Below are 57671 nucleotides of genomic sequence, written 5' to 3'. Positions count from 1 at the left end.
CAATCTACTTTGGTGCGATGGAATTCATCTTTAATACGACCAATGAGTACTTGCAGTAAATTATCTAAGGTCACAAATCCCAAAATGGTATTCTTACCCCTATAAACAAGAGCAAAATGTGGCATCCCTTCGCGAAATTGTCGCAATAAATCTAATGCTGGTAATCGACGTGAAGTTTTTAGAATGGGCCTAATAAATGGTCTTAAATCATCCAGATCAGGTTTTTGATAAATGGCTGGCAGGATATCTTTTACATGAATAATCCCAATAATGTCCTTTTTCTCAGGATCGTATACAGGATACCGGCTATAACGATGCTCCATAATGATGTCCATCATCTGATGAATTGATTGATTTAAATCAATCATGACCATTTCCTCACTGAAACGCATTACTTCAGTGACTTTCAAGTCAGCTAAATCTAAAGTATGCTCGATAATATCAACCTCCTCTTCGCTCAGCTCTCCATGAAGATGGCTAGCGTTTAAAAGCAACTTTATTTCTTCTGTCGAATAAAAATGCTCACCATGGTGAACTGCATCTAAGTGAAAAATTTTCAACAGAAAATTCGAACAGGTATTAAGTACCCAAATTGCTGGATACATAAGCCAATAAAAGCCATATATGGGTAAAGCAGTCCATACAGAGACTCGTTCTGACTGACGAATAGCAAGTGATTTAGGCATTAACTCACCAACAACGATATGGAGGAAAGAGATAAATGAAAAAGCAGCGAAAAAAGCGATAACCGTTATGAGCTGAGGGGAGTTAACACCAACAAGAATAAGTAGTGGCTCCATAAAATGAGCAAAAGCAGGTTCCCCAATCCAGCCCAGCCCAAGGGATGCGAAGGTAATACCCAGCTGACATGCTGATAAATACGCATCAAGATGTTGATGCACATGAAATAAAATTTTACCTCTAAAGCCATAACTGGTTTTGATTGCCTCCACTCGAGTCGAGCGGAGTTTCACCATCCCAAATTCAGCAGCCACAAAAAAGGCATTTAATAAAACCAATACAAATGCAAGTAAAACCAATAGGATATTAATCACTTAAACCATCCTTTGTTGAAAAATTGAGTAGTTACATGACAAAGACACAAGAGTGATTGCAAACCGAAGAAGGGTGTGTACTAATTTTCTTGAAATATTGAATCGAATGTGTAATAAACTGGAAGAGTCGTTACTGACCCGATTCAATCCTGGCGAAGAAATAATCATTGCGCGTTATAAAACTCGAATCCCCTATTTAACCAAAAGCCACTTGTCTTTCTTTCCCTGCTAACAAAACCCCGTTTTCTGCAACAAAGTGACTTGTTGCTTCATAATGCACCATTTTGCTGGGTAGATTTTCCTGACGCAATTGATTTATCAGGGCTTCATTATCGCTAAAACTATCTACCCACTTTTTGATTTTTTTTAAGCGCCATATATGTTTATATACTTTTTCATTCTTTAGCTCTTTTATAACAATGAACCTAGGCAACTTAAAGGGAAGTAATTTTTCATTAATAAGAAGTATTGCCAAAATCCAACGTAGGGAAAGGAATGAAGGACGAAAATCGCCACTACGATGACTAATATTTTTTAAAATCCTTCCTGTTTTACTGCTAAATTTTATATTACCTGCAGTCAAGCAACTTGCTTTATCTAAAGGAGCTCCAGTCATTTGAAAATGTTTCGGTGCATTATTATGAGGACGAGTTTCAAAAGCAAACCACAATTTGCCTTCTGTATCCACTAGAAAACGAAAAACCGTCTCTTCTTCCCTGGCCAGCAACTCTTTTAACGTAAATAAAGAATTTATAGAAAAAGAATTTGCTTCACAATTAACGGTCATTTTTCCTGCAGAAAAAATAGTTCCAGGGTCTGGTGAGCAGGAAAAAAACTCTTTGCCTAATTGAACACTATTTAGAAATGCAATCATTTGTCTCATAAGGATAATAAATCATTATTTATAACTGGGGCTGGCGAAATCAAAACGATAGACCACCTCCAAATTACCCATTTGTGCTTGGAGAGGTTTTCCCCAATAACTGTTATTGCCTGTTGCTGTGTAACGATAGACGGCATTAACTGCAAGATTCTTCCTGAAATTATAAGTCAATCCAGCAAGACCTTGGTACGTGAAGGAATTCTGATCCCTGTTAAAATGTGGCCGATGGAATCGGCTTGTACTGTTTAACGTAGCATGCATTAAGGCGTAACCAATACCTACTCCAACAAAAGGAGAAAGACGTCCCACTACCTCATGAAAATCATAATAAAGATTTGCCATGAGAATATTGGCTTTAGTACCACCATCAATCTTTAATCGTTTTATGTAATTAGAACTATATTGATTAGTGTCAGCATATAAGTAAGTGTATTGAAGCTCATAACGGATAGGGTGGCTTTGATATCCCACGCTACCACCTACGTTATAGCCGTACCGATAATGCACATCAGAGAGCAAGAAACCATAATAATGCGTTCTCACATTTGAAGATAAGTGAGTATAACCGCCAAAAGCACTCGTATACCAGTTATTGACCGGAGTTGTGGCTGAGGCGGATGCAGCTGTAAGTAACACCGTAGTAAAAAGTGCGAGTTTCATGTTATTCATTTATTGTTATTTTTTGTAAGATCATATTATCGACTTGTGCTAGAATTTGCAATCCATCACTCGAACACTTCCTTTGATTATTTCTCCAGCAGACTCCAAAACTGGATGTGGGTTGAAACATTACAAGAGAGCCTTTGAAATAATCTGCATGCACTACATCGAATGATTCCTCAATGCCGGAGGGCTTTGTGACATGCGGAGCACAGATACACATCCCTCCTCTTTTTAGAATATCCCTGCTGAGGATTCGATGTTCTATAATTTAATAAATGGATTTGGTTATGGTGCTGATCATGATGCTCACGTTGAAAAACACGTTTTTAATATTATTAATTGCGCTTGTTCTATTAGTTAATAACAACGTGTTTGCCTGTCCGTGCTTTAATGCATTTTATTTAAATTCAATTTTTTCTAATAACCAGAATATGTCTTGTTTGATCTTTACAGATTATGGCCAAGTTGTGAGAGTGACTCTCTCTGACGGAAGGTATAGTGCTGTTTCTTCCATTGATGGGTGTTCATTAAACTCCGCCAGTAGTAATATCCATAGAAACTTTGTTTATTATTCTAATGATAATGAGTTATGCGTTGAAGAACTCTTAAATGCATGTCGCTTACTTAACATTGAAATTCAAAATTACTAAGCCTAACGCGTTAGAACCAGCTGCAAGTAATGAACCCCATCACACCTACTGGGCAAGCTTCTTAAAAACTCCATTCCCCTGCTTTTGTATGCTATGGTCTAATTACAATAGCAAAAGGCACATAAACGTCTTGTCCATCAATGCGAAATTGTGCAAAGAGCTTAACGAAACCTACTTTTTGAGACTCTATATGGAACATTAATTGCGAACCACCCCGCTCTGATTCATTTCTTGGTTCTCTTCCCATCGGGTGAATATGAAGAATGGAAGAATAATCTGCATTAAACCCCATAAGATGAGCAAATGCTCCCATAACCGGTTCTAACTGACTGAAGGGCTTTCCAGCTTTTGTTACACTAATAGTTGCTATTACTGGTTTACCTACCTGAGGTTGCCCATCAAGTTTCAAATTAAACTGATAAGAATTTACATTGGAATTTAATTTAACTTCTTTATCAATTAAATGTTTTTCTGAAGAAGAGCCTATGTCGGTTTTTAAAAACACTTGTTCATCTGTAGCAATCGGGGTGATATCAGCCCATATTCGATAAGAACCATTTTTCTTTGGAGTAAATTTAAATACAAAGTTCTTGTTTTTATGATCCATCACCGGATGTATATGATAATAATCAGTCAATGTGGGGTCTATAACCATTAAATGAACTTTTTCGGTATGTACGGTCTTAAGGTCGTTTAAGGTAAGAGGCTTGTTATCTCTAAGAAGTTGAAAACGAATTATTTCTGTTGTGTTGGCCTTGATTTTACTTGGCACGTTCTCTATCACTATTTGGACAGCACTTTGGTTAGGTAGCTCATGCCTCATGGTGTGCTCATGCGTATTCGCGTAAGACAAGGGATTGTTAAAGAAAAAACCGATCACTAAAAGAGTAAATACAGTCCTCATATGTGCTCCTACGTTTATTGCATCACATAATAAACATAAATTGTCTATAAATAACAATATAGAGTACGTACTATAGTACAGGGTCAAGCGATATCCAATAATAAAGCTTTATTCCGTCTTAAACTTGCGCTCTACGCAACAATTTAAAAATATAGCGGTTCATTAATCCTATCCGCTCCCTGCATTGAGTTTTCCGAACACCTATAGATCACTTTGAGATCATTCCTACACAAAAATAATGAATAACAATATTAAATTAATGTTTTTTTTATTAATATCAAATTTTAATACAACTAATGAAAATTTAAGCAAGAACTCAAAAAGGAATTGATTCGTGAATGAGCAAGCAATAAAAAACTTAATAACGTCTAATGAAAATGAAAAAAACATAGCAAAAACGTTAATTAAATGGTTTAACCAGAATCCTTCGTTATTAGATAGTACTTATTTATTAGATCAAAATGTATTTCACTTTTTAATAAGAAAAAATAAATTTCAAGTTGTTGAAAAGCTATTAGAAAATGAACCTTGGCGACCCAAGGCGACTCATTGTGATCGCGGAGGACATACCGTGTTACATTATGCTGCAAAATGCGATTCTTTATGCATAAGGGTTCTGGAGTTATTGATTGAATATTTTCCTGAACTCTTAAACAAAGCAGATAATTCAGGGAATACTCCCTTACATACCGCGGTTCTAAACAATCAATCCTGGGCTGTTCGAATGTTAGTAAAAAGCCCTCAAGTTAACCGATCATTGACCAACCTGAAAGGTGAAACCCCAATGAGGCTTGTAGGTAATAATTATGAACTCAACCAGATTTTATTCTGTCTCGAATTAGCGTCCATCGAACAGTTAGATTTACGTTATCGTAGTCCTAACTCGAGCACCAAAGAAAAGTTATGGAAAGAATTTCCATTATTATCCAGATGCCAGACGGATATTGTGTCATCTTCATCTATGTTAAGGGTACCTAATGCAGAAATAGTCGAAGGCAGCTTAATCAAAGAAAATAAGAATCTGCCGGAGCATCAAGGGATTCCCCCAGAGCAATTGATATTCCTGGTACACGATTTAATTAATGCATATAAAACTGACAGTAATTCTTCAGAGGCAGGGAGATTACAAGAACAGTTTAATCAATTCTGTGTTCATAATTCCCTGGAAAATATTATTGATTTTGATAAAGCGGATTTGGATCCCAAGCAAATAAGAATGATTCTTTCAAGGGCAATAAGTTTTTTATATCCCGCAGCCCATAAACGGTATTTACTTGTTCAGCATGAGTTCAACAGTTTACTTAAATTATTTGCTCATCTCCTTATCAATAATCGTGTATTAGTTGAGACCCCTCCCCTAGGAGAACTCAACATAAATACCGAAAAGTACCACAATAAAATGCTATTACAAACGCTATGGTTATTAATTGCTGGGCAGGAAATACCTCACTCTGTGCGAGAATTTGACTTTGGCATTTTATCTCATCGAATTTTAGGCCTTCTTAACTCCTATTCACTGATTGAGATACTTATCGGTCTAAGACTGATATACCCTGATTGTGACATAGCTCAAAGAGCAATCGCTAACTTTTTGATATTACAGCTATTGTTTTATCATGTTACGGCGCAAATTTGTCTTCCCCCTCTATTAGGTATGCATTTACGTTTTCTGTGTAACCTTAATACAAATCCAAAATCAGAGTTAGGAGAAATAGGGAAACTATTTAATGAATACCTGGAAAAAGCATTTCAGTTAGGCTCAATGATGTCCAGTCACCCTTTGCTTTATAATTTTTACCGAATAAAACAGCAGGTTAATCTTGTGGAACTGATTAAAATCAATGACTCATTTGATGATTTGATAGATCAAGCATTAGTGCTTCCTCCCAAAAAACGGATAGAACACGTTGCATTAATTACACATGAATTAAGAACCTTAACCATGGCGTTTTACCAGCGTGTATCACTTAGCGAATTTAGGGATGAGTGCTGGCTTAAAGAGAAACGCCAACAAACTGCACCCCACATTACGGAGCTGACTGAACAGTTTAATAAATTAAGCGCTTATTTTAGTGAAAAAATTCTCACGCAATCAGCTGAGAATCTTCAAAATGCATTGCTGTTTTTTGCTGAATTAGCTCAATGCTTATGCCCTTTAGATTCGGAGCTCTTCCCTGACTTAAATCATTTAATGATGCTTTCTAGTGTATTTAATAATATGGGAGTCTCAAGATTAACTAATGCATTTAACACATTGCCCTCACGGGAACGAGAAGTTATTGATGAAGTAAATCTGGTCGTTTCGAACAAGAGAAACTTTAAATTTATGCGCGATATTTATAATGCGTATCGCACGACCTTGCCTTTCTTAGGCTATATCCTAACTGAAATCACTTTTGCTAATAGTGGGAATGACAATGAATTGGTCCGGGCCGAAATGGTAGGAGTTGTTCTGAAAAAGCTCATGGAAATTAAAGTACAAATTAATTTTGAGCAAATAATCCATCGCACCACCTTGCCCGTATTTTTAGATAGCTATACACCTCCAGATGAAGAGCTTTTATATCAAGCCTCTCTTAAACTGAAACCTCTAAAAGAAGAGAAATCGCCCCGAACATCCTATGGAAAGAGTCACAGAAATACATTATTTCATTATGTTAAAAAAAGGAGGGATAGCTCTGATGATACCGAGATTAATAATACCCCAAGGTCAAATAATGGATCAGAGTGAGATGCGGGATAAGCCATCAGCAGATGGTTAGGTCATGGTACCAATAGCACTACCACAAGGCAAATTGACACTATGCCTACGTCATGCGGATTGTCCGCCTGACCCATAAGTTCTAGGCGTTAAGACAAAAGAAAGCGCCATAAACCCCTATTGTTTATAAATTATAACACAGGACACTGCCACAAAAATTGCTTGCCCCTTCCTTCACACTTCGCTGGACTTTGTTCCTTAGCTCAAGAAGGCCCCATTTCAGAGTACTATCGGCACCTGAAGATATTCTTAGCGGTTTAAAATTTGGGCTCCGTTTGGAATAATTACTCCGTTTTCCAAATTGATTTAATTATCATGGGGCTAAACGATTACCCTCTTACTGGATTTATTCAATAGTTAAAATGTATAAAATTAATTGGTCAAACAAACTGATAGGCAGTAGCATTTTTAAAATATTAAGTACCTTAGGCAATATCCCGAACCGGTAAAGTGCTCTTGGCCGTCTTGATTTAATAATTTTTACGATTAATCCAACAATTGCTATTGGTGGCTTAATAAAAAACATTTCTTTTTGATTGCTTCCAGAAATTAAAAGTTTAGCATAATCTTGTTTATAACGGCTGGCTTCAATATTCAGATATTTTTTTGATAGCATTATTGCATTTTCTCTGATTTCCGTTTGCAAAGGCCCTGATTCAATTAAAACTACACGAATAGGGCTATTAATCGCTTTTAACTCCAAGCGTAAAGCATCATTTATAGCGCGAAGCGCATATTTAGATGCGGCATATACACCTCTGTAGGGAAAAACACAAATACTTAACATAGAACTAATGTTAATAATTGTTCCTGTTTTTGCTTCATGCATTAACGGCAATATCAAACGTGTAAGGTCACACAAGCCAAAATCATTAATTTGAAATTGATATTCTAAAGTTTCATATGCTACATCTTCAATAGCCCCTGCTACTGCAACTCCTGCATTATTAATTAATACATCAACTTTTCCATGACTAAGATAGTTCACTTCATCTACACACTTAAGAATCGACTCCTTATTCAGTAGATTAAGTAATATGGGATATATATGGGGATGAGTAAACTTCTTTTTTTCCTCATCTTCCAATACGGTTGCAAATACGGTATGTCCTTGTTCAGCCATCGATAAAGCTAATTGAAAGCCAATTCCAGAAGAACAACCAGTAATAAGTATATTCATGTAAATTATCCCTAAATTAAGGTTATTTTATCCTTTCAGCAAAGGCTTATAACGCTCTTTAAAATAGTAAAGAAAATAGCTTGTACCTAATAAAGCAAGTAATGCCATAGGAATACTAGGAGGATTTAAAAAAACAGCAAAAAGAACATAATTAAGCACAAAAGGAACTAAAAGGCATATAACAATTAAAGGAATCGCGTAATTAAATAAAAAAAATACTCCCATAAAAATTTCAACCATCTTCATAAAGATAAAAAGGTACCCTGTGGTACTCAGTGCGGAAAGTAAACTTTGCCCATGTGATGAAGTAGAGGATTTAGGCAACATATTTAAATGAAACAAATCGTTAATTCCATAGAGCAAAAATAAAAGGCCTATTACGATTCGAATACAATGATACAGTTTATTATTGATAAACATCATTTAATCTCCTAATCTACTCTTTATAATCAGCATTAAATAATTTATCTATAAATTTCCCACCGATGGGGCCACCGAAAGAAATATTAGGGCACTCATCCCTTAGTTTTTTGTTAAAATAAATAATACCCCCATATCGATGATGTATTAAATGACGCGCTTTTAAACGGCGAAACCATTTATATTGATTTAAAAAGGAATGTTTGAAATGCACATTGTCATGAATATAATAAAAAGCTACTGCATACAGCAAAGTACTTATTATAAAAATAACCGAATACATTAAAGAAAATAACATAAAAGCCGTACACTCCAGCGCAAGAATAATAGACAGCCAAATAATGTGCTCAATCATATTATAGCGATCTAAATCGCAGTGATTCGCTATTTCCTTATGCCGATGATGAGCAAACAAATGATACTTATATATTGCGATCCCCCAGATTTTGCAATGCAAAAAAAAATGAATAGCCCAACCAACACAAACAGCAATAAAATAACTAAAGATAATAAAAAGCAGAACACTCATAATAAATATCCTTAAACAATCTTTCTTCTTTACATTTCCTTGCCCTTGCTCCCACACCTAGTTTTGGGTAATAAAACATAATGGGGAGTGATCCATATTTTTTTTTACATTAATAAAAGTCGACAGCAAAATAATCGAAATATTAAGCAAAATAATAATTACTATAGTACTGGGGTAAACAATCGGAGTAACATTCAGATACGTCTCCAAGAGCATTTTTTGTAATAAATAAGCGAGAATAATGCCGATAAAACTAGAAAACACCGCATAAAAGCCATATTCACATAGCCAGATTCCCATTAAACGAGAATTCTTTATCCCAAACACTTTGAGCATAGCCGTTTCTGTTTCTCGCTCCTTCCGGGTAGTCCATAACACCATGTTTTGTGAAACGATCCCAACAAAAAGCACGAAGAGGAAAATCCAGGCAGTTAAGATAGATAATTGTTGAAAAAAGTGTTTTGCTTGCTCAATAAGCATAGCAATCGATAAAACTGAAAACGAAGGAAATGTTTGGCGCAGTAAATCCAAATCGGTTTCCTGGGATGTAAGTAAACGAACGCCTACCAAATAACTAATAGGAATATGTTCCATAACCGATTGAGGCACAATAATGTAGAAATTAGGCTGTTGATTCGCCCATGCAACTTTTCGTATGCTGGTAACAGGCACAGAAAGTTGTTGTTCGGCAATATGCAACGACAGTTTGTCACCTACCTTAATTCCAAAATTCTTTGCCAAGCCTTCTTCTATGGAAGCCTGATACGCGTTATTTTTCGCACTAGACCACCATGTTCCGGAGATTATTTGGTTATCTAAAGGTAATTGATTGCTGGCCGTTATATTTAATTCACGAGTTAAGGCATTATTATGAATGTGCTCTCCCCTTTCATTTTTTTTCAGGGGAGTTCCATTTAACATGGTTAATCTACCACGCAAAATGGGATACTCATGCACCACATGCAATTTATGGAGAGTGAGGAATTGTTTTAACGGATTTATATTTTCAGGGGCAATATTGAAAATAAAATAGTTAGCCGTATTAGGACGAATTTGCTTTTGCCAGCTATTAAGCAAACTGTCATAAAGCAGGTAGCTAAAACAGGCGGCAAAAGAAATAAGAGTGAAAACAATAATTTGTATATAGCTCTGGGGCATATATCGTGCAATATTAAGAGCAGCTATATTTAAGACAACAGGTAATTTATGAGCAATTTTTCGTAAAAAAGCACCTGAAGCAAAGCACAGGGTTTTTGTTATTATTACAATTAGACACAAAAACAAAAGTCCAAATAAAAGTAGCCGTGTATCCTGTAAGTATGCATAAAGTAATGCGAAAAGTATTATTCCTTTAACAAAAACAAATAACCAATGAAAAGAACTCTTTTTGAAAGGTTGACGTCGTAACACGTGTAATGGAGAAACCTGACTTAAACCTAGCCAATGTTGAAACCCAAAAACAAACAGAAATAAGGCACAAAAAAGTAGAGATTTTACTCCCGAACTCCACTCAATAGGCCCAGAATCACTGGAAAGAATTCCGGGTAAGATAGATTCTAAAAAGGAATGCCATACCGAATGAATTGCAAATCCCAAGGGCAATGCGATTAGCCCAGCAAGAAAAATTAATATCAGAAATTGCACCACTAAGAGAAAAAGAACTTGGAGCTGTGTCATGCCTAAACACCGCAATAGTCCAACTGATACATCATTTTTGCGATTATATTCTTTTAAGCCTACGTTAATTACACTAGCTGTTAATAATAGAATGAGAAAAATAGAGATTTTTAAATAACTCATAATCTGAGAAAAACCTGTTTTCAATTCAAGTCTTCCATCTAAAGCAGAAACCGCACTCTGGCCAGTTTGCAGCAAGGGCTTAACCCATGCAACATAAGGCTCTATTTGACCACCAATAAGAACTAAATAGTCCGCTTTGCTTCTGGGCCCAAGAATATTCGCTTGGGATAAATCCTCTAATGACATCAAAACCGTAGGAGCGATTTTAAATTGCTCAGATTGTCCGTCGGGGGTTGCATACAAATAACGCTCAAATATAAAATTCTTAGTCCCTATTTCAATGGTATTTCCCGGATGAACATGCAATTGCTCAGCGGCCCTAGGTTCTAACCAGACTGAACCTCTTTTAGGAAGAACGTTGCTACTTTGTATTGTTTTTGGATCGGTCTTGTCACTGCTTCTTATTTTTCCGTATAAAGGATAATTGGAGCTTACTGCTTTTATCTGGATGTTGGCGAAATGAGTATCAGGCGTTTTACTCGCTGCAATGGTATTAGTATAAACTACATTTGCCGTAGCCAAATTCATTTTAGTTGCTTGTTGTTGCCAAAGTTGGGGCAATGGACGAGGGCTTTTTAAAATCAAATCGCCGCCGAATAATTCAGCTGCTTTGGTATTAATTCCAGTTTGCATTCCTTCAGAATACCAGGAAATACTAGATAACAGAGTAACGACCATTATCATTAATAAGAAAATGGCACTTAATCCACCTTTACGCCAATTACGAAAAAACAACAAACTTGCAAAATAAACTAATTGGTTAATACTCATGTAAGCATCCATTAACAATAGTAAATTTTCGTTGGCAGCGGCCAGCCAATTTAGCATCATGAGTTACAATAATGAGAGTGGTCTTAAACTCTTGATTTAATTTGAACACTAAATCACTGATTAAAAAACCGTTTTTTTCATCTAAATTAGCTGTAATTTCATCTGCAAAAAGAATTTTAGGCTGAGTTACATAAGCTCGTGCTATTGCTACTCTTTGTTGTTCACCTCCCGATAATTGGTTAGGATAGTGATGCACTCGATCACTCAAACCTACCTGTTCTAAAATGTGCTTTGCCATTACTTCTGGTCGTTTGATACCTTGGATCTCTAAAGGAAGAGTGACATTTTCAATAGCATTTAGCATCGGTAATAAATAAAAGCTCTGAAAAATAAAGCTAATCTCTTCCGATCGTAATTTGGACTTCTCGCGCTCGCCAAGAGCAGCCAAGTCATATCCTGATAGATATATTTTCCCGCTGGAGGGATTGTCCAGGCCTGCTAATAATGCCAACAGAGTTGATTTACCTACACCTGAAGGCCCACATATCGCGATGGTTTCTCCCGCATGAATTTTTAAGCTAACATTATTCAAGATAGTTAACGTTTTCGAATGAACAAAAACCTGCTTTCCTACATTTTTTGCAACAATAACTGAGGGTCTATCAATGAAATCAATCATATTTTCTCTACTCATACTCTGTTCATCAATTGCAACAGCAACCAATAATATTTTAATTATAGGAGATAGTTTGAGTGCAAGTTATGGAGTTGAAGAAAATAAAAGTTGGAGTGCGTTAATAAAAGAGAACTTACATAAAAAATACCCGGGTTACCATTTAATTAATGCGAGCATTAGTGGTGAGACTAGCAACGGAGGGCTAAGCCGTTTACCTGAATTATTAGCAAAATATCAACCAGGGATTCTAATCATTGAATTGGGAGCAAACGATGGATTACAAGGATTACCTATTCAAGTGATTGAAAATAATTTAAGTCAAATGATCCGCCTCGGAAAAAAATCCGGATCACAAATTTTATTAGTAGGAATCCGCATTCCTGAGAACTTAGGGCCTACTTATACCCAAGGTTTCACAGCAATTTATCCTAAATTGGCAGAACAAGAAAAAGTTCTTTTATTGCCTAATCTACTAGAAGGAATTGATGAAAATCCCGAGCTATTTCAGGAGGATGCTCTTCATCCGAATCAACAAGCCCAATCGTCAATTAGTGCCAATATATGGAACAAGCTGTCTATCTTGCTTAAAACCCATTAATGGGTTTTAAGCATTAAAAAACCATTATTATTTAAGGTAGAGTTTCAAGGGGGCCGTTGCAAAAGAATAAAAAACTTTTGCCTCCCTGCCATTGCCAATTCTCGTCTGAAACATGACAAGAGAACCTCGCTCCTTTCTCAATTCCTCAATCATAGCGCAAAAAAACTCCATACACCGAGCTTCCTCCTTTTGAATTTATTACCAGATTGCTTCAGCACTTGACTGAAAAATGCTTTCAACTCATTCGTTACTTTGGATTTCTCGCAGCTGTGTTGAAAAAAATTAACTTTTCTATACTTAGCTAATCAAAATAACTTAATTCTCATGAAGAAGTGATAATGTAATGTGTTCATTGGTATTGTAAATACGGCATCAACTATAGGTTTAGACAAACGCATCGGAATAATCTGGTAATAAAGTGAGGAGACTAAATTATAAACCAGTTTCCTTTTTTGCAACGTTGCTCATATTTCTACTAAACTGTGAAATAGCTGTACTTTTTAAAGAGAATGATATATGCGTTGTAAAGAAGATAAAAAAATATCTACTATCATCGACTTGCTGAGAAAGAATGCTTATTATTCGCCGGATAAAACATGTTTAACCTTCCTTAATCAGAAAGAAAGCATTATTTTAACCAATAAAGCATTGTTGGAAGAAGCGGAACATGTCGCACGTCGGCTTTTAACTCTAGTAGAACCTGGGTCACGGGCAATTATTTTATTGAATCCAAGCTTAGATTATATCGTTTCTTTTATAGGATGTTTACTTGCGGGAATTATTGCCGTTCCAGCGTATCCTCCGACAAACAACCGGCACAATATTAGATTATTATCGATTATTGAAGATGCCTGCGTCCAAGTGATTATTACAACATCTGTGGTACTGCATCGCACGAACCTTAATGAATACAGTAGAGCACAGGTTTTAGTTCTCGAAGAACAAGAGGACATATCTCCTTCTTTAGCTAATTTTCCACTGATATCAAGTGAGGATTTAGCGTTCCTACAATATACATCGGGATCCACCGGAAATCCCAAAGGGGTGATGGTCAGCCATGGGAATATCATTGCGAACTTGCAGGTCATCAATAGTAAACATGAAGGCCGAGTGAATACTGTATGTTCATGGATTCCTCCTTTTCATGATATGGGCATGATTGGCTGTACGCTTTTTCCTTTAGCTTATAATCTCCATTTGGTGTTCATGTCACCAACAGATTTTTTAAAAAACCCATTTAAGTGGTTAAAAGCAATCAGTGATTTTCACGCTGAAAGTACAGCAGCCCCTGATTTTGCTTATGAACTATGCGCCAGGGCGATTACTGACAGTGAAAAAAAAGAATTGGATTTGAGTCAGTGGCTTTTTGCGATTAATGGTTCTGAACCAGTCAATGCATGTAATTTAGAACGATTCAGCGCTGCCTTTAAAGAATGTGGTTTTAGGGCGGAGTCTTTGCATCCGGCATATGGTATGGCTGAAACAACATTAATGATCGCCACCAAAAAAGCGGGTTCAGAAACAACAGTTATGCACGTCGAAAAACAAGCATTACAGAATAATACCATCAAGCCAATTTATGGTGATGAGGAATCTGTTCGTTTAGTTAGTTGTGGTACACCACATTCCAGCTATGATTTAAGGATTATTGACCCGTCCAGTTTGGACATTTTGCCTGCGAATAAAATTGGAGAAATTGTTGTTAGAGGCAACAGTGTTACTCAAGGATATTGGAACAAACCCGAATTAAATCAAGAACTCTTTCATTTAAAATTAGATTCTGATGGAGCGCCTTTTTTACGAACTGGGGACTTAGGGTTTTTAGATAAGCAGGGTGAGCTTTTTGTTACAGGTCGCCTGAAAGATTTAATTATTATTCGTGGACAAAACCTATATCCCCAAGATATCGAACACTGTATTGAAAGCAGTCATCCCATGTTGATGAAGCATGGAGGAGCTGCTTTTGTCATTGCGAAGGAACATGATGAACCCGAATTAATCTTGATTCAAGAAGTTCATCGTAGTGCTAAAAATTTCGATGAAATTTTTTCCTCCATACTTGACTCCTGCTCCCAAGAATTACCCATATTGCCTAGCCAAATTGTATTGATAAAACAATCGTCATTACCCCGAACATCAAGCGGAAAAGTACAACGTGGTGAATGCAAACAGGCATTTCTAGCCAATGAACTGCAAGTGTTTGCACAATGGCAACGGCAAGTACATCAGAAAGAACATACTGCTAACCAGACCCCAAGCTTTTCTAAAACGCATGAAAAGAGTAGTTTGATCTTATGGATGAAGCAATGGATTGCCAATAATTTATCGATTCAGCTGGAGCAGGTTGATGTTCATAAAAATTTTTCTTATTACGGCATGGACTCAGTTACTGCTGTCCAATTTTCAGCCGCGTTAGGACAATTAATAGATAGGAATATTAATCCCAGTTTTTTATGGTCCTATACTACGATTAATTCATTAGTGAACTATCTACTCCCTCATCAAAATGCGTTCAGCGCAACAAACCAACATCATGCCAAACCAAAACATTTTGAACCGATAGCGATCATTGGTATGGGCTGTCGTTTTCCTGGAAGCAGTAACAGCCCACAAGAATTTTGGGAGCTATTACAAAAAGCAAAAGATGGAATTACCAAAGTTCCTGCAAACCGTTGGGATTATGAACTTTATGCAGATAGACTCAGCCCTTATGGAGGGTTTGTTGACAATATTGAACAATTTGATGCGAGTTTATTTAATGTGAATGTACAAGAAGCCATATCCATGGATCCACAACATCGCTTTTTATTAGAGGTTACCTGGGAAGCGTTGGAACATGCGGGAATTTCCCCTTTATCGTTAAATAATTCTCCTACAGCTGTATTTATAGGTATTGCTTCAAATGATTATGGACATTTAGATAATAAAACGACTGAAAAAAATATCAGTTCGTATTATGGTCTTGGTAACGCTCATAGTGCGGCAGCAGGACGTCTTGCTTATTTTTTAGGAACCAAAGGAGAGGCTTCTGCTATAGATACAGCATGTTCTTCCTCATTGGTTGCAGTATTCAAAGCATGTCAAGACTTACAAGATGGGCATTGTGATATGGCGATTGCAGGAGGAGTAAATAATATCCTTGACCCCTCATTAAGTCTTAGCTTCTCAAATGCAGGAATGCTGTCACGCAAAGGCCGTTGCCAAGTTTTTGATGCGCAGGCGGATGGTTATGTACGTAGTGAGGGCTGTGGTATCTTAATTCTTAAACGCTTAGCCGATGCACAGCAAGATGGCGATAATATTTTGGCAGTTATTCGCAGTGCGGTAGTCAATAGCGACGGGCATAGTAATGGCATTACGGCACCTAATCCAGAAGCACAAAAGGAATTACTTCAATGTGCTTTAGATTTAGCTCAGCTCTCACCTAATGAATTGGATTATATTGAAACCCATGGAACAGGTACGTCTCTTGGGGATCCGATTGAATTTAACGCCATAAAAGAAGTATTTGCTACTGGCACTAGGGCAAAGCCGTTGTTTCTTGGCGCGGTTAAAAGTAATGTGGGGCATTTAGAAGCAGCAGCTGGGATGGCTGGTTTAATCAAAACAATTTTAATGATACAAAATAAAAAAATCCCCGCTAATTTACATTTCCAGCATCTTAATCCTCTAATCGATTTAAACAGTATTCCCGCACAAATACCTACACGCTTGTTAGATTGGGAGCCACCACAGAAGCACATCATACGTCAAGCGGGTATTAGTTCCTTTGGTTTTACAGGTACTAATGCACATCTTATTCTGAGTGAGCCCCTACCAATATATGACAAGCACTGTGACATGATAAGACCTGTACATCTGTTTACATTGTCAGGTCATTCTGCTGAAGCACTCGAAGCGCAAAGAAGTGCTTTTTTGAAGTACATACCACACCATCCATCACTCTCTTTGAGTCAATTGTGCCATACAACCAATTTAAGCCGGGGTGATTTGCCTTATCGTCTGGCAGTATGTCCAAAATCTATGGATGATTTGAGGCATCAATTGGAGCACTGGCAACCATTATCTGTTCCATCAACGAACAGTAATAATAAAGTAGTATTTTTATTTACGGGACAAGGCTCCCAATACACCCAAATGGGATTAGAGTTTTATGAGAGCCATCCTGTGTTTAAAGAGACGGTAGATTACTGCTGTTCCTTATTAGATCCTGAATTGGAATTTCCTCTACTCGAAGTTATGTTTCATCCTGAACGGCAAGACTTACTCAATCAAACACAATATACTCAATTGTCCTTATTTGTTCTGGAATATGCGCTGGCTAAATTATGGTTAAGTCTGGGGGTTCAACCCGCAGCAGTAATGGGGCATAGTGTGGGTGAGTATGTTGCGGCAATCGTGGCGCAAGTAATGACTTTAGAGCAAGGAATAAAACTTATTACCGCACGGGCAAAACTGACGCAGCTGCAACAGCCAGGAGCCATGCTTGTTCTGTATACAAGCAGTTCTATTGCTGAATCACTGATAGCGGAAATAAAACAAGCATCCCCTCAATTCGTATTATGTATTGCTGCAATTAATACAGTAAATCAGGTTGTTCTTTCTGGGAACCCAAATGGAATAGCGGCAGTTATCAACTATTGTAAACAACACTCTATAAACACCGTAAAACTCCCAGTCTCCCATGCATTTCATTCGCAGCTCTTATTGCCCATGGTCGCAGAGTTTGGCGCTGTTGCTGAGCAAATTAAATACAGCCCTCCATCAATAATGTACGTCTCAAATCGTACAGGCGGGCCACTAACTCAGATAAATGGCGCTTATTGGGTAGAACATCTTCTAAAAACAGTGCAATTTAGTCTAGGTGTACACACTTTAATAAAAGAAGAGTTTGATATTTTTATTGAAATAGGACCTAATCCGGTTTTATTAAGTTTTGTTGCCGCCCATTATCCACAACCTGATAAAATCCTCTGTCTTTCTTCAATGCAAAAAAACAAAGAAAACTGGGAGCATTTGGCCAATTCTTTATGTGCCTTGTATTTGCAAGGTTATACAATTAACTGGCGCTCTTTTGACAAGCCTTTTGGTATTACGCATTGTCCTCAATATTTACCTAGTTATCGTTTTCAACATCAGCCATATTGGCTAAAAGATATGCTACATCATGAAAAAAATACGCTTGAGCGCTTAGTGAACCACTCCCTTTATGAATTAAAATGGAAAAAAATTGCTAATTTAAATCCCGAAAAACGGTATCTCCCGGGAACACATTTAGTTTTTATTCATCCCGACGCAAAGAGCATACAATTGGCTCATCATTTAGTAAGTGATATTAACCATTTATTGCTGATTCAACCAGGACAGGAATACCAAGAAACTGATTCAGCTATTATCATAAACCCAATGGACCTAGAGCATTTCCATAAGCTCTGGAAACGCATACCTCAAGTGGAATGCATCATTTATTTATGGGGATTGCCAAATCAAACGGATGTAACGCTGGATATTCCTGACGAAGTATATTCCAACATCTGTAGAGCCTGTTCTGGGTTACTGCACTTAACCCAAACCATGATTCAAAACCGTCAATTTAGCGATCTTTACGTTATTACGCAAGGAGCGTCGTCCTTCTTTGAGGACACCATACCTTTAGGGGCTCCGCTAATCGGCATGGGTAAAACACTAACGACCGAATACCCTCAGTTATCTTATCAACATGTGGATTTTGATCCAGACATACCAGTACTTGATATCGCAGAGCAATTTCTCTCGATAGATTTTGAACACCTTAATAACAATTTTTGTGCCGTCAGTTTTGAGAACATCTTTGAATCGTGCCTTACCCCGGCGCCTATGAGTGAATCATCTGCATCATTTAGCCCCTCCGAGCAACAAGGTGCTTATTTAATTACTGGAGGTATGGGTGGATTAGGATTGAGCGTATGTCAATGGTTATTAAGTCACCGGATAAAAAACATTGTTTTATTAGGCCGAAGCCCTTTAAGTAATGAGCTAAAGAGTACATTGCAAGAATTAAATCATGGACTGGATAAAACAGCAGTTCATTACATGGAAACGGATATTAGTGTTATGGAGCAACTATCAGCTACTCTTCACACAGTTCAATCTACTATCGCCCCAATTCAAGCTATTTTTCACCTGGCTGGTATTCTACAAGACGGGATTTGGTCCAATCTTAATTGGGGTAGTTTTGACAGGGTCTTCCAATCCAAAGTATTGGGTACTTTAAATTTGCATCAGCAAACCGTCCATTTAAATTTAAAGTTGGATTACTTTGTGATGTTTTCTTCTATCAGTTCTCTTATAGGTACTGCGGGGCAAGCAAATTATTCCGCCGCTAATGCGTTTCTTGATGCCTTGGCTTATTTTAGAAAGCAATTAGGTTTACCCGCGCTAAGCATTAACTTTGGCCCCTGGCAGCAAATGGGCATGACGAAAGATACTCATCAAGGTTTATCGCATTATGGCATTCAATACATCAATGAGAAACAAGGACTATTCTCCTTACAGAAAATACTGCCTGCGGCGGGCCCACAATTAGTTTTATTGCCAAACCATATCAACAAGGAACATTTAAAATATTGTTCTCCTTATCAAAGGACGTTATTAGTTGAATTAATGCAAGAACATGAGGAAGAGGAACAACGCGCTCTTAGTCATAATAGGCCCCCTCAAAAAAATCTTTTGATACATCAACTGAATAACAAGAGCCCGCAGGAGCGTGGAGGAGTATTAACTCATTTTTTAGAAACAACAATTCGCAAACTGTTGCGCTTGCCTAATCATTCAGAGTTTATCTTGGATAAAACCCTTACTGAGCTTGGCATGGATTCTATTTTAGCAAATGAGTTATTATTTACCTTAAAGCGGGAGTTATGCTTAGACAGCCTTTCTGCTCAAACACTTTTATTCGAAAGCCGAACCATAGAGAATATTGCTCATTTCTTAAATGATGAAATAAAACATAATGAGCTTGATGAAGATGAAGCACATGTTTCTTCCTTTAATCAATGTTTTCCTTTAGTCCCTCACCAAGCTGAAATGATGCAGTATATTAATTCATATCCTTTTAGCGCGGCGTATAATTTACCTGTATTTATTCAGATATCCGGTATTTGGGATACAGAGCATATCCAAAAAGCGATACAACAAATTATTGATAATAATGAGATGTTAAGGGCCTCCATATTAACTGTTTACGATCAATATTTTCATTTCATTCAAGAGCAGGTCAATTTTACCGCTAATTGCTTTTCTATTACTGAAGCACAACTTCACGACCATTTATTGGCCACGTATAGAAAACAAATTAATCTGGATTCCCCTCCATTATTTAACTGTGATCTTTATTTTGTTGATAACCAAAAAACGGTTATTGCCTTAGTGTTCCATCATGTGATTGCGGATGGAGCATCTATTTATGCGTTCATTGAGGATTTCTTTGAAGTGCTACAGCTGGGCACTTATCCTGAAAAGAAAAGAGAGCCATTTAGCAAATACGTCAGTTGGTTGTTAAAAGAGGTGTATCCCAAAATTAATTCGGAGTTAAAAATATTTTGGCAAAATAAATTGAACACCTATAACGACCGGCATCTTTTCTACCCAGATTTTCAAAGCAACCAATTTGCACGTTCTGATTTTCCCTTACAAGGAGCAAAAGTAGGATTTGTATTAACTAAAACAGAATTGGCGCTTTTAGAGCACTATACAGCGAAGAATAAAATAACTGTAGCTAGCCTCTTGCAGGCAGTTGTCCATCGTGCTTTTTATGACATAACTGGAAAACAAGATACGGCATTAATTGTTTTTTCAAATGCTAGAAACAATTCATTTTGGGTCAATACTATTGGCCAAGTGGCGCAGCACCCCACGGTTCGTTGTCAAAACATTCATGAGAAACCCCTTAATGAAATGGCTGAATTGATTATGAACGAGTTGGCTGAAATGGAATTCTATCAATTTATGCCCTCGTTTAAGCTGAAAGATTTCAATCTTCAAGTTCCTAAAATTTCTTTTGATTATCAATCAATTAATCTTGAAGAACTTATGTGTAATGGAAAAGTCGTTGAGTTTTTATCGGTGAGCAGCAACTCAATTGATTTATGGGGAAGTGATCCCAGACATTTGGCATTTAAATTGAACCGACAAAAGAATCATGGTTTGGAGTTTGCGCTGAAATACCGTTTAGATTGTTACACCAAAGAGCAAGCTCAAATTATTTTGGAACAATGTCGAAATATAATTTATGGAATTATAACATGATAAACACTATTATTTTTGACTGTGATGGGGTTATTCTCGATAGTGAAATTCTTATTCAAAAGACACTAATGTCGTCTATTATGAGGTATGTCAATAATAATGAGATTCATTTATCTCCGTATGATTTTTTAGGATTAGGATTTGATAAATTAAAAGACAAAATGAAAGACATCTCTGATGTTGGCATTACTCAGGAAATGATAAATAAATATTATGTTGATCTGTTCCAAGCCATGAAGCATCAATTAAATAGTTTACTGAGAGATTTAATTTTAACCCTTAACCAACAGAGAATAACTTATTGTGTTGCTTCAAATAGCATCAGAGAACAAATCAATTATTCTTTATCTTTAGTTCACTTAAAAAAATACATCCCGGACAACCATATTTTTACTATTGAACAAGTAGCGCATGGAAAACCGGCTCCGGATCTGTTTTTATTTTCCGCTGCGGCTATGGGAGTAAAACCAGAATATTGCCTTGTTGTTGAGGACACTCCAGAGGGGATTGAGGCGGCATTATCTGCCAACATGAATGCTATTGCGTTTCTAGGAGGGACTCATGCACAGTCTGAAACATACCAAAGCCAATTTAAGTCTTATCCTATTCAAATTGCATCCACCGAACAGGAGTTAATTTCTATTTTAAAATCAAACTATGGTTTTTCTATAACGAAATAATGTTTAAAGGTGAAGAGCTATGAAACCGTTTAACATAAAAAAACTTACCTATTTCATGCAAAGCTATTTAAAAAAAGAGATTCAGAATATAAAAATAATCTCGGAGAACATTTCTGGATTGGTGGTGTTTTTAGAAGACCAAGACAACTGCAAGATGGTTGTAAAAATATTAAATACCGACAGCCTATGCCAGTTGTATGGTTTTAATAAGGATGAATTAATTCAATTTTTAACCATACATACGTCCATAGTTGATAACTTATCTCATCTGGTTCCAGCTCCTCGATGCATACCTATTGAGGGTTCTTTGATTCAAGTGCATCAAGACCTGGTATTTTATTGCATGGAGTTTTGTCCTGGAGTTTGTAAAGAAGTTGATGCGATTCATCTTGCTGAAAAACTCCTTATGGCAGAATATCTTGCCATACTGCATCAAAAAGACATATCAATGTATGAGCCCAGTTTTTGGGAGCTCAAAACGCGATTCCTAGTTGGGGCGTGGCAACACTTTATTGCGTCTAATGCACAAAGTTTATTAATCGCCTGTTCTAATGAATTTGTTCCTGATGCTTCGTTAACTCATTTTATTAATCAAGTATGCGCCGCAGTGACTGCAGAGGTCATTGTGGGACAAGGTCAAAACGGGGTTTTAGCGCATACGGATATAAAACCCAAAAATGTTTTGTGGCACAGTGACAATCAGCCCATCATTCTTGATTGGGAAGATATTTGCCTCTTAAAGCCGGAAATTGACTTTATTGACACTATAACCAGTTGGACTGTGGAAAAAACGCCTAAGGGCTATTTTTTTAAAGAAGATGAGGCAAAAAAATTTCGTCAAGTATATGGTTTAAAATTATCTCTAAGAGAGATGGATATTTTTATTTCTGCTGCAAAATGGATGTTTTGGATTATGACTTGCGCACAGTTAAATAGGAAAAAAGAACTTGGTGATGGATTCATGATGTTGCAATTACTTGATAAAAATCGCGAAACATTACTTAGTCTATAAATAAAATAACGAGCAATGCAGCCTCATAAATTCGGAGGTAAAATGATACAACTCACTGAACAAAAAACATGGAAATTACTTAAAAAACAACAGCGAAAAATTCTTTTAAATCAGGAGAAATTTTCTAGTTTATCGATGTCAAGCGGAGAAATTACCTTAGATTGCAGCATGCAACATTTAGACACAGATACATTAGAATTGCTGTTACAGCTAGCCCAGGAATGTCATTTAAAGCCCGCAATTGAGGATTTATTCTCAGGAAAACGAGTTAACACAACAGAAAATCGTCCTGCATTACATACCGCTCTTCGGCTGCCTCGAGACGAAACACTCTATCTCGATGGAAAAAATATTGTTCCTGACATCATGGCTGTACAGGATAGAATGAGGCAGATATCAGAAAAAATTAGAGCTGGGGAATGGTTGGGCTATTCTAATAAACCAATTAAAGATATTGTTAATATTGGTATTGGCGGTTCTCATACAGGGCCTGCTTTTTGCGTTCATGCTTTAACGGAGCTAGCGGCTTCTTCTTTATCTTATCATTTTATTTCTGATATGGATGCTCATGCGTTTCATCGAGTGACGGCGAAACTCAGCCCAGAAACAACCCTTTTTATTGTGGCTTCAAAATCATTTACCACAATAGAAACATTGTACAACACAAAAAAAGCGATGGCATGGATTAACAAAGCCAATTCAATAGCACAACATTTCATTGCGGTAACGGCTCATGTTGAGAACGCTTATGCTTTAGGTATTAAGAATGTTTTACCTATTTGGGATTGGGTTGGTGGACGTTACTCCCTTTGCTCTGCAATTAATTTAATTACGTGTATTGCCATTGGATTTGATCGTTTTTCTGAGTTTGTTCACGGTGCTTATTTAATGGATAAACATTTCCGTTACACCCCATTTAATCAGAATCTTCCGGTAAATTTAGCTTTATTCGGAATTTGGAATAACAATTTTTTAAAAATTCATCACTTACTAGTAATGATGTATGGATACCCACTGGATTATTTTTCATCTTACGTCCAGCAGTTAGATATGGAAAGCAATGGAAAATCCATCAATAAGTATGGGCAGACAGTAGACTATGCGACAGCTCCAATTATCTGGGGCGGTTCAGGAAATCAAGCCCAACATAGCTATTATCAACTGTTATGCCAAGGAACACACCGCATCGCCGCTGAGCTCATAAGCATTGATTCTGAGCAACAATCCCTTATCTATCGATTATGCTTAGCTCAGAAAGAAGTGCTGTCTAAGGGGGATAAGGAGCGTAATATTTCTACTTCTTATCCAATAAGCCATATTAGCCTTCGCGATGATTCGCCTAAAACATTAGGGGCTCTAATTGCATTATATGAACATAAGATTTATACCCAAAGCGTTATTTGGCAAATCAACGCGTTTGATCAGCCTGGAGTAGAAAGCTCGAAGTTCCTAATGCAACGAATGTATTAAAATGATTCCTTTGGGGTATAACGGAACAGCCAACTCCCTTAAGTCGTAAAATAGCTTACATTTCGGGCAAAGAGAACAATATGTCAAATAAATTTATAATCGCTTCCTATTTTTAATATAAGGGTAGTAAATAAATTAGGGTAAATATTTAAGTTATATTTAATTCATGATCTTATTTGATGAATCGAACATTTATTAATTTTTTTATAACTCAATGTAAATTGAGGCATTTTTATTTATAGAATTCAAGTTAAAAAATTAGTTACTTGAATGGAATAAACATCAATAAAGTCTCTTTTCTCTGCGCCTATTTTTTGATAAAAATTTTGGCCTTGCTCATTGTCCTTCATGCACCATACATTTAAACGACCAATATTGTTATTTTTCGCTATCAAAGCGAGCTGATACATTAAATTATAACCAATTTTTGCGTTCCTATATTCAGGGATTATATATAAATCATCAACCTGTATCATGGGGCTCAAATTAAAAGCCCTATTGATATTGGCAAAAGTATAGAGGCAAAATCCAAGTACTTGTTCGTGAGGATCAACCGCTACTAAACAATTCCAATCCGCATTAATGCCAAATAATTCATTTTCTAAACGGTCTCTGGTTAGTTTAAAACGTTCAAAAGAACCTTCATGTTTCACTAAATCTATTAACATGCTAAATAATTGATCCAGATCTACAGTTTTCACTGGCCGAATTACATACCTTATACAACCTATTTCCATCTACTCCTCACATAACTCTTGTTATTCTTAATTTGTACCTCAGTAAATTAATCTATCACCGAGCGTAATTGCCGTTTTCTTATATAGGTATTTAGACCGATGTGATTGGTATAGCTTAAAAAATTGCAATTTTTCTAAATAATAATCCTAAGCCAAGAAGATCCATAATTTTAGGAGCATCCTTATCAAATTTACTGTTTTGACATGTACCCTTTGGTTTACCCAATAAGACTCCCGGTGCTTTTTTACTAGCTAGAGCCTCTTTAGTTCTTAAACTAATCAAGTCACGTTCAAGTTCCGAAAATAGTGAAAAAAACGTAATCATAACTTTTGAGGTCATGTCATGTTGTTTAATATCCAAATGTTGCTTGATAAGGATTACTCGTTGACTTGTTTTTTAATTAATTCATTAATCAGACTTAATTTTCTAGCGCTCAGCAAAATACCCTACTCACACAATATGAAAATACCATTAGAACGCTGTAATTCTTCTTGATTTTTAGCCATTTTTTCTAGGAGCTGGGTGTATCGAAAAGTTAATTGGCACTCAACTTTAGCCGAAAGATCTCACCTTTCAACTCAATCGTATCTCCTGCAACCATCTTTTTTCTTTTCTGTTTTTCTATTACGCCGTTTACCAATACAGTGCCCGCAGCTATCATCTCTTTGGCTTCTGCTCCGCTCGAGGCGATACCTTCAAATTTAAGAATTTTAAAGAGTTCAACATGATCTTTATTAATGAAAACATCCTTCATATTATTTATTACTCCAGTAATTATGGGTTTTCGCAATCTTTACTTTTTAAGGAAGCAAGATAAAGGGTTTCAATTTCTTTCCTTGCCCATGGTGTTTTGCGCAGGAATTTAAGGCTTGATTTGATGCTGGGGTTGGAAGAAAAACAGTTAATCTTGACTCTTTCCGCCAAGCCTTCCCAGCCATAACAACTCAACAAACTATTTAAGATAACCTCTAGGGTAATGCCGTGCAGTGGATCATTATAAGTTCTGTTCATCAACTATACCTTTTGTTGCACATTAGAAGTTTAGTCTAAACCTCGCTAAACTCTACTAATTTAAATACTATTAACCAGACTTAACAGGCCATTCGAGTCAATAACAACTCGACCGCCATCTAAGATAAAATATATTGAATGCCATGATCATGAGCTAAACGCAGTAGTTTAAGATTGGCTCCTTTGGGATGCACCTCGCCCCTTTCCCACTTTTGATAGGTAGATGGAGTAACATTCAATATTTTAGCCATTACAGCTTGGCTAACTTTTTCTTTAATTCGCATTTTCTTTATTTCTTGTGCCTCAAGTTCTTTAACTTCACTTAAGTTAAGCATTTCTATTTCTTTAATAGTAATTGCATCTAATCGAAGATCTCTGGCTGTTTCTAACATAGCATCAATAATTTTACTCATTTTTAACCCCCATTAATGCCCCTACTCAGGTCTTACATAGTAATTTTTACTATAGCAAAATTTACTATACTTTACAAATATACGAGAAAATAAACGGGGATTATCTTTCCAAGTCTCAGTGTAACATGAAGATTTCAGTATTAGAGAGCTTAAAAAGTTATTAGAGGCAACGAACCTTTTGATTCAGCTAATTACAGTGTCTGGGTATAAACATGAACTTTTTTACAAAGATATCGGCCGGAGGTCTTCAAAAGACTCTAATCGTTTTTTTTGAAAGATTAGCTAATCCAAATAAATTACTATTTTATAAAGGGATTTTTCCTGCCTTATTTCTTTTAATAAGTATGTTGAAATTCTTTCAATAATCTATAATATACCATTATTGACCCAATAATAATCATTATGTATATAAAAATTGGCGACAAAGAGATTCAGCTTACAGAAACAGAGGAGCTATTCATTTTTATCGATAATAATGGTTTTGAATATCATGTTACCGATAACAATTTAGCTAGCCGCAATTTGCCGGATGTTAATGAACATGCCTTGGCTGTATTTGCAGGTAAGCTTTTTAGTAAAATACTAGGAGAATATCAGCCTGATTATCATTTGGTTATTATAGACAAAGATGATTATATGCGAGCATCTAATATCCTTTATGAGTTTGAAGACTTTGAAGTAGATGAAGAATCGCCTCTTCATGTCCAATACAAGGGTAAAAGTTATTCTTTTGAACAAATAAAAAACCTAAGTGCGGCCGTAATTACAGGTTATTTTTTAGGTGAGATTGATTGGGATAATAGCAATATTGGATTTGTTCCGGATAAAAATGGCCAAGGTATAGTCGCAGTTAGAATAGACCCTGGTTGTAGCTTTCAGTTTGATGAAGCCATTTTTCAGCTACCTTTAGAAAAAGTATTAACCGATCCTTTTCGAATAATTATGGGTGGTGTTAATTACACGTCACTACAAGAAGATCCCGAAAGCAGCCTAGCCGATCATTATTTTAGCGCTCTATTTAAAGATTCAACACCAGAAGAGGTTCAAGTAGATGATTTCCCTGATGATCTATTATTAGAAACTCTAGAATATCTTGATTACCAAGATTCATCACTTAAAAGCTTACTCAATAAAAAAGAAGAGATTAATGAGGTTATTAAAAAAATTGTTGATCTTAAAAAAGAAGAGCTTTTAGTGCTTGCATTTGAATCCGGTTTAACCGTTGAAGAAGCAAAAAAATGTATAGATACATTACAAATAAGACAGGAACTTTTTAGACCATTTTATACGGAAGAACTAAAATCGAATATTAAGAAAAGACCTCACAAAGAAGGAGCATTAAACGAAATAATTGAATCTCCATTAAAAAAACCTAAAAAAACAAATAGTCAGATTAAAACTACGGAAACGACCGGAAAGACAGAGGAAAAAACTTATGAGCCTCAACGATTTTTTGTTGTGCACCCGGAAGATGAAAGTAAATCCCCTGATGTGCCTGAAGAATATTCTGGTAATAAGATCTAAATTAGTAGCGTTGATACAACGAAGCGTAATCAAAACGGTTCCGTTGCAAAAAAGATTCAATTCAAAAAAATTTAAGATTTGGGAAGATCCCAACTATATAAGCAAGAGTGTTCATTTAACTGTGTCACCTCATTGCTCATCTAAGCCCCAAAGTTAGTCTGTCTTCAAAATAGATTTCTAGTTGGGACACGATAAGCGCCCAATTGTGCATGGGCTGATTCCATTTTTCCAGTACTTTCTGAGCAGCACAGTAAATGAGTTTGATAAGGGCGTTTTCGCTGGTGAATGCGCCTTTATTTTTAGTGTATTTGCGAATTTGTCGATGAAAACCTTCAATATTGGTCGTATAAATGATACGCCTGAGCTCTCCTGGATATTTAAAGTGCTGTGATAGTGCTTCCCAGTGATCATTCCAAGACTTTATTACAGCAGGATATTTTTTTCCCCATTTCTCTTCCAGCTCAAGCAGATGATGCTCCGCTAAGTCTTTGCTTGAGGCTTTATAAACACGCTTTAAATCAGCCATGAAGGCCTTCTGGTCTTTGCTGACCACATACTTCAATGAGTTGCGAATTTGATGAACAACACAAAGTTGCACTTCCGTATGAGGAAATACTTCCATAATGGCATCAGGAAATCCCTTAAGTCCATCGATGCTGGCAATAAGAATATCATCTACCCCACGAGCAAATATCAATCAAATTATTCACTCTACATACAATGTTTTTTAATATATTATATCAAAAGCCCAACCATTGGGATTTAGGTTAATATTGCCACGGATCGCGTATTATAGGCAACGAACCTTTTGATTCAGTTAATTACACTGTCTCTGTATAGACATGACCCTTTTCACAAAGATCCCGGCCGGAGGTCTGTTATAATCTACAACCCAAATCTTCGCATTGGTAACAATTAGAGGTTATCAGCAAGGAATAATGCCCCCCACTGCCTTTTAAAGTTCTTTCATACACTTTATAATCAAATCATTGTTGTAATATAGATCTATTTTTACCAATAATCAGTTAAATTACTTTAAATATCATGCGATTATAATAAATTTGAAATTGTCTCACCACTGGTGAGACAATTGCTTTCTTATTCGTCTTCTAATAACAACTCATGCAATTTTTCTTGTAATAACTTTTTATCTGGCAATTGTATTTGATACTCAGCAATTAATGCAGGTGATAAGGTTCTATTTAATGAAAACTCAACAACCTCTTTATCCTTGCTCGCGCATAACAATAATCCTATGGAAGGATTTTCGTGAGATTTTTTCACTGTGCGATCTAGCCCCTCCAAGTAAAACGACATCTTACCTAAATATTCTGGCTCAAACCGCCCTACCTTTAGTTCTACAGCAACTAAGCAATTTAACCCTCTATGAAAAAATAGCAAATCTATAAAAAAGTCTCTCCCGCCTACTTGAAGTGGATATTCAGTTCCCACAAAACAAAAATCCCTACCCAGCTCTATTAAAAAGTTTTTTAGCTTGGCTAATAATGCCTTATGCAGATCTATTTCTTCGTGATCATCCTGAAGGCCTAAAAACTCTACCATATATGCATCTTTAAATGCATTTTTTGCTTCAGGGTGAGTTTGTTCTAAAGATCCAGTTACCTGGACCGGATTTAAGATAGTCCTTTCGAAAAGTGCTGCTTTAAATTGTCGTTCTAATTCTCGTTTGCTCCATTGTTCTCTAATACATTTATGGAGATAAAAATCACGCTCGTCTTTGCTTTTACTTTGGTTAATAATAATTAAATTATGTGTCCAAGGTAATTGTCTCACCAGCGGTGAGACAATTTCATCCCTATGGTAAATCTCATAAAATTGCTTCATCCGAAAAAGATTTGGCCTGGTGAAACCTCTAATCCCAGGTTGAGTTCGAGAAATATAGCTTGCTAGCTGCTCAACAACCCCCTCACCCCATTCAGCATGTGATATTTTTTTACTTATGTATTCACCAATACGCCAATATAGATCGATCAACACAGTATTAACTGCTTGATAAGCTAGATTTTTTGAAGACTTAATCAGGTTAACAATATCATCGAAATTTTGTTCATGAGTCAGGCCGGGCTGTATTTTACCCATCATAAAACCTCTCTTCCCTTTAAATATTTTATAATTTTCTCATATGATTGGAACTCAATATAGTCTTGTAATAAAGGTCAGAACTAATAATTTTTCTAACGCTGTAATTGAAAAATAATTTACGTAATATTCTTAAATACGGGCTAAAACGGCTACAATTAAATTGTGCTATTATCCTTGTCAGGAAAAAATTTTTCAAATTGTGCACGGATGTATGATACGCAAACCAAAACCTTTTCCGAAATTTGTTTGTAACTTATCTGCTAGAGTTTTAAAACACTCGCGCCATAAGCCACTCGTTCATATTTTAATATTTCTTGATTAATACGTCGTCCTATATGCCAATATAATAGAACCCCATCCCTATAATTTCATGTAAGGTTCGCTGCTAAGTAACCTTTATCAATTGACTAATATCAGAATACAACTGTTCTTCATTTATGCTAGAGAGGTCTCTATCCACTTCCTTCCTCTACAATATGTCTGTGTGCAGACATAATTATATAGTAACGAAAAATAATGTCTGCATGCGATTTGGAACAAGCAAAAGAATATTTATCAACAGCCGCAAATGTCTGGGCATTTCAAGGATAGCAATTAGTTAGAGAAGGAAAAATTCCAGCAGAAATATACTTTCATATTTTTTCTTTTATCAATGGATGCTCTGTTAATGACAATATCAAAATTATTGATGTTGCTAATCAGAAGTTGAGAGATGACGTGGTTAGTGCTCCGAAAAGAGGATGGTTTTCTTGGTTTAAAACTCAAGATACTTTGGAACAAAAAGAAAGAAACGCAGAAGAAAGATACCAGAATAGAATGAAACCATTTTCTGAATAGATGTTTTTTAAATTTCTTTCGCTGGTCAGCGTAAGTTGATCGAATTCAAGACTAGCGTACCCCTTGGAGAATTAAATCAAGCTCCCTTGCAAAAACGAAAAGTAGAATATAATTTAAGCTAATCATTTTAAGGGATTGCGTTCAACAAAACCGGTTACATTCAAATGGCGTCATTTCTAGGGGAAATTGATTCTGCAATGCGTGCGTTGGTATTGTAAATACGGGATTAGTTATTAGGACATCGTCAACTTAACTTTTGAATTCCTATAACATCAAGGATTTGGGTTAGAGTAACAAATAACAAACAGAAACCCAGCAGAAAAATAGCGGCGACTATCCCCAAGTTCGATAACCATCAACTTAGGGATAATCCATTACAAGACGAAGAACTCCTGGCTGTCTATGGCAATCTAATGGTAAAACTAATTGAATCGTCTTTCTCTTGCATCGCTTGGTACCCGAAAAAACAAATTGTAACAGCTAACGCAACAAAAAAAGCGGTCAGGGATACCGCAGCTAATGCGCATGCAGCAAAAATCCCGCCAACAACCATCATATTTTCTTTTGTTGCCAACCTGTCCGATTTATTATCATTTTCGAAAAATGAAAAACTCATAACATAGCCCCTCTATTAAAGAATAAATAAACCATATAGCTCCCCGCACCATTCCTCACTTAGCTCTGAATGATGCGGGAGATTACAAATAATGGCTGGATTGTATAAGAAGCCAACCCAATTAGGCAAATTTTTAACGAGGGCTATGACGAAATTCTTCAGGATGGTTATTTTCCTCTGCTAAATATTCAGGTAATTCTTTACAGTTAACCAAAAATCCAAATATCAGGGTAATCCTCCCTTTATTATTCGTTCGACCAAACCTATAGCCTTTAAATGGCGTCATTTTCAAGGATGAATTGATCCTGCAATGTGTCCGTTGGGATTGTAAATACGGGATCGGCTATAGAGATTTGAAAAAAATGGTTAAGGAACGTGGTCTTAAATTGGATCCCACCACAGTTTATCGTTGAGTTCAGTTCTATGCCCCGATCTTAAAGCGGCTAGCCTGGCATAAAAACGCGATGCAAGGCGGTGGCATTGATTTTTATTTGTCCCATCGACGCAATGCCATTGCTGCGGTGGGAAATGTAAAAATCAATTGTATTGCACCCTTCATCGATTGCGCGATACAGGTATTTCCACTCTCCTTTTGTCGCTTTTTTAATTCGGGAGCGTAATACTGAACCCAGCGATAGAGTGTGGTGTAGTCTATGAAAAACCGCATTCAGGGTTCCGGCCAATAATTGGCAACGGAGCCCTAAATTTAAATGAATTAAATGCTATTGCGGGAACTTTCTGTACTTATATGTTCCTCATCAGAATTTTGAATCGATTTCAAAAGAGCTGGTACTATGAGATCGTATTCTTTTTCGGTGCATGTGGAGGCTAGTGTTTGAAATACTACATCTACCATCTCCTCAATACTTAAATTATGAAAACTAGGCATATTCGAAGATTGGACAAAGCGAAGTCGTAAATGTTCTAAATAATATTTAGGGGATAACTCAAATATAGAAAACATGGTAAAAGGTTTTAAGAGTGCTGCATAGACTGATGAGAGTGCCCGCTGCTCTTCAGTTGGATCGTCTAAATGAGCAATGGACATTAATAAAAATTTAACCGCAAATTGAATTACTGGATTGTTTTTTTGCTGGTGAAGGGGCGATTTTTGTTTCTGTAATAAAGTTGCTGCATCTAATAAAGCACGTCCTAGCGATTCTAAGATATAAGAAGAACCATATTCCTCTTTCCATTCTGTGACCCATTCATTGACCTTCTGGCTGTCGTTAATATATTTTTCCTCTGGAACATGATTTATTATTTCTGGGACTAGGGCTAATGATAATAAAGCTGTTGAGGCAATTTGCTTTTCAGATGGGGTAAAGAATGTACCCTCCTGATTCGGTGTGTGCTTGTTTTTTTTGAGTGTTGGTTCAGGGGGCTCTGTTGTATTTCTTTTGCGTTTTGAAACTTGGCTAATCACATCACCAAAATCAGTGGATAAGTGTGGCATAACAAACCCTTATGTATAAAATTTGAATGCGGGATTGTAGCACTTAAATATTAACAAAAACTTAAACGACCGCTTTAAAATATAATTGCCTCCATGAGTAAGCTAGAAACTGTAGCACGCTTTTTTTCATCCTCATATTTAAGTCCAAGGCAAATTGGTTTCGAAGGGATAAAGGTATCGTGTCGGTTTCCTTTCCAAGATCGCGAAAACGCTCTAAATAATTTATAGTCTAGAGCAACAGTTAAATTGATGGTGCCCTCATTACATTAATGCAGTTACTTTAATGAGTTCTTGTTGGTGAATTCATCTTGATTTGTTGAGTTATTTTTCTCTCCGGAAAAGAAGGTATTATTACTGTTCTGAGAGAAAGAATTGGCTACTAAGGGTTTTTCTTGTAGGGGAGGAGAGGAATCCAACATGCTGGTCGAGGAGGTTCTAAAAGGATTAATACGGCCATCCCAAGGTATAAATGCGGTCATATCATTAAAATAGCTTAGAGTGGGTGGTTTTAAGGATAGAACTGTGTCAGGTAACATTAGCTTATGGACATTTGCCCATAGTGTTTTCTCTATCTTTTCTTGGTCCGCATGATTTAATTCTTTAAGTTGATAACCCAAGGTGATATGAAAAGGAAAAGCAATATTTTTGCTTAAATTAAAAAACGAAGCAATGCTCACAATTTTCTCTTTTTGTACGGGTGAAATATCGACTACCAATTGTAATACGGGCTTGGTAATAATCTTGGTACTTTGTATAATTGAAGGGGAGAAATTTAAAAACATCAGCAAATGCTCATGCATTAATTGAAAAAATGTCAAGTTCTTGTCAATAAACTCCAGCCACTGGTCTTCAGAGGTATGATTTTGCACAAATAAATTATAAGTAGTCATATGGTAACTGCTTAGTGGAAGCAATGAATAGTGCTCAGCTATCAGAGGGTCTTGCTGTAAAAAATTAAATATATTTTTCCAAAATGGCTCATCCTCAGAATGAATGCTAGATATAACTGATAATCCGGGAAACGGAGTGAATTTTCCATGCTCATTCATTTTGCCCATAACGTAATCACCAAGGTCGTTTTTATGTATATTTTACATCTTTTTAGTTACTAAGTGAAACCTCTTAATATTTTGATTGTTTTTATTCAATTAGTTGTTTATAGATCTATAATTTAGAAACATAAAGTTATTATAGGATGCCAATGTGGCTAGAAAGATTATTTCTCCGGGGCAAGCGGTATTACTACTTATAGACCAGTAAAAATTTTTTTTATCCCAGGCACAGCTAGTCAGAGAATCGTCTATTTAGATGAGCTTTGATTGTTCATAGAGAAGTATGAACGATATTTTTACGAATTAAATCCTGCCTAAAAAGAAGTTCAGATTCTTTAGTTGTTAAATATGTCGGCGAAGACCAAAATGAAAGTTGATTCGTAGTTTGAGGTTGTTGGTGAACGATAAAAATTTTATTTTTTAAACCACCGTCCTCCATAGGTAATTCATGTGCTTTTCTTCTGTCAGAAGGTGGTTTTTCAAAAGCATTGGGAGGAAAAAAACGCTTAGAATAGAGGTCAAACCATCCAGCTTCATATTTGAAGAATGTCTCCGGTGGACGAGAAGAGGATAATTGGCTCGTTGACACAAAAACATCTTCGGCCTTTATCCAATGATACTTTCCCCATTGACTTACTATAAAACAAAGTTGGCTTTCATTACTAGTAAAATATCCGGCGACAACCACTGCATGTTCACGATTACTTGCTAAGTATGTGGGATCACCCTCGTTATTAACATCAAAAAAAATAATAGGAGCCTCGCTAGCATTGATTGCCGAAATTATTCTGTCTACATAATTATCAAATTGTTCTTCGGTGTAAATAGTGGATTTGTAGTAGCCATTATCTGCAGCAATCGCGGCTAAAGTTTTTGCGCTATATATTTCCCCAACTTGGGAGCCATATTTTTCTTTAGCAAGCTGTCGCAGAGAATAAGAATATTCTCCGTCGTTTTTTCGAATGGGTAGCGGCACTGGCATTCCGCGGAATTTATTTAAGGAATTTAACACTACGCTTAGCGCATTTAACTTACATACTTGCCCATGTTGTACTTGAGGAATAATGGGTAAACCAAGTTGATATTGATAACCTGTATTGGTTCTGATTACTTCTGTTTCAAGGAATTGAGAAAAGTCTGTAATTTGCGGCATGAGGTATGAGGGACTCAAAAATCCATATTTTGACTCTCATTTAGATCGATTGTCAAGTATTTACTCTTATTGCTCATAAAATTGATTTATAGTTTCTCAGCGACTTTAAATATGATGAGGAGCAATTTAAATTCGTAATCAGAAGCAAATCGGACCGTTCAACCGGAAAATCCGCAAGAGCACGCAAGAATAAACTATCAAGTTTATTTGAGCAAAAAACTTGCCTTGGTAAGGATTTTCTTCAATGTGCCAAGTCTGACACTCACGAAGAGATTAGCTTAAAATCTTTAGAGAATGTTTTGCTCCCACCTATTCACCGTGGTGCTAGCCACCCACAGAATAATTTGCCACCCATTCAAATGAATGTGGTAGAAGCATCTGGTATAGAAAGTAAATGGACACTATTAACTAACCTCCCAGTTAATACGCTCGAAGAGGTGAGATTTGTAGTGGAGTCGTATAGAAAAGGTGGCATATCGAATCATTTCATAAAGTACTGAAAACCGCTTATAAAGCAGAGCAGATTTATTTGTATACCACTCGAGATGCTATTCAAAATTTGACAACAATGATTAACATGGCCTCCGTTCAAACTTACTGGCTGATACATCAGGCCAGACACGCAAAAAGTAGGCCTGCAAGCAACTGTTTTCAAAAATCAGAAATTGAGGCCCTTCATGTATATTATTACCACAAGAAATTAGAGAATATTGACAGTATTACTCTCGAGCAAGTCTATTTTCAAATTGCTCGATTAGGAGGGCACAAAAATACTAATAATAAACACCCAACCGGTATTTTAACTATATATAGAGGTATTAAAAAATTAACAGAAATAAAAATCATGTATGAGGCATGTATGTCAATAAAAACATAAGGTTAATTGGAAGCACATACCCTAAGTGGACAATGCATAAATTTCCATTCAAGAAAATATTAGTTTCTCAAATAATGGATTCCAAAATATATACAATAAGGATACATTATAGCTTCTTTAAACAAATATCAACCAAAATATTTATTGGTTTTGATTGTAGATGATTGGCTCTTATCTCGCCCAAAGGATATTAATCATGCAAGAAAAAAATGAATCTCCTTTTTTTGCTCAAGAAACTGCTCTAGAACATAATTTAAAAACAATTATAGAAAGATTAGAACCTGAAGAGATACTAAAAAAATATCCTCGGTTATTAACCTCATCATTTTTAAATGAGCTTTATTACAATCCTGACCAAAGTAAATATGCAGATTATACCAACTTAATTTTTTTAGTAATTAATATTCACGGCATTAATTTATTAATTAATCACTCAAAAATATTAGGTGAAATTAATCCTGAAGAGACGAATATAACATTATTATCGGCTCTGACAAAAACAGCATCAGGGATTAATTTTTTAAATGAAAATCGAAATTTGCTTACCCCAAAAAATCTTAATCAGCTTTTAAAAGAAGATCTTTCAGCAGGAATAATCGCCTTGGTGATATTTGCTGCCCATCCCGAAGATCTTTCAGCAGGAATAAGCGCCTTGGGGGGATTTGCTACTCCAATAGAACATCGCTCATTAATTCAAAATCCTGATTCATTAAGTCAAGTCAATTTAAATGCTAAGATAAGGCACGACTCTGAAATAACATTACTATGGTTGCTTGCAAACTTTGAAGAAGGACGTGAATTATTAATAAAGCATCCTAGTTTATTAGATAACGCAAACTTAAATACCGGGCCAATGGAAGGACCTGACAAGGGGAAAACGGTCTTGTGGTATCTTGCCGGTTCTCCCCAAGGACTTCAATTCTTAATAAATCATCCTGATTTATTAGATAATAAAAATGTAAATACCGGGCCAATGGAGGGACCTCATGCAGGAATAACTGTTTTGTGGCGGCTTGCCCGCTCTTCCATAGGACGCCAATTCTTAATAAAGCATCCTAGTTTATTAGATAACGCAAATTTAAATACCGGCCCAATGGAAGGCCCTCATGCAGGAATAACTGTTTTGTGGGCGCTTACCAGTACTATCGAAGGACTTCAATTCTTAATAGATCATCCTGGTTTATTAGATAATATAAATTTAAATACTGGGCCAATGGAAGGACCTGACACGGGGAAAACAGTCTTGTGGTATCTTGCCGGTTCTCCCCAAGGACTTCAATTCTTAATAAATCATCCTGATTTATTAGATAATAAAAATTTAAATACCGGGCCAATGGAAGGACCTCATGCAGGAATAACTGTTTTGTGGTTGCTTGCCCGCTCTTCCATAGGACGCCAATTCTTAATAAAGCATCCTAGCTTATTAGATAACGCAAATTTAAATGCCGGGCCAATTGCAGGCCCTGATGCACGTGACACAGTGCTGTGGTTGCTTGCTGACACGGAAGAGAGACGGCTAGTGCCAAGTCAGAACCCAGCTTTATTCGCGAGCGGCTATTTAGATATTGGTCCAACCCAAGACCCAAAAAAGGGACAAAGCGTTTCCTCCTTGTTAACTCAAGTATTGAAAGAAAAAAACACCATACCACAGCACTCTGAGTACGCCACATTAAAGAAAAGAAAACGGGACAGCCTACCCCAAAACTCCAAAAACGAAGCAGCAGCCTATTTAGTTTCGAAACGCTCAAAAATAGACGCAGCTTCTGAACTACCTAACCTGATAATTGAAGCAGCGCCCTCTCATTCCAATAACGTCGTACACGATGGGAATGATCATCAAAACCGATTTATTTCCTCCGGTTCTCCCAAACAGGGTTTCCGCTCGATGGAGCCCCCTTATATTAAACTTTATCATGAGACGGGAATTGCCTCTAAATATCTTACGAATATAGCTCTTCCTCAACGCCCTGTTCCCCCTGCATCGGATTCTAAAAAAACAGTATCTCAGGAACTCTCCTTTCTTCCTGTAAGTAGTCTACCCAGGTCAAACGAACCCGCACATCGTCATCCTATTCAAACCTCGCACTGGGAAATGGATTTATATTCGCTACAGGAGCACGTCAATCCATGTGAAATCACAACCTTTGTCTGTGCGGGCAGGAAAGAAAACGCCTTGATTCCTCCTCTAACACAGAGTCGAGTAGCGCTTATTTGCACTGAAGAAGAATTACCGGTATTCCTCGCTCATTTATCTCCTTCTTTTGACCTATTAGTCATCAAAAAGATGAACAGCCAATACAATGGGGATTATCAAGAACATTTGGGCACCATTACCGTAAGGCGACTAGCTGCCTTTTTATTTGCTTATGAATACACACTTAATGAATTCATCTTACTAGATGATAACATTAAGAATTTAGCGGTCCCCTCACTGCAGATTACTCCATCTTGGCATGAGCTATTTGGGGTGTTGAAAGACCGCTTAAGCGACATAGGCTGCATTAGTGTGGCAACAGGCTCAGGCCGGGCGAAGGCCTCTACCACCTTAGGTTCTAAATTTTTTATGATTAATATGGCGCGTATTCGCGAGTTAATTCACGAGGAAGCACACTTATTTTTCTTATTTCCTGAGGCCACTCAAGCCAGAAAATGGGGTGAGGATTATTATTTTCAAATTGTTCTCGATTATTTATTTGAAGGGAATAAGAAGAGGGGTTTTTCTACTCTTCCAGCCAGCGACATTCATCTTGTCCGCGCCATAAAGCACCGTAATGCATTTGCTGCCAGTGGAATAAAAGCACGCTCTTTTGACGAGCCTATGAATTTAAAGAATGCGCCACCATCCTGGCAACACCAGGTACGCCACGCGATTAAATCGCTAAATAACCTTATTGAGGTGAATCGTCAACGTCACGCGAATTATGAGAAGTTTTTACAGCAATTTAATTTGCTACGTTGCCATGCGGCTGCCAATCATATTGACGAAAAGCCCTCTGCGGCAATGGCGCTTTCTTTATTAAAAGGCAATGATTTTAAAACCAATTTTTATAATCTAATTAATCATTATGATTACACCAAGAGCGCATTGCGCGAGTATCAGAAAAAAGCAATTCAACAAGTGACTCAGGCCTATCAATTTCCATCACGCTTTGTGATGGCCACAGGAAGTGGTAAAACCCTGATTCAATCCACCTTAGCCTTGATGGCCTGGCACGCATCGATGGAGAATACGCCTGTTTTTATTGTCACCCCGCACATTAATCTGGTGAATCAATTTTATGAGGATTTAATCCGTTATAATGCCACTCTATCCAAGAAAGGCGATGCCTTAAGTATTTCTAATGAGGCTGTTTTAAAGCTTTCCAGCGATAGCCAAAGCGTCTGTCTGGAATTATTTGGAAAAAATCGCTGGGTTAAACAACAGAAAACGATTATCATTTGTTGCGAGAAAAGTTTCAAAAAATTGATGGCTCAAGATGAAGCTTATGTGACTTCCGCTTCTTTAGTCCTTTTTGATGAATATCATGCCTATTCTTCTCAAGTCGGCAGGACCTGTACGTTATTTGCCAAAAAAGACGCACCGCCTATCACTATTGCCAGTAGTGCCACCCCTCCCAAACCGGATCGCATTCCAAATACACTGTATTCGATGAGCATTCAAGATGCTTTTAAGGGAGCTTTTCATGCGTCCATTGTGGCGTGTAGTTTCAACCTGGATTATTCAAAGGCGAATGTTAAGATACTTCTGCGCTGCTTGCCCGATTTGTTGCAACATCAATATCATCCAGGCATTGAAGGAGAAGGACTAACCCTAGCAGAAACCAAGGGAATTATCTATGTGCCATCGATTAAGGTAAGCGAACAATTATGCGCTTATTTGCTGAAAGCCAACATTCGCGCCTACGCCGTTCATAGTAAAGTCAATAAAAAGGAGCATGATAAACAGCTCAAAGAGTTTGTAACCCATTCTAATGCTGGAGTTTTAATTGCAGTAGAAAAACTGCGTTTTGGCTTTGATTGTCCGGATTTAGCCTGGGAAATTATTGCCCGCAAACCTAATTCGACTCAGCCTGAGCAAGATATAGAGCAAATGGTAGGACGCGTTATCCGTAAGACAGGTAATAAAATCGGTTATGTTCTTTCATTTCAAGACATTCATAACCAATATATAGCCCCTTTGATGAACGAGCAAAGAAAACAGCTCTCGCTTGCCCCTGAGTTTTTGGCCAATGAGCCAGAATATCATCTGGATCAGGATAACCATTGTGTGGTAACCGACAATTGGGACGACGAAGATGAGTTGCACGAAGTTCAAAACGGGACAAGTGCACCCAAAGGAAATAGAACACTTAAAATTATTCCGTATACATGCCCGATCAAGGACTTTAGCCTTCCTGTTCATGACATGCAGGAAAAAGAGGAAAAACTGCCCAGCCCTCAAGAAGAAGAACATGCGGCTGTCCCCTCGTCTCTAGAACACTGCATACCTCTCTTTAATGCCATAGCGCAACAACAAGAAGAGATATTTCGTACTGAGTTAAAAAATATCATGAAAACCTATATGGCCAACCATTTAATTCCAAGAGTGGCTGCCAATGACATAAGAAATTGGGTTTCTACTTGTTCTCCCACAACTTTACTGGTCCACGATTTTTTTAAGCACATACCTGCTATCTTCCTAGTCGATCTTTTAAACTCCTCAGAGGCAAAATACTTTATTGCGCTATTAAACACATGCTCTGGTCTGGAAAGAGAGCAATTAATTCAATCAGCAACTCTTGATGAGTTATGGAGGAGATTAAATCTGGTAGAGATGCAAACACTTATTTATAAGTTGGCAATTTATCGCTCACCTCAATCCATCTCCCACATCGCCTCTGTTTTATTAAGACGAGCGGCTGAATGCAAACAAGAAGAAAGCGCTATTAATGCCCTACTTAGCTACTACATAAGTAAATGTATTCAAAATACACCATCGAATATGGACGACAATTTAAAAACCCAGCTAAAAAGTATTAAAAATACTCTTGATTTAGAGGAAGAAAACGTAAACCCTGTTTTACCTCAATCTGAGAAAACTAAGTCCTCATCTAAAAAACGTAAAGATATTGGCTTTTTCCATAGCGCCTCCTCCAATAAAAAGCAAAACAACCCGCAATTAGCGACCGACGGCGTCCTATCCAAGGAAAATTCGGTAATTCAGGAAAATACGCTCAGTTTCGCTCAGTCTCCATACAGGAGCGTGCCGCCCTTAAGTATTTTTACAGTTCCTAAAAATTATTATCCTTCTAATCAAAATTATTATTATGAAGCTGAAGACATTAATATAATACTGGAATATCGCATGAAGGGGGTTCTGCCGACAATCTGCTTGAGTGCAGTGCAACTGGAAAGTTCTTCAAAATATGCGCGCATCGGAGAAACGTTAAAGAGCTGGAAAATACATGCTGCGTTGACAGAAAACACTCAAGCTCGCGTATTAATTCCTATTAATGACGCCGCAAAAAAACATTGGGTAGGAATGCAAATCAATTGGGTAGGCTCTACAATTACCAAACTCATTTATTTTGATGGGTTTCTTTCTGAGCAGGAAAAACTGGAGCAAATTACTCTGCTTTATGCAGATTTACAGGAAGCCCAGTTAATAGGGGATGGAATGAGTATTGAGTATTCAACGAACGTTTTACCCCAAACGGACCTCAGCAGCTGCGGTCCTATATTGATTGAAGCATTCTATTGTGAAAATACAGGAAAATCCTGGTCAAAATCCACTACAATGAACACTCTTCGTGAACGGCATTTACGCCTTTTGAAGGATGAAGACCCCACCTTTTTTCACCAGTTTGGTGCCCGACAAGAGCTCAATCAATCCACAGTTCATTCCATTGCAGAGCAAGAGAGAAATCATGGGTTATAAGAGCATCATCAATTTAAGGTCTAGTGTGAGGTCATCGTGCTCTAAATAAAATTATCGGTAGCGGTTCCTGTTCTCATATTTTAGCAATAGCTTTTTCAGGGTATGGGGCATTCACAGAACACATTAAAATATAAAGTGTTAGATTAAGATAAAACCTAACAAGTCGCCTTGACAAGGTATCCTCCCTTAAATAAATTAACAACCAAAAGGACAAAAAGGGATGACTTTGAAAAAAAGGATTGCAGTAATTGGTTCAGGCATATCGGGTTTAATGAGCGCTTATATCTTAAGCAAAAATCATGATGTTTCATTATTTGAAGCTTACGATTATCTAGGAGGCCATACACACACAGTATCTGTTGAAACTGAAGACGCTGCGTATGCTATCGATACTGGCTTTATAGTTTTTAACAACAGAACATATCCAAATTTCTGTGAATTACTTGAAGAGTTAAATGTAGCAATTCAAACCAGTGAAATGAGTTTTAGTTATCGCTCCGATCGTCGGGAGTTGGAGTACAATGGCTATAATCTAAATACCCTTTTTTCAGACCGTCGCAACCTGCTTAAATTAGACTTTTATCACCTAATAAAAGACATTATTTTATTTAATTCCCACGCAAAAAAATTCTTAACTCAGGCAAATAATCTCGAACTATCTATTAATGAATTCATCATGGGAAACAAGTACTCGGAGCAATTTAGAGAATGTTATCTTGTACCCATGATGGCTGCTATTTGGTCTAAAAATAAAGAAGATACCCTAAAATGTTCTGCTTTCTTTATATTACAATTTTATAATAATCATGGCCTTCTGGATGTGTTCAATCGACCTACTTGGTATGTTATTAAACAAGGCTCCAAAAACTACATTACCCCCATGATTGAGCGGCTAAAAGGTCAAGTTTACTTAAACTCAAAGGTAGGGCGAATAATACGAGAAGCTAATAAGGTTAAGATATTCGTGAATTCTGAAGAACACATCTTTGATGCAGTCGTATGCGCTACTCATAGCGATCAAGCCTTGACGATGCTCGAGAAACCTACTCCTGAAGAAATCAACATTTTATCGGCAATAAAATACACTGAGAATGAAGTAGTCCTTCATAAAGACAGAAATGTAATGCCTAAAAATAAAAGAGCTTGGGCAAGCTGGAATTATCTCGATAACGAGGGTACTGCGCCAACCCTTACCTACTATATGAACCGACTGCAATCAATTCGTTCCAATCATGATTTTTTTGTATCGGTTAATCTAACAAATGAAATTGCAGAAAATCAAATAATTCAATCATTTAAATATGCACATCCATGTTTGAATATCTCTGCGTTAAAAGCTCAAAAACACATTAATTTGATTAATGGGATAAATAATACATACTATGTGGGAAGTTATTGGGGCTATGGATTTCATGAAGATGGTGTCAATAGTGCAATCAATGCCTGTAAGCTCATAGGAACCTAGATGATGAACCATCAAATTTTTACAGGTTATGTAAGACATCGCCGCTTTTTTCCAAAACAGCATCAATTCTCATATAAATTATTCATGTTCTGGGTTGATTTAGCTAAGATAAATACTGTCTTCAAAGAAATTAAACACGTTTCCATAGAGAAGTTCAATTGGTTTTCATTTCGACGAAAAGATTACCTGAACCAATCCCCAATCCCTCTTGATGATTATGCTCGTCAATTAGTTATGGATCGGTATAAGATTTACCCAACGGGTAAAATATATTTATTAACCCATCTTAGTTGCTTGGGATATTGTTTTAACCCCATCAGTATTTATTTTATCTTTGATGAAGCGAATCAATATTTGGACTATTTAATTTTGGAAGTCACTAATACCCCTTGGGGAGAACGGCATAATTATGTTTTAAAGCATTTGGGCCAACCTAAAAATGAAATCTATTCTTATAAATTTCAAAAGGAACTGCATGTATCTCCCTTTATGTCCATGAATTATACTTATCAACTTAATTTAAAATTAAATAAACAAAAAATAGTCGTTCATATGGAAAACTATTGTGAGGGAAAAAAGAATTTTGATGCGACATTAATTTTAAAGGCTGAAGATACTTCGTCAATAAAAAAAGTATTCTGGCAACATCCTTTAGTTACCTATAAAGTTGCAGTAGCAATTTACTGGCAAGCATTAAAATTATGGCTTAAGGGAGTTCCATTTCATGCGCATCCAAGCTCAAAGGAAAGGACACAGAATGACTCAAAATAATTATTTATCAGCCCTGAACGCCCGATTATGCAAAAAAATCTTTCTCAGGTTATTAAATGGCATCACACATGGAAGGATCGAAGTCAATGATTATGAAGGTAGCTATATCTTTGGTCAGGAACACAAAGAAGATGCCTTAACTGCTACTATCGTTATAAATAATCCCAACGCGTACAGAACAATTCTACTCGAAGGCTCTGTTGGTGCTGGAAAAAGTTACATTGATGGGGATTGGGATACCGGCGATCTACAAAAATTGATTACACTGTTTATTAAAAATGACTCCCTCTTCAATAATATTGAAAGCCCCATCGCCCGTTTTTTCAGTCTGATGAGAACAGTAAGCTACAAATTGAAAATTAACTCGATTCGTCGCGCTAAAGAGAATATTCTGGCCCATTATGATTTAGGCAATCATTTCTTTAGATTAATTCTCGACCCTTCCATGATGTATTCATGCGCTATTTATAAACCATCAGGCATCAGTCTGGAGCAGGCGTCTAAGAAAAAAATTCAGGCCATTTGCGTCGCATTGCAATTAAAACCCTCGGATCATATTTTGGAAATAGGCACAGGATGGGGCGGATTTGCTTGTTACGTGGCTCAAGAATATGGATGTAAGGTAACCACAACGACTATTTCAGAAAAGCAATATCTTTATACCAAAGAAAAAATCAATCAATTGGGCTTAAACCATCAAATTGAATTATTAAAAGAAGACTACAGAAACCTTTGCGGACAATATGATAAAGTGGTTTCAATCGAAATGATTGAGGCAGTCGGACATAAATATTTTGATACATTTTTTCATCAATGCCATCAACTACTAAAGCCCGCCGGCTTATTTTTCTTACAAGCAATTGTAATTAATGATCAAGCTTATGAAGCAGCAAAAGATGAGGTTGATTTTATTAAAAAATATATTTTTCCTGGGGGTTGTCTGCCCTCAGTGCATTCCATAAGTAAATCAATTGCCAACCAAACTACACTACAATTGCTATCATTCGAAGACATAGGCCACCATTATGTTCCCACTTTAAATGATTGGCATAAAAATTTATTAAAAAACAAGCAGGAAATTCTTGCTCAAGGATTTACGGAATCGTTTATCCGCATGTGGGAATTCTACTTTTTTTATTGTGCGGCAGGTTTTCAGACTAACTATATAAGCAATATTCATGCCTTGTGGCTTAAAAGATGATGAATACACTACATTATCTGATTCATACCACTGCTTATTATCTCGCTTGGTTTGCTTGCATTATTCTTGCTGCTCGGGGATATGCATGGATAAGTCCTCTTATGGTAGTTTTTTTTGTAGGGTTACAAGTGTACTGGCAGCATCAAACGGGAAGATCTCTACAAGGGCTATGGCTTTTATTAGCAATAGTCATCTCTATTAGTACTCTATTCGATAGTACTCTGGTTTATAAAGGGATTGTAATTTATTCTGCAAATCCTTTTTCTCCCTATTTTACTTCTCCATGGATGATAACTCTATGGATAAGTTTTACCGTTGTTTTATATGCCACATTAAGTAAGCTATTTGATCATCTATTTTTACTTGGACTTTTGGCAGGTGTCGGTTTTTCCTTGGCATTTCACATTGGAGGAGTGCTGGGGGCAGCTTTTTTTCCTTATGGCAGCATCACTACTTGTCTTTTCATCGGAGTAATGTGGTGTTTTCTATTGCCATTTTGCGCGTATTTATATCAAAAAATAAAGGCCTAAAAATAATGCATGCGATAACCATAGTAATGATTTATCTTTTTTTACAAATGATTTTTATGTGGGGATTATATCGCATTTTAAAAAATCCTTCAGTTGTGGATGTTTCTTGGTCATTAGGATTAATGGTTTCAGGATTAATCTATTTGTATTTGGTCCCTTTAAATTTTCGTACTCAAGTTACGGGCATTCTTCTCATTATCTGGGCTTGGCGCCTTGCCTTTTATTTATGGTACACCCGAATAAGGGAAGGACATGTGGACAGGCGTTATACTGAACTCAGTAGCCGTTGGAAAATAAGTCCTTCCCTTGGTTTTTTTATTAATTATCAACTCCAGGGCCTGCTCATTTTAGTTATTTCAAGTGTATTTTTTTTGATTAGCCAATCAGGACTGACTCATATTACCCTGATAGATATCCTTGCATTTTTCATTATTACAGTAGGAATTATCGGAGAGACAGTAGCAGATTTGCAACTGCAGGGCTTTAAAATGCGGCATAAAGGAGAGGTCTGTAACCTAGGTTTATGGAATTATTCACGACATCCGAATTATTTTTTTGATTGGTTAAGCTGGATAGGATTCGCTTTACTGGCGTTACAGTCAAACATAGGATATTTGGGCTTAGTTTCGCCATTAATGCTTTATATTATATTTACTCGTATGACAGGCCCCTTAACAGAAAGAGGCTCCATAGAATCCAGAGGGCAAAAATACATTGAGTATCAAAAACAAACGCCAATGTTTTTCCCTTGGTTTAAGAAAAAAATCGATTCTGAATGAATGCAGCCATTAAGCTGCTCAGTCCACATAAAACCATTCCCCAAATAAAATCGATTAATGTTATCTTCAAAGGCCAGTTCGTAAGAATTGAGTAATTGGTGAAATCGTAGATACCATAAGTCACAACGCCAAGGATTATTCCTCCAGCAACAGCTTGCAGATAATTCCCCTGTGCACTGGGTAGAACAAAATAAAGAATTCCTAGGGCGATGCAAACATAAACAACTACGGCTGCCCACCAAATAGGCGCCATGCCTCCACCTGATTTGCGTAATAGCATGCCAATGTTTTCTGCATAAATATTTTTGGCAATGAAACCAAGCCAAATCATATCCAATACAAAAACACAAATCATCGTTAAGAAAAATAAGCCTATCTGTTTCATCATAGTTCTCCATAAATATCAGCAGCCCGTCCTTCATTCGATCCTCTGCTAATACTGATTTAGGCTCCAGTTCAAAGTCCCCGAGCATACCCATATCTATTTCCACCATCGAAAGCCCTGATGCGAGATGATGATGGTGTTATTATGCCAACCTTAAAATTCCATAACGTTCAATAAAAACAAGTACTGGATGCATTTCATCACTCCGCTGAGCTACGAACATTCAATTAAGGCAAATAATTTTTAAATGCCTACCCACATTAAAATGCTTGATGACTGCATTAAACGCCTAATACTAAATTATTGCATGTGTACAATAATTTATCAAATACCTAGGCTTTAAGACTAAGGGGGGCTTGAAATGAATGATTAATAATCTCCCTATGGTAAAAACCATTACTCCTGCACGTAATTTAAAATAGAAACCCTCTTAAATAGATACTTTAGCAACATAATCTAAACCAAAAACTAATAAATAAAGTGGCACTACAATGGTGACGGTTAGCAAACTCACTCATGGAAAGCTCCTAAAAGTGTTAAACCCGTAACGAGATAAATTTTTTTGTACCATTTAATTGTATAAGTTAATGCGCCTATGAATTTACTATTTGTTTCCATCTATTGAACTTTTAAATTTCCTCAAGCATAGTGTAGCTAAATTATTTATTTTTTGAATTTTACTATGGCACGTTATTTAGTTATCGCGGCAAGCAGTGCAATTGGACAATCCGTCACCACGTTGTTGAGAAACCGTGGCGATAAGGTATTTACCACCGCAAGAGATAACCATAAGATTAATCCAGACTTCTTGCTCGATGCCAGCGACTTTGATGCGGTTACTTCGGTTTTTGATAGTGTCGGTAGTCTAGATGGGGTTGTCAACTGCGCAGGCTCTTTATTGTTGAAATCTGCTCATACAACAACATTAGATGAGTACCAAGCATGCATTAATGCGTCGTTAACCACCGCTTTTGCTACGATCCGTGCTGCGGGTTTGATGATGAAAAAAGGCGGCTCAGTAGTATTGATCTCATCAGCAGCAGCATTGGTAGGGCTAGCTAATCATGAGGCAATTGCTGCGGCGAAAGCAGGAATTATCGGTCTTGCTCAATCAGCATCAGCGACTTATGCGTCGAATAACTTAAGAGTCAATGTGGTAGCGCCAGGAATGGTCGATAGCCCTTTGACCTCTCCTTTAGTAAATAATCAGCTCGTTTATAATGCATCAAAAGCAATGCATCCTTTGGGACGTATTGGAACACCCGAAGATATTGCTCAAGCGATTATATTTTTATTAAGCCCAGAAAATAGTTGGATCACTGGACAAGTTCTTGCAGTGGATGGAGGCTTAAGCCATGTTCGTCCCAAAATGAAAATTTAACTCACTAAAATTTATGACAAAATTTTGCTTTATTTGAAATTATCCTGAATCCCCCATCCGATGCCTTTAGGTTCGAAAAGTTCAAATTGAAACCATGTAGGCAACTTAAAGATGAGATTTTAAAGGGATAGATTCTTAATGATTAAATGAAGAAGTAAATTAGTGTTCCGAGGAGACAGACCACATCCTTGTGGTAGTGCATCATCCTTAATGCATTCTAAACAATCCTTTTAAGACGTCCGCTGTCTTTCCTCGTACTTCATTAATCATAGCGAACAATTATCAAGAATGAAACTCAAAATAGCGCATTATCATGTAAGAAATTTCTTATTCTCGATGATAGTTCAAGTTATTGTAGCATTTTAGATTTCTTATTGGCTTGTAATGTCTTTATAGTTTACAACGCCTCCGCATTGACGAGTAGAGACCTTTCCACATGTCCTAAAAAGTCCGACCAAAAGGTTTAAAAACAACAAATCAAAGCAAAGATTCAGTGGTCGAACTTAAAGACAGTCTAAAAAAGAAAAAGAACACTAAATTACCTCCCCTGCTAAAGCAACAGAGCAAAAGCAGAAAGGGACTTAGCTCAAACAAAAGTACAAATAAGCACCATTTTATCTGCTCCTATGCTATCATGAACGCTTCGTGCCTCGATAAGTAAATGATTCATCTTATTTTCAATGGGCACTTCTATTTTTATCTTTTTGTTGCAATGAAAACATATAATTTATCGGTTACAGACTTAGCACTTCCTTCACCTAGAGTAGGAAGTATTGATACCTATTCTGGTTTTAACCTTACATCCAAACTCGCCATTAAAGCGCATCAAACCCTTCAGTACAAACAACTAAAATTGCATGCAAACTACACTCCAGAAGTAAATATCACCCATCAGCTTACTTATAAGCAGTATTTTTTTAACATTTCAGGACAGATGGATGGCATTTACCAAGAGGAAACCCTAAGAATTGAAGAAATTAAAACTGCCTTTGAACCTCAAAAATTGATTGAGGGGCTTGCAGAAAACTATTTTACCCATCCGTACTGGCTGCAATTACAAATCTATGGCTATATTCATTGGTTAAAAACCAAAACCATTCCCAAATTAAATTTATTAATTGTTTCCTTACGCAATAAAAAAACCTATCCTTTAGTTTTCGAATTTAATAAAGAGGCGTTTGAGGAATGGTTAAATCGTCGCTTAGAAGAACTTGTCTTAGAAATCAAAGAGTCAAAAAAACGAATCAAACGTCGCAAAAAAAGAAGTAGTCTAATTAGTTTTCCTTTTGCTCAACCACGACCCCATCAAAAAGAATTAATGGAATCTGTTGAGTCCTCTATGAAGAATAAAAGGCCCATGCTCATTCAAGCCCCTACCGGTTTAGGCAAATCGATTGCTATTTTGTATCCCTCGTTAAAGGAATCATTAAGTCGAGGACAAAAAATACTCTATTTAACTCCTAAGAACAGCCAACATCAAATCGCTTTAAATGCAGTTCATTTGCTTCAAGAAAAAGGCTCCTCATGTTCTTCCCTTATGCTCACCTCCAAAAAAAAATTGTGCATGAAAAGTGAACCGATTTGTACGAGTAAGCAATGTGAATTTGCCGAAAATCATTACACGAAATGCACTAGTAATGATTTATTAAAGAAGATTCAAAAAAAACAAAACTTAGATGCCTCTGTGTTTAGAGAGCTAGCAATAACTTATCAAGTATGTCCTTATGAATTGCAGATGCAGGCCATTCCCTTTACCGATGTGGTTATTGGCGACTACAACTATGTTTTTTCATCAACCAATACACCTCGTCAGGTGGTAGGGATGCAATTGGGTGAACATGAAAAGCCTAATTTAGTCATCGATGAGGTACACAATTTACCGAGCAGGGGCATGAACTATTTTTCCCCTATATTGGAGGTTGCATTTTTTGAGCGCTATTTAGATGCACTCGATAGATACCCTCACCCCTTCCAGAAAAAGCTTACGAAAATCATCAATCAATGCATCAACCTTATTGATAATTGTGCGCTCCCCAACGTCTATGAACCACATATCACAAGGGCCCCAGAGGAGGCTTTTCAAAAGCAAGAAGAAAAATTAAATCAATTGCTTACTGATTATTTAGAATCGGATTTAACCATTGAAAGCGATGACCCGATTTTAAAGTTGTTTAATTACTGGTCCGATTTTACTGCAGCACTCGAGTTTGTAAATCAAGGAGGAGATGAGTTTTTTATTTCGTTCCACCCTAAAAACCATACCTTAAAAATTAGCTGTTGTGATGCGTCCAGCTTTTTAAAAGAACACTACACTAACTTTCAACAAGTTATTGGTTTTTCTGCCACTTTAAAACCCTTTGATTACTACAGCCAGCTCATTGGGCTAAATACGTCTCGATTACACACAGAAGAATTTTCTTCACCCTTTTCGCCTCGCCATCGTAAACTGCTTATTATTCCTCAAGTATCCACCAAATACCGAGATAGAAAATCAAATAGTCTTAAAATAATTGAAGTTATTGTTCGCCTCTCCGCTTTAAAGCCAGGCAACTATTTTGTATTTTTCCCAAGCTTCGAGTTTTTGGAGCAAATTTACACACAAATGCCCAGCCTTTCACAATTTACGTTAATTCGACAAGAGCGTCGTATGGACGCGCCAGAAACAAAATCGCTTCTAATGCAGCTTCATCAACATAATAAGAATCATTTATTTTTTGCCGTGCAAGGCGGCATGTTTGCCGAAGGAATTGATTATGTCGGTGAATTAGCTATTGGCGCGTTTATTATAGGCCCTCCCCTGCCGTCTTTTGATTGGGAGCGTGAGCAAATGAAACGCTATTACGAAACTCATTATCAACAAGGGCAAGAATATGCCTACACTTATCCTGCCATGGCAAAAGCCATTCAATCTGCAGGAAGAGTCATTCGCAGTGAAACGGACAAGGGATTAATTGTGCTAATGGATAATCGCTTTCTTCAATGTGCCTACAGTCAATGCATGCCCAAAGATTGGTACTCGGAAAAACCACAAGAACTGATTTCCACCTCAATTATTAAGGATGTGCAATCATTCTGGAATCAAGAGAACAATCCCAATAATCATTTAAAATCGCAAAACACCGAAACTGGATCAGAGGCATTGAGTACCAATGACTGAGCTAGCCCATAAAAAGATTCTCATTCTCGATTGCCAAACCACGGGAATGCATCCCAGCTCAGGGCGTCTCCTGCAAATAGGATGGTGCATTTTTGACCCCAACTCATTGCATTTTTTTGATATTCAAAAATGGACACTCAAAATTGATGAGGAGTTAATTCCGAGCAAAATAAAAAAAATGCTGCATCTTAGTGAAGAAGATTTGGAGCACAGCATTGACCCGCAAAGTATATTTAATCTATTGCAACAGACTTTAAATGAACTCGGGCCTGACCCCATCGTGATTGCGCATTATGCGCAATTTGAGAAAAGCTTTTTAAAGCAGTTTTATTTAGAGCATACCCAAACAGAGGAGTTAAATTTTAAATTAATCTGCTCGCAAAAAATTGCAAAACGCCTCTTACCCCACCTTCCCAGCCACAATTTAAAAGCGATAGCCGGATATTATAAATGGCCGAATACACCAAAAAATGAAATCCACTCTCATGTCTCCATGACCATTCATGTGTGGCAACAGCTTTTACCAAAGCTCCTTACAGCAAATATAAGCTGTTACTCCAGTCTTGAAACCTGGTTAGCAACGAAGCCTTCTGAAAAGAAGGCCATTCACTATGAATACAATATTGAGCGGTTAGCCAGGTTAAATCTGTCCATTAATCCAGGGGTGTACCGCATGCTCGCCGAAGACGGAACGATTTTATACATTGGGAAAGCAACCTCGTTAAAAGCACGGGTGAACTCCTATTTTCGTGGAGTAAAAAATCGAGACCGTCGCAAATTAGAAATGCTAGCTCAAGTATGGGACATTGAAACCATCGAATGCGATACTCCGCTGGAAGCAGCCTTACTGGAGTCGGACGAAATAAAAAAATGGTCACCACCTTACAATGTATTATTAACATTAGAACGTCAAAGCCTCATTTTTTATAATTACAACTACAGCGAATTTTCGAAACACCGAGACTCCACGTTTATTAATGGGCCTCATAAACATCAGGATGCCCTAACCTGGTTAATGGGATTAGTCCATGCGCTAAAAAATCATGAAGCAATTGATTACGGAGAGGAACACATTAGCGCCAAAGCACTAAAAGATGCCTGGCAACTGTTTTGTACTGAGCATCATTTAGAGTATGCGTCTATTGAGACACTCGCCATACGGTCATGCTTATTTATTGGCTACACGTTCTTAAAACGATTTGAACAAACTTATGGAAAGGGAACATTTCAAAAATGGTGGAGTAATGAAAAGAAGCAAAACCCCGAAGAGGATTTGGCTTTGGAAGAAAAAATAGCGCGAAAAATGACACGCATTTTTTTACGTGCAGCGGAAGCGAGACGTAAAAGCAAAATGATTTCCCGCTTATATAATTCCACCTTAATAATTCAAGCATCTAAAAAGAGTGTGGATGTAGTAAATGGAGAAATTCGGAACCCGGCATCGGGACCCAATGCAAACACAAAGCCACCCGCTTTCGAATTGAGCCACTATGATCGGCTATCTATTTTGCTCTCCGCGTTAAATAACAAGTCCGCGACCTTGATTAACTAATTGAAATCAAAGAGCGGTAATTGAATGCCTTCATGAATCAGGTGCTGCTTTAGTTTAATCCCAATCCCCAGTAATCGCACCGGCATATTCTTTCTTAAAAATCCCTCGTGAATAAGCTGACTAAACACAGATACATCGAGTCGCTCATGCACCAGCTCCACCGTTGTTTGCTGGAAATCACTAAATTTTAGTTTTACAAACAAATTATGAATTCCTACGAGACCTGCTCGTTCAATACGTCCCTCCAAACGAGTCATCAGCTCGGGAAGTGCGGCAAGGCAGGTGCCCACATCTGGTAAGTCCTGTAAATAGGTTTCTTCCACACTAATGGATTTACGAATGCGCTCCGGATTCACTGGACGATCATCAATCCCTCGGGCTAAGTCATACAAGCGATGCCCCATGACACCGAACGAGCTGACTAATGCGTCTAAAGAGTAATAATGTAAATCGCCACAGGTTTGAATATTCAAAGCATGCAGCTTTTCTTCCATTTTAGGTCCTACACCAAAGAGTTTACGTACGGGTAAATCTACCATAAAAGCACCAACTTCATCGGGCTTAATGACCTTCTGCCCATTGGGTTTATGCCAATCGCTTGCAATTTTTGCCAAACTTTTATTGGGGGCAATACCTGCACTGGCAGTTAATTTCCGTGCCTTAAAAATCCGTTCGCGGATTTCTTGGGCAATCCAGGTGGCACTACCCTGGCATTGAGTGGACTTAGTCACATCCAAATAGGCTTCATCCAAGGACAAAGGCTCGATTAAATCGGTGTATTCTGCAAATATCTCCCGAATGTGCTGACTCTCCTGCAGATACACCTCCATACGCACCGGACGTAAAATTAAGTTTCGACACAACTTGCGAGCTTTTGCTGTAGGCATCGCCGAGCGCACCCCAAAGGCGCGTGCAGCATAATTACACGTAGCAATCACCCCACGCCGGTCCGCCTCCCCACCTACCGCAATCGGCCGATGCGCCAACTCTGGAAAATCACGCATCTCAATGGCGGCATAAAAACAATCCATATCAATATGAATGATCTTTCGGATTGAAGTCATGCTTTTTGAGCTCCATCCCCGCAATGCACCTGGGGCACATCCGTCCAACGCGTAGTGTAGGCAGGAGACTTCAACTCAGCACGCATGGCCCATGGTTTAGAATACCCTTCAGCCGCTAAACGAATGGTGCTGCGCCCATATTTGGCATTGATTCGGTCAAACACACTCATTAACTGTTCGCTATGCTCGAGCCGCTCCTCGGCGGGCTGGTGAAACATGTCCAATTGTCTGTGAGCTTTGGGAATTAAGTCCTCCAAGCAAACGCCTACTTTTTTGTAGAAATAGCCTGGCTTGAAGATTCGACGTAAACAGCGCTTGGCATTTCGTGTAATCAAGCGCAAATCATCCGTCGGATTAATCAGGCGAAATTCCATGGCTTGAAAGTGCTGGGCTAAATCCTCGCGGAAACGGTTGGTATGTACAAAAACATATATTCGTTGGGCCACCAAATGTTGTGCGCGCATTTTCTCCACCGCACGTGCGCAGTGACTGCTCACCGACTCCGCAATGGATGCCCACTCGGTTTGCATAGCACCAAAACTTTTAGAAGACAGGATGCTTTGCTTGGGCTCTATTTCTTCCAACCCACCGCAGGCGATGCCCTGCAATTCCATAACGATCCGCATAATCACTACATTAAAACTCTTTTTTAAATGGTGGGGGCTGGCACAGGCTAGGTCGTATGCCGTGTTAATCCCCCGAGCAATTAGTTTTTTTTCCCATTGCCGCCCTATCCCCCATACATCCCCAACACCGATTTGCTTTAACCACGCCTCTCGTTGAGTGGTAATATTAAATACCGGTACTTTAAAGACTTTTTTACACAGATAATTAGCCACTTTCGCTAACGTTTTAGTGGGACCAATACCAATGGAAGTAGAAATTCCTGTGTGTCTTAGAATTTTTTTTTGCAAATCTTGGCAAAAGGTATCATGCAAGGCTACTGGCAAGCTGCTCAAATCGATAAAGGCCTCATCAATGGAATACACCTCCAGATGAGGCCAGAATTCTTCTATGGTGCACATGACCCGATGACTGATGTTGCCATAGAGGGTGTAGTTGGAGGAAAATGCTTTTACCCCATGCTGCTTGCATAAATTCTTAATTTTGAAATAGGGTGCCCCCATCGCGATGCCCAAATCCTTTGCTTCATTGGAGCGCGCAATGCAGCAACCATCGTTATTCGACAAAACCACGATGGGAACATGCCATAAGTCGGGGCGAAACAAGCGCTCACAGCTGGCATAAAAATTATTACAATCAATCAGGGCAAACATGTTATAAGGGCTCGTGCAATACCAGGGTAACCACACCCCAAATAACCATCTCGCTTTCTTCCGTAATATCGATGGGTTCAAATTGCGGATTAGCAGGCAGTAATTGCACACGGCCTCCTCTCTTAGACAACCGCTTTACCGTCAGCTCCCCATTCACCGCCGCAATCACGATACGGCCATCGGTAGCTGCAATGCTCCGGTCCACTATGAGGTAAGCCCCGGGAAAAATACCCGCATCAACCATCGAATCACCGGTCGCTTGCACCACAAATGTTGCAGAAGGATTCTGAATAAATTGAGTATTTAAATCCAAATAACCTTCAATATAATCGTCCGCAGGTGAGGGGAATCCTGCTTGTACTTTGCTTGCAAATACAGGAAGTTGGTAGGTTTTAAAAATAAACTCCTTAATTGCATCCACTTGAGACACTGGAACGCGAATTGTTGTTGATGGCTCACCTCGAGGACGCCCCGAGCCATCTCGTTTACCACCACGTGGAGACATAATCTACTCTTTTTTTGATTACCGTTACAGATATCATAGAGACCTAAACCTCTTTTGTAAATCCAGCTAGAATATGGTTTTCTATTAAGAGAATCTAACCTATTGACTAGGCGAGAAATAATTTTTTCATATCAGTCATAAATAGTATGGCTCAGTCTGAATAATTCCTTTTAAGTGTAGGATGTCTTGCAAATTGTTATCACACTCAATTAATGATATGGTTTGCGCAGTCCTGAGTTCTTTCAAGTGAATCTCATAAGAACTCAAAGCATTTCAGGTCTTAATATGGAGAAATTATGAAAAAATTAGCCTTTTTAATCATCACCTCAATGCTTGCAGCAAATACGTTCGCCTTTTCTTTTTACAAAAAAAATCTGAGTCCCCAAACATCAGCCCCCCATCAACACAGTGCTAAGTTTAATGACTTCTCAGGCGTATGGGTGGGCTTATGTGTCGGTGATGCAGAAGATGGAGACTGGGAGCTTCGACTTACCATTACCCAAAACAAAAAACAAATGTCCTTAACTTTTGGTGACAATGAAGAAGAGAGCGTGGTGCTTAATCTAGGCCAACTATCCTCTCAAAGTAACAGCACATCTGATAAGAGAGAGGCTACAATTCAGCAGGTTAGCGCTCCTTATGGCGATATGATGTCAATTAACTATGAGTCCATAGCAGAAATGGGGCCATCTAAAACTGGGAGCAGACTTCTCTCAACCTCATTACATGTTAATTTATTTAAAAAAGGCGACACACTCGAACTTCAGGCTCCTTACTCCTCAGAAGCAGTATGTGTATTAAAAAAATCGACCTAATTGTTTGGGATTATCCCAAACAATTAGCTAAATGACATTAAGATAAAGGCCACGAAGAGGCCTTTATTGTTTGAATTATCGGGATACTTTTTTGGACTAAATCAATTCTACTATCCCAACAAAACCACTTAATCCAAGCACATTGATCTCAATTGTTTCTGGGACTTATCTCAGGAGAACTTCCATCCTTTAACTCTTTCTCTTCTGCAGCCTGATAAAATGTGGGGGCTAACGGTAACGATGTAAATACTTTTGCTTGATTCTCAGTCGTTTGCTTTGCTATTTTCTCACTATAGATGTGGTTCAGTATTTCTAGAATGGTTTGCATCCCGTTATAATACCGGGCAAATCGCTCATTAGTTAATCTATAGGATAGTGTGAGCATACTTAATTTACTTGTTTTTTCTTTGATGTCGTCAGTTATCTCACCTTCTTTTGATAAAGTCTCCACTTCCTCTTGTAGCGATTTAATATTGTCCACCATCTCGAGTAACTCCTCTCCAATAGACATGCCTTTAGTAGAAAGTTTACTAAATAAAGCCTTAAGATATTTAGTTATGGGAACTTCTATCGATTTTAGATTAGGTAGTTCATCAGGAGTTACTACACCTAATAGACGATAAATAGTTCTGGCTTCGGAATCTATCTCAACAAGGAATTCCCGGGCTTCCCCCTCTAAGGAAAGTACAGTAAATCCCTCTTCAGATTGATGATTCAATTGAGTTTTTATCCCTATAGTTTCAAGAGCTACCTC

Annotated in this window: 41 protein-coding genes and 3 pseudogenes (2 of these 44 cut by a window edge); 18 read left to right on the top strand and 26 right to left on the bottom strand. The window is 37.4% G+C overall.

Annotation, left to right across the window (positions count from 1 at the left end; all coding sequences use genetic code 11):
• The 4 genes from E1P08_RS14075 to E1P08_RS14060 all read right to left on the bottom strand — a co-directional run.
• On the bottom strand, window positions 1-1055 hold the 5' portion of the coding sequence (locus tag E1P08_RS14075) for a hemolysin family protein (RefSeq protein ID WP_133137640.1). Its footprint begins 253 nt before the window's first position; the window shows 1055 of its 1308 coding nt (coding positions 1-1055); its start codon is at window positions 1053-1055; its stop codon lies off the left edge, out of view.
• 196 nt (window positions 1056-1251) lie between these two features.
• Complete coding sequence (locus E1P08_RS14070; RefSeq protein WP_133137639.1) at window positions 1252-1929, bottom strand: hypothetical protein; 678 nt, start codon at window positions 1927-1929, stop codon at window positions 1252-1254.
• Window positions 1930-1953: 24 nt separating this feature from the next.
• Window positions 1954-2598, bottom strand: a complete 645-nt coding sequence (locus E1P08_RS14065) for an outer membrane protein (RefSeq protein ID WP_133137638.1) — start codon at window positions 2596-2598, stop codon at window positions 1954-1956.
• Between the two features lie 744 nt (window positions 2599-3342).
• Window positions 3343-4074 carry a hypothetical protein gene (locus E1P08_RS14060; RefSeq protein WP_242602481.1) on the bottom strand — a complete coding sequence of 244 codons (732 nt, stop codon included), beginning with the start codon at window positions 4072-4074 and terminating at the stop codon, window positions 3343-3345.
• 415 nt (window positions 4075-4489) lie between these two features.
• Here E1P08_RS14060 and E1P08_RS14055 point away from each other — a divergent pair, with 415 nt between their 5' ends.
• On the top strand, window positions 4490-6886 hold the full coding sequence (locus E1P08_RS14055; RefSeq protein WP_133137636.1) for a RasGEF domain-containing protein: 2397 nt from the start codon (window positions 4490-4492) through the stop codon (window positions 6884-6886).
• Between the two features lie 376 nt (window positions 6887-7262).
• Here E1P08_RS14055 and E1P08_RS14050 read toward each other — a convergent pair whose 3' ends face one another.
• The 5 genes from E1P08_RS14050 to E1P08_RS14030 are packed head-to-tail and all read right to left on the bottom strand — an operon-like array spanning window position 7263 to window position 12310.
• The gene (locus E1P08_RS14050; protein ID WP_133137635.1) at window positions 7263-8096 is read right to left on the bottom strand and encodes an SDR family NAD(P)-dependent oxidoreductase; all 834 of its coding nucleotides are present in this window, start codon (window positions 8094-8096) and stop codon (window positions 7263-7265) included.
• A gap of 27 nt (window positions 8097-8123) precedes the next feature.
• On the bottom strand, window positions 8124-8519 hold the full coding sequence (locus E1P08_RS14045; protein WP_133137634.1) for a hypothetical protein: 396 nt from the start codon (window positions 8517-8519) through the stop codon (window positions 8124-8126).
• Between the two features lie 13 nt (window positions 8520-8532).
• Window positions 8533-9045, bottom strand: coding sequence for a hypothetical protein (locus E1P08_RS14040; protein WP_133137633.1), 513 nt, complete (start codon window positions 9043-9045; stop codon window positions 8533-8535).
• A gap of 57 nt (window positions 9046-9102) precedes the next feature.
• Complete coding sequence (locus E1P08_RS14035; protein ID WP_165485196.1) at window positions 9103-11616, bottom strand: ABC transporter permease; 2514 nt, start codon at window positions 11614-11616, stop codon at window positions 9103-9105.
• Window positions 11606-12310: an ABC transporter ATP-binding protein gene (locus E1P08_RS14030; RefSeq protein ID WP_242602480.1), complete on the bottom strand. Its 705-nt coding sequence runs from the start codon at window positions 12308-12310 to the stop codon at window positions 11606-11608. The genes E1P08_RS14035 and E1P08_RS14030 overlap by 11 nt, the downstream gene beginning before the upstream one ends.
• Here E1P08_RS14030 and E1P08_RS14025 point away from each other — a divergent pair.
• The 6 genes and pseudogenes from E1P08_RS14025 to pgi all read left to right on the top strand — a co-directional run bounded on the left by E1P08_RS14025 (window position 12282) and on the right by pgi (window position 24338).
• Window positions 12282-12890 carry an arylesterase gene (locus tag E1P08_RS14025; RefSeq protein WP_133137631.1) on the top strand — a complete coding sequence of 203 codons (609 nt, stop codon included), beginning with the start codon at window positions 12282-12284 and terminating at the stop codon, window positions 12888-12890. The two genes, E1P08_RS14030 and E1P08_RS14025, sit on opposite strands and share 29 nt — an antisense overlap.
• Before the next feature lie 84 nt (window positions 12891-12974).
• A pseudogene (locus E1P08_RS17780) lies at window positions 12975-13168 on the top strand (transposase); the annotation flags it as partial.
• A 238-nt stretch (window positions 13169-13406) separates the two neighbouring features.
• Window positions 13407-21176: a type I polyketide synthase gene (locus E1P08_RS14015; protein WP_133137630.1), complete on the top strand. Its 7770-nt coding sequence runs from the start codon at window positions 13407-13409 to the stop codon at window positions 21174-21176.
• Complete coding sequence (locus E1P08_RS14010; RefSeq protein WP_165485195.1) at window positions 21173-21856, top strand: HAD family hydrolase; 684 nt, start codon at window positions 21173-21175, stop codon at window positions 21854-21856. The genes E1P08_RS14015 and E1P08_RS14010 overlap by 4 nt, the downstream gene beginning before the upstream one ends.
• 19 nt (window positions 21857-21875) lie before the next feature.
• Window positions 21876-22868, top strand: coding sequence for an aminoglycoside phosphotransferase family protein (locus E1P08_RS14005; protein ID WP_133137628.1), 993 nt, complete (start codon window positions 21876-21878; stop codon window positions 22866-22868).
• Window positions 22869-22910: 42 nt separating this feature from the next.
• Entirely contained in the window at window positions 22911-24338 is a 1428-nt protein-coding gene (gene pgi, locus E1P08_RS14000; protein ID WP_133137627.1) for a glucose-6-phosphate isomerase, read from the top strand.
• Window positions 24339-24583: 245 nt separating this feature from the next.
• Here pgi and E1P08_RS13995 read toward each other — a convergent pair whose 3' ends face one another.
• The 5 genes from E1P08_RS13995 to E1P08_RS13975 form a co-directional block, all read right to left on the bottom strand.
• Window positions 24584-25039, bottom strand: a complete 456-nt coding sequence (locus E1P08_RS13995) for a GNAT family N-acetyltransferase (RefSeq protein WP_165485194.1) — start codon at window positions 25037-25039, stop codon at window positions 24584-24586.
• Window positions 25040-25190: 151 nt separating this feature from the next.
• On the bottom strand, window positions 25191-25415 hold the full coding sequence (locus E1P08_RS13990) for a recombinase family protein (RefSeq protein ID WP_242602479.1): 225 nt from the start codon (window positions 25413-25415) through the stop codon (window positions 25191-25193).
• A 196-nt stretch (window positions 25416-25611) separates the two neighbouring features.
• Window positions 25612-25830, bottom strand: a complete 219-nt coding sequence (locus tag E1P08_RS13985) for an RNA-binding S4 domain-containing protein (RefSeq protein WP_133137625.1) — start codon at window positions 25828-25830, stop codon at window positions 25612-25614.
• Window positions 25831-25850: 20 nt separating this feature from the next.
• Window positions 25851-26087, bottom strand: coding sequence for a VF530 family protein (locus E1P08_RS13980; protein WP_133137624.1), 237 nt, complete (start codon window positions 26085-26087; stop codon window positions 25851-25853).
• Between the two features lie 119 nt (window positions 26088-26206).
• On the bottom strand, window positions 26207-26500 hold the full coding sequence (locus E1P08_RS13975) for a helix-turn-helix domain-containing protein (protein ID WP_045094735.1): 294 nt from the start codon (window positions 26498-26500) through the stop codon (window positions 26207-26209).
• 402 nt (window positions 26501-26902) lie between these two features.
• Here E1P08_RS13975 and E1P08_RS13970 point away from each other — a divergent pair, with 402 nt between their 5' ends.
• Complete coding sequence (locus E1P08_RS13970; protein ID WP_133137623.1) at window positions 26903-28024, top strand: hypothetical protein; 1122 nt, start codon at window positions 26903-26905, stop codon at window positions 28022-28024.
• A 136-nt stretch (window positions 28025-28160) separates the two neighbouring features.
• On the opposite strand, the pseudogene E1P08_RS13965 reads toward E1P08_RS13970, so the two are convergent.
• The 7 genes and pseudogenes from E1P08_RS13965 to E1P08_RS13925 all read right to left on the bottom strand — a co-directional run.
• Window positions 28161-28709: pseudogene (locus tag E1P08_RS13965) on the bottom strand (IS256 family transposase); the annotation flags it as partial.
• A gap of 413 nt (window positions 28710-29122) precedes the next feature.
• On the bottom strand, window positions 29123-30127 hold the full coding sequence (locus E1P08_RS13960) for a PDDEXK nuclease domain-containing protein (protein ID WP_133137622.1): 1005 nt from the start codon (window positions 30125-30127) through the stop codon (window positions 29123-29125).
• A 1237-nt stretch (window positions 30128-31364) separates the two neighbouring features.
• Window positions 31365-31580 (bottom strand): hypothetical protein, encoded by a 216-nt coding sequence (locus E1P08_RS13950; RefSeq protein ID WP_133137621.1) that lies wholly within the window; start codon window positions 31578-31580, stop codon window positions 31365-31367.
• A 512-nt stretch (window positions 31581-32092) separates the two neighbouring features.
• Window positions 32093-32235, bottom strand: a pseudogene (locus tag E1P08_RS13940) (DDE-type integrase/transposase/recombinase); the annotation flags it as partial.
• Window positions 32236-32295: 60 nt separating this feature from the next.
• Window positions 32296-33036: a hypothetical protein gene (locus tag E1P08_RS13935; protein WP_133137620.1), complete on the bottom strand. Its 741-nt coding sequence runs from the start codon at window positions 33034-33036 to the stop codon at window positions 32296-32298.
• A 275-nt stretch (window positions 33037-33311) separates the two neighbouring features.
• Entirely contained in the window at window positions 33312-34094 is a 783-nt protein-coding gene (locus tag E1P08_RS13930; RefSeq protein WP_133137619.1) for a DUF1868 domain-containing protein, read from the bottom strand.
• Window positions 34095-34359: 265 nt separating this feature from the next.
• On the bottom strand, window positions 34360-35241 hold the full coding sequence (locus tag E1P08_RS13925) for a hypothetical protein (protein WP_133137618.1): 882 nt from the start codon (window positions 35239-35241) through the stop codon (window positions 34360-34362).
• Between the two features lie 1073 nt (window positions 35242-36314).
• Between E1P08_RS13925 and E1P08_RS13920 the strand changes: the two genes are divergently transcribed.
• From E1P08_RS13920 to E1P08_RS13895, 6 genes are all read left to right on the top strand, one after another.
• Entirely contained in the window at window positions 36315-42035 is a 5721-nt protein-coding gene (locus tag E1P08_RS13920) for a DEAD/DEAH box helicase (protein WP_165485193.1), read from the top strand.
• Between the two features lie 220 nt (window positions 42036-42255).
• On the top strand, window positions 42256-43500 hold the full coding sequence (locus E1P08_RS13915; RefSeq protein ID WP_242602478.1) for an NAD(P)/FAD-dependent oxidoreductase: 1245 nt from the start codon (window positions 42256-42258) through the stop codon (window positions 43498-43500).
• Entirely contained in the window at window positions 43501-44271 is a 771-nt protein-coding gene (locus E1P08_RS13910) for a DUF1365 domain-containing protein (RefSeq protein WP_207387375.1), read from the top strand.
• Entirely contained in the window at window positions 44258-45472 is a 1215-nt protein-coding gene (locus E1P08_RS13905; protein ID WP_133137616.1) for an SAM-dependent methyltransferase, read from the top strand. The genes E1P08_RS13910 and E1P08_RS13905 overlap by 14 nt, the downstream gene beginning before the upstream one ends.
• Complete coding sequence (locus E1P08_RS13900; RefSeq protein WP_242602477.1) at window positions 45469-46002, top strand: DUF2878 domain-containing protein; 534 nt, start codon at window positions 45469-45471, stop codon at window positions 46000-46002. The genes E1P08_RS13905 and E1P08_RS13900 overlap by 4 nt, the downstream gene beginning before the upstream one ends.
• Window positions 46003-46007: 5 nt before the next feature.
• Window positions 46008-46781 (top strand): DUF1295 domain-containing protein, encoded by a 774-nt coding sequence (locus E1P08_RS13895; RefSeq protein ID WP_133137615.1) that lies wholly within the window; start codon window positions 46008-46010, stop codon window positions 46779-46781.
• Here E1P08_RS13895 and E1P08_RS13890 read toward each other — a convergent pair.
• A complete protein-coding gene (locus E1P08_RS13890) occupies window positions 46756-47169 on the bottom strand; it encodes a DUF2177 family protein (protein WP_242602476.1) in 414 nt (137 codons plus the stop codon). The genes E1P08_RS13895 and E1P08_RS13890 overlap by 26 nt on opposite strands.
• Window positions 47170-47848: 679 nt before the next feature.
• On the opposite strand from E1P08_RS13890, the gene E1P08_RS13885 reads away from it, so the two are divergent.
• From E1P08_RS13885 to E1P08_RS13875, 3 genes are all read left to right on the top strand, one after another.
• Complete coding sequence (locus E1P08_RS13885; RefSeq protein WP_133137614.1) at window positions 47849-48547, top strand: SDR family NAD(P)-dependent oxidoreductase; 699 nt, start codon at window positions 47849-47851, stop codon at window positions 48545-48547.
• A 661-nt stretch (window positions 48548-49208) separates the two neighbouring features.
• The gene (locus tag E1P08_RS13880; RefSeq protein WP_242602475.1) at window positions 49209-51704 is read left to right on the top strand and encodes an ATP-dependent DNA helicase; all 2496 of its coding nucleotides are present in this window, start codon (window positions 49209-49211) and stop codon (window positions 51702-51704) included.
• Window positions 51697-53256 carry a GIY-YIG nuclease family protein gene (locus E1P08_RS13875; RefSeq protein WP_133137613.1) on the top strand — a complete coding sequence of 520 codons (1560 nt, stop codon included), beginning with the start codon at window positions 51697-51699 and terminating at the stop codon, window positions 53254-53256. Before E1P08_RS13880 ends, E1P08_RS13875 begins: the two co-directional genes overlap by 8 nt.
• Here E1P08_RS13875 and dinB read toward each other — a convergent pair.
• Genes dinB through E1P08_RS13860 form a run of 3 tightly spaced genes read right to left on the bottom strand, consistent with a single transcriptional unit; the run spans window position 53253 to window position 56102 of the window.
• Window positions 53253-54320 carry a DNA polymerase IV gene (gene dinB / locus E1P08_RS13870; protein ID WP_133137612.1) on the bottom strand — a complete coding sequence of 356 codons (1068 nt, stop codon included), beginning with the start codon at window positions 54318-54320 and terminating at the stop codon, window positions 53253-53255. The genes E1P08_RS13875 and dinB overlap by 4 nt on opposite strands.
• Window positions 54317-55597, bottom strand: a complete 1281-nt coding sequence (locus tag E1P08_RS13865) for a Y-family DNA polymerase (RefSeq protein ID WP_133137611.1) — start codon at window positions 55595-55597, stop codon at window positions 54317-54319. Before E1P08_RS13865 ends, dinB begins: the two co-directional genes overlap by 4 nt.
• A gap of 1 nt (window position 55598) precedes the next feature.
• A complete protein-coding gene (locus E1P08_RS13860; protein ID WP_133137610.1) occupies window positions 55599-56102 on the bottom strand; it encodes a LexA family protein in 504 nt (167 codons plus the stop codon).
• A gap of 296 nt (window positions 56103-56398) precedes the next feature.
• Here E1P08_RS13860 and E1P08_RS13855 point away from each other — a divergent pair, with 296 nt between their 5' ends.
• Window positions 56399-56917, top strand: a complete 519-nt coding sequence (locus tag E1P08_RS13855; RefSeq protein WP_133137609.1) for a hypothetical protein — start codon at window positions 56399-56401, stop codon at window positions 56915-56917.
• Between the two features lie 148 nt (window positions 56918-57065).
• On the opposite strand, the gene E1P08_RS13850 is transcribed toward E1P08_RS13855, so the two are convergent.
• Window positions 57066-57671 carry the final stretch of a hypothetical protein gene (locus E1P08_RS13850; protein WP_133137608.1) on the bottom strand. The gene runs 615 nt beyond the window's last position, so only the last 606 of its 1221 coding nucleotides appear in the window; its start codon lies off the right edge, out of view — the gene reads right to left on this strand; it ends in the stop codon at window positions 57066-57068.

It is taken from the genome of Legionella rowbothamii, assembly GCF_900639985.1.
Classification (GTDB): Bacteria; Pseudomonadota; Gammaproteobacteria; order Legionellales; family Legionellaceae; genus Legionella; species Legionella rowbothamii.
Note: the sequence above shows the minus strand (reverse complement) of the source record. Positions and strands in the feature narration are given on the sequence as shown.

Excerpts from the sequence above, each read along its gene's own strand:
- E1P08_RS14070 (WP_133137639.1), bottom strand. The coding sequence starts at position 1,929 with ATGATTGCATTTCTAAATAGTGTTCAATTAGGCAAAGAGTTTTTTTCC.
- E1P08_RS14010 (WP_165485195.1), top strand. The coding sequence starts at position 21,173 with ATGATAAACACTATTATTTTTGACTGTGATGGGGTTATTCTCGATAGT.
- E1P08_RS13920 (WP_165485193.1), top strand. The coding sequence starts at position 36,315 with ATGCAAGAAAAAAATGAATCTCCTTTTTTTGCTCAAGAAACTGCTCTA.
- E1P08_RS14040 (WP_133137633.1), bottom strand. The coding sequence starts at position 9,045 with ATGAGTGTTCTGCTTTTTATTATCTTTAGTTATTTTATTGCTGTTTGT.
- E1P08_RS13895 (WP_133137615.1), top strand. The coding sequence starts at position 46,008 with ATGCATGCGATAACCATAGTAATGATTTATCTTTTTTTACAAATGATT.
- E1P08_RS13930 (WP_133137619.1), bottom strand. The coding sequence starts at position 34,094 with ATGGGCAAAATGAATGAGCATGGAAAATTCACTCCGTTTCCCGGATTA.
- E1P08_RS14015 (WP_133137630.1), top strand. The coding sequence starts at position 13,407 with ATGCGTTGTAAAGAAGATAAAAAAATATCTACTATCATCGACTTGCTG.
- E1P08_RS13990 (WP_242602479.1), bottom strand. The coding sequence starts at position 25,415 with ATGACCTCAAAAGTTATGATTACGTTTTTTTCACTATTTTCGGAACTT.
- E1P08_RS13855 (WP_133137609.1), top strand. The coding sequence starts at position 56,399 with ATGAAAAAATTAGCCTTTTTAATCATCACCTCAATGCTTGCAGCAAAT.
- E1P08_RS14005 (WP_133137628.1), top strand. The coding sequence starts at position 21,876 with ATGAAACCGTTTAACATAAAAAAACTTACCTATTTCATGCAAAGCTAT.
- E1P08_RS14060 (WP_242602481.1), bottom strand. The coding sequence starts at position 4,074 with ATGAGGCATGAGCTACCTAACCAAAGTGCTGTCCAAATAGTGATAGAG.
- E1P08_RS13980 (WP_133137624.1), bottom strand. The coding sequence starts at position 26,087 with ATGAACAGAACTTATAATGATCCACTGCACGGCATTACCCTAGAGGTT.
- E1P08_RS13960 (WP_133137622.1), bottom strand. The coding sequence starts at position 30,127 with ATGATGGGTAAAATACAGCCCGGCCTGACTCATGAACAAAATTTCGAT.
- E1P08_RS13875 (WP_133137613.1), top strand. The coding sequence starts at position 51,697 with ATGACTGAGCTAGCCCATAAAAAGATTCTCATTCTCGATTGCCAAACC.
- E1P08_RS13985 (WP_133137625.1), bottom strand. The coding sequence starts at position 25,830 with ATGAAGGATGTTTTCATTAATAAAGATCATGTTGAACTCTTTAAAATT.
- E1P08_RS14045 (WP_133137634.1), bottom strand. The coding sequence starts at position 8,519 with ATGATGTTTATCAATAATAAACTGTATCATTGTATTCGAATCGTAATA.
- E1P08_RS14050 (WP_133137635.1), bottom strand. The coding sequence starts at position 8,096 with ATGAATATACTTATTACTGGTTGTTCTTCTGGAATTGGCTTTCAATTA.
- E1P08_RS14035 (WP_165485196.1), bottom strand. The coding sequence starts at position 11,616 with ATGAGTATTAACCAATTAGTTTATTTTGCAAGTTTGTTGTTTTTTCGT.
- E1P08_RS13975 (WP_045094735.1), bottom strand. The coding sequence starts at position 26,500 with ATGAGTAAAATTATTGATGCTATGTTAGAAACAGCCAGAGATCTTCGA.
- E1P08_RS13910 (WP_207387375.1), top strand. The coding sequence starts at position 43,501 with ATGATGAACCATCAAATTTTTACAGGTTATGTAAGACATCGCCGCTTT.
- E1P08_RS13880 (WP_242602475.1), top strand. The coding sequence starts at position 49,209 with ATGATTCATCTTATTTTCAATGGGCACTTCTATTTTTATCTTTTTGTT.
- E1P08_RS14030 (WP_242602480.1), bottom strand. The coding sequence starts at position 12,310 with ATGAGTAGAGAAAATATGATTGATTTCATTGATAGACCCTCAGTTATT.
- E1P08_RS13925 (WP_133137618.1), bottom strand. The coding sequence starts at position 35,241 with ATGCCGCAAATTACAGACTTTTCTCAATTCCTTGAAACAGAAGTAATC.
- dinB (WP_133137612.1), bottom strand. The coding sequence starts at position 54,320 with ATGACTTCAATCCGAAAGATCATTCATATTGATATGGATTGTTTTTAT.
- E1P08_RS13950 (WP_133137621.1), bottom strand. The coding sequence starts at position 31,580 with ATGAGTTTTTCATTTTTCGAAAATGATAATAAATCGGACAGGTTGGCA.
- E1P08_RS14065 (WP_133137638.1), bottom strand. The coding sequence starts at position 2,598 with ATGAAACTCGCACTTTTTACTACGGTGTTACTTACAGCTGCATCCGCC.
- E1P08_RS13935 (WP_133137620.1), bottom strand. The coding sequence starts at position 33,036 with ATGCCACACTTATCCACTGATTTTGGTGATGTGATTAGCCAAGTTTCA.
- E1P08_RS13900 (WP_242602477.1), top strand. The coding sequence starts at position 45,469 with ATGATGAATACACTACATTATCTGATTCATACCACTGCTTATTATCTC.
- E1P08_RS13970 (WP_133137623.1), top strand. The coding sequence starts at position 26,903 with ATGTATATAAAAATTGGCGACAAAGAGATTCAGCTTACAGAAACAGAG.
- pgi (WP_133137627.1), top strand. The coding sequence starts at position 22,911 with ATGATACAACTCACTGAACAAAAAACATGGAAATTACTTAAAAAACAA.
- E1P08_RS13890 (WP_242602476.1), bottom strand. The coding sequence starts at position 47,169 with ATGATGAAACAGATAGGCTTATTTTTCTTAACGATGATTTGTGTTTTT.
- E1P08_RS13860 (WP_133137610.1), bottom strand. The coding sequence starts at position 56,102 with ATGTCTCCACGTGGTGGTAAACGAGATGGCTCGGGGCGTCCTCGAGGT.
- E1P08_RS13885 (WP_133137614.1), top strand. The coding sequence starts at position 47,849 with ATGGCACGTTATTTAGTTATCGCGGCAAGCAGTGCAATTGGACAATCC.
- E1P08_RS13905 (WP_133137616.1), top strand. The coding sequence starts at position 44,258 with ATGACTCAAAATAATTATTTATCAGCCCTGAACGCCCGATTATGCAAA.
- E1P08_RS13865 (WP_133137611.1), bottom strand. The coding sequence starts at position 55,597 with ATGTTTGCCCTGATTGATTGTAATAATTTTTATGCCAGCTGTGAGCGC.
- E1P08_RS14025 (WP_133137631.1), top strand. The coding sequence starts at position 12,282 with ATGAAATCAATCATATTTTCTCTACTCATACTCTGTTCATCAATTGCA.
- E1P08_RS13915 (WP_242602478.1), top strand. The coding sequence starts at position 42,256 with ATGACTTTGAAAAAAAGGATTGCAGTAATTGGTTCAGGCATATCGGGT.